Origin of the sequence: Sorangium sp. So ce1504, assembly GCF_051521635.1 — a bacterium.
Lineage (GTDB): Bacteria > Myxococcota_A > Polyangia > Polyangiales > Polyangiaceae > Sorangium > Sorangium cellulosum_B.
This window is the reverse complement of sequence record NZ_CP150365.1, coordinates 9,755,828-9,813,498: the sequence shown is the minus strand read 5'-3', so window position 1 is coordinate 9,813,498 and position 57,671 is coordinate 9,755,828. Positions and strand designations below refer to the sequence as shown.

Annotated in this window: 36 protein-coding genes (2 of these 36 running past the window's edge); 19 read left to right on the top strand and 17 right to left on the bottom strand. The window is 71.9% G+C overall.

The window, feature by feature from the left end; all coding sequences use genetic code 11:
• A protein-coding gene (locus WMF39_RS36925; protein WP_437741168.1) for a hypothetical protein crosses the window boundary here: on the bottom strand, positions 1-440 show its beginning. 655 nt of this gene lie to the left of the window's left edge; 440 of the gene's 1,095 nt are visible here — the first part of the coding sequence; the start codon lies at positions 438-440; the stop codon falls past the left edge of the window.
• A 1,022-nt stretch (positions 441-1,462) separates the two neighbouring features.
• On the opposite strand from WMF39_RS36925, the gene WMF39_RS36920 reads away from it, so the two are divergent.
• The 6 genes from WMF39_RS36920 to WMF39_RS36895 all read left to right on the top strand — a co-directional run bounded on the left by WMF39_RS36920 (position 1,463) and on the right by WMF39_RS36895 (position 12,098).
• A complete protein-coding gene (locus WMF39_RS36920; protein ID WP_437741167.1) occupies positions 1,463-2,593 on the top strand; it encodes a hypothetical protein in 1,131 nt (376 codons plus the stop codon).
• Positions 2,594-2,709: 116 nt separating this feature from the next.
• The gene (locus WMF39_RS36915) at positions 2,710-3,309 is read left to right on the top strand and encodes a hypothetical protein (protein WP_437741166.1); all 600 of its coding nucleotides are present in this window, start codon (positions 2,710-2,712) and stop codon (positions 3,307-3,309) included.
• 171 nt (positions 3,310-3,480) lie between these two features.
• Positions 3,481-6,228, top strand: a complete 2,748-nt coding sequence (locus tag WMF39_RS36910; RefSeq protein ID WP_437741165.1) for an ATP-binding protein — start codon at positions 3,481-3,483, stop codon at positions 6,226-6,228.
• 140 nt (positions 6,229-6,368) lie between these two features.
• Positions 6,369-8,045: a hypothetical protein gene (locus WMF39_RS36905; RefSeq protein WP_437741164.1), complete on the top strand. Its 1,677-nt coding sequence runs from the start codon at positions 6,369-6,371 to the stop codon at positions 8,043-8,045.
• 142 nt (positions 8,046-8,187) lie between these two features.
• Positions 8,188-9,975 carry a hypothetical protein gene (locus tag WMF39_RS36900; protein WP_437741163.1) on the top strand — a complete coding sequence of 596 codons (1,788 nt, stop codon included), beginning with the start codon at positions 8,188-8,190 and terminating at the stop codon, positions 9,973-9,975.
• A gap of 506 nt (positions 9,976-10,481) precedes the next feature.
• The gene (locus tag WMF39_RS36895) at positions 10,482-12,098 is read left to right on the top strand and encodes a hypothetical protein (RefSeq protein ID WP_437741162.1); all 1,617 of its coding nucleotides are present in this window, start codon (positions 10,482-10,484) and stop codon (positions 12,096-12,098) included.
• Between the two features lie 201 nt (positions 12,099-12,299).
• Here WMF39_RS36895 and WMF39_RS36890 read toward each other — a convergent pair whose 3' ends face one another.
• Complete coding sequence (locus WMF39_RS36890; protein ID WP_437741161.1) at positions 12,300-13,898, bottom strand: ATP-dependent DNA ligase; 1,599 nt, start codon at positions 13,896-13,898, stop codon at positions 12,300-12,302.
• Positions 13,899-14,670: 772 nt separating this feature from the next.
• On the opposite strand from WMF39_RS36890, the gene WMF39_RS36885 reads away from it, so the two are divergent.
• Positions 14,671-15,708, top strand: a complete 1,038-nt coding sequence (locus tag WMF39_RS36885; protein WP_437741160.1) for a D-alanine--D-alanine ligase — start codon at positions 14,671-14,673, stop codon at positions 15,706-15,708.
• An 84-nt stretch (positions 15,709-15,792) separates the two neighbouring features.
• Here WMF39_RS36885 and WMF39_RS36880 read toward each other — a convergent pair whose 3' ends face one another.
• Positions 15,793-16,131 (bottom strand): hypothetical protein, encoded by a 339-nt coding sequence (locus WMF39_RS36880; RefSeq protein ID WP_437741159.1) that lies wholly within the window; start codon positions 16,129-16,131, stop codon positions 15,793-15,795.
• 279 nt (positions 16,132-16,410) lie between these two features.
• On the opposite strand from WMF39_RS36880, the gene WMF39_RS36875 reads away from it, so the two are divergent.
• Complete coding sequence (locus WMF39_RS36875; RefSeq protein ID WP_437741158.1) at positions 16,411-17,031, top strand: hypothetical protein; 621 nt, start codon at positions 16,411-16,413, stop codon at positions 17,029-17,031.
• On the opposite strand, the gene WMF39_RS36870 is transcribed toward WMF39_RS36875, so the two are convergent.
• The 3 genes from WMF39_RS36870 to WMF39_RS36860 all read right to left on the bottom strand — a co-directional run bounded on the left by WMF39_RS36870 (position 17,012) and on the right by WMF39_RS36860 (position 19,159).
• Positions 17,012-17,494 carry a DoxX family protein gene (locus tag WMF39_RS36870; protein WP_437741157.1) on the bottom strand — a complete coding sequence of 161 codons (483 nt, stop codon included), beginning with the start codon at positions 17,492-17,494 and terminating at the stop codon, positions 17,012-17,014. The two genes, WMF39_RS36875 and WMF39_RS36870, sit on opposite strands and share 20 nt — an antisense overlap.
• Before the next feature lie 32 nt (positions 17,495-17,526).
• Complete coding sequence (locus tag WMF39_RS36865) at positions 17,527-18,450, bottom strand: sigma-70 family RNA polymerase sigma factor (protein ID WP_437741156.1); 924 nt, start codon at positions 18,448-18,450, stop codon at positions 17,527-17,529.
• 76 nt (positions 18,451-18,526) lie between these two features.
• A complete protein-coding gene (locus tag WMF39_RS36860; protein WP_437741155.1) occupies positions 18,527-19,159 on the bottom strand; it encodes an NAD(P)-dependent oxidoreductase in 633 nt (210 codons plus the stop codon).
• Between the two features lie 225 nt (positions 19,160-19,384).
• Here WMF39_RS36860 and WMF39_RS36855 point away from each other — a divergent pair, with 225 nt between their 5' ends.
• Positions 19,385-20,947, top strand: a complete 1,563-nt coding sequence (locus WMF39_RS36855; RefSeq protein WP_437741154.1) for a PLP-dependent aminotransferase family protein — start codon at positions 19,385-19,387, stop codon at positions 20,945-20,947.
• Between the two features lie 114 nt (positions 20,948-21,061).
• Positions 21,062-22,594, top strand: a complete 1,533-nt coding sequence (locus WMF39_RS36850) for a hypothetical protein (protein WP_437741153.1) — start codon at positions 21,062-21,064, stop codon at positions 22,592-22,594.
• 184 nt (positions 22,595-22,778) lie between these two features.
• Here the strand turns inward: WMF39_RS36850 and WMF39_RS36845 are convergent, their stop codons facing one another.
• Positions 22,779-23,429, bottom strand: coding sequence for a hypothetical protein (locus tag WMF39_RS36845; RefSeq protein ID WP_437741152.1), 651 nt, complete (start codon positions 23,427-23,429; stop codon positions 22,779-22,781).
• 230 nt (positions 23,430-23,659) lie between these two features.
• On the opposite strand from WMF39_RS36845, the gene WMF39_RS36840 reads away from it, so the two are divergent.
• Positions 23,660-24,142: a hypothetical protein gene (locus WMF39_RS36840; RefSeq protein WP_437741151.1), complete on the top strand. Its 483-nt coding sequence runs from the start codon at positions 23,660-23,662 to the stop codon at positions 24,140-24,142.
• A 156-nt stretch (positions 24,143-24,298) separates the two neighbouring features.
• Here the strand turns inward: WMF39_RS36840 and WMF39_RS36835 are convergent, their stop codons facing one another.
• The 7 genes from WMF39_RS36835 to WMF39_RS36805 form a co-directional block, all read right to left on the bottom strand.
• Positions 24,299-28,393 carry a kelch repeat-containing protein gene (locus WMF39_RS36835; protein WP_437741150.1) on the bottom strand — a complete coding sequence of 1,365 codons (4,095 nt, stop codon included), beginning with the start codon at positions 28,391-28,393 and terminating at the stop codon, positions 24,299-24,301.
• A 148-nt stretch (positions 28,394-28,541) separates the two neighbouring features.
• Entirely contained in the window at positions 28,542-29,270 is a 729-nt protein-coding gene (locus tag WMF39_RS36830; RefSeq protein WP_437741149.1) for a ferritin-like domain-containing protein, read from the bottom strand.
• Positions 29,267-30,577 carry a type VI secretion system contractile sheath large subunit gene (gene tssC / locus WMF39_RS36825; protein ID WP_437741148.1) on the bottom strand — a complete coding sequence of 437 codons (1,311 nt, stop codon included), beginning with the start codon at positions 30,575-30,577 and terminating at the stop codon, positions 29,267-29,269. The genes WMF39_RS36830 and tssC overlap by 4 nt, the downstream gene beginning before the upstream one ends.
• Before the next feature lie 258 nt (positions 30,578-30,835).
• Positions 30,836-34,903 carry a kelch repeat-containing protein gene (locus tag WMF39_RS36820; RefSeq protein ID WP_437748079.1) on the bottom strand — a complete coding sequence of 1,356 codons (4,068 nt, stop codon included), beginning with the start codon at positions 34,901-34,903 and terminating at the stop codon, positions 30,836-30,838.
• A gap of 78 nt (positions 34,904-34,981) precedes the next feature.
• Positions 34,982-35,467, bottom strand: a complete 486-nt coding sequence (locus WMF39_RS36815; protein WP_437741147.1) for a hypothetical protein — start codon at positions 35,465-35,467, stop codon at positions 34,982-34,984.
• Positions 35,468-35,618: 151 nt separating this feature from the next.
• Positions 35,619-37,949, bottom strand: a complete 2,331-nt coding sequence (locus WMF39_RS36810; protein ID WP_437741146.1) for an alpha-amylase family glycosyl hydrolase — start codon at positions 37,947-37,949, stop codon at positions 35,619-35,621.
• A gap of 275 nt (positions 37,950-38,224) precedes the next feature.
• Positions 38,225-39,253 carry a glycoside hydrolase family 16 protein gene (locus WMF39_RS36805; RefSeq protein ID WP_437741145.1) on the bottom strand — a complete coding sequence of 343 codons (1,029 nt, stop codon included), beginning with the start codon at positions 39,251-39,253 and terminating at the stop codon, positions 38,225-38,227.
• Positions 39,254-39,357: 104 nt separating this feature from the next.
• Here WMF39_RS36805 and WMF39_RS36800 point away from each other — a divergent pair, with 104 nt between their 5' ends.
• Complete coding sequence (locus WMF39_RS36800) at positions 39,358-40,146, top strand: helix-turn-helix domain-containing protein (protein WP_437741144.1); 789 nt, start codon at positions 39,358-39,360, stop codon at positions 40,144-40,146.
• A 335-nt stretch (positions 40,147-40,481) separates the two neighbouring features.
• Complete coding sequence (locus WMF39_RS36795) at positions 40,482-45,632, top strand: AAA family ATPase (protein ID WP_437741143.1); 5,151 nt, start codon at positions 40,482-40,484, stop codon at positions 45,630-45,632.
• A gap of 119 nt (positions 45,633-45,751) precedes the next feature.
• On the opposite strand, the gene WMF39_RS36790 is transcribed toward WMF39_RS36795, so the two are convergent.
• The gene (locus WMF39_RS36790) at positions 45,752-46,846 is read right to left on the bottom strand and encodes a sigma 54-interacting transcriptional regulator (RefSeq protein ID WP_437741142.1); all 1,095 of its coding nucleotides are present in this window, start codon (positions 46,844-46,846) and stop codon (positions 45,752-45,754) included.
• A gap of 402 nt (positions 46,847-47,248) precedes the next feature.
• Here WMF39_RS36790 and WMF39_RS36785 point away from each other — a divergent pair, with 402 nt between their 5' ends.
• Positions 47,249-47,578, top strand: a complete 330-nt coding sequence (locus tag WMF39_RS36785) for a DUF2934 domain-containing protein (RefSeq protein ID WP_437741141.1) — start codon at positions 47,249-47,251, stop codon at positions 47,576-47,578.
• Positions 47,579-47,869: 291 nt separating this feature from the next.
• On the top strand, positions 47,870-51,745 hold the full coding sequence (locus tag WMF39_RS36780; RefSeq protein ID WP_437741140.1) for a protein kinase domain-containing protein: 3,876 nt from the start codon (positions 47,870-47,872) through the stop codon (positions 51,743-51,745).
• Positions 51,746-51,784: 39 nt separating this feature from the next.
• On the opposite strand, the gene WMF39_RS36775 is transcribed toward WMF39_RS36780, so the two are convergent.
• Together WMF39_RS36775 and WMF39_RS36770 are read right to left on the bottom strand one after the other, a co-directional pair.
• The gene (locus WMF39_RS36775) at positions 51,785-51,979 is read right to left on the bottom strand and encodes a four helix bundle protein (RefSeq protein WP_437741139.1); all 195 of its coding nucleotides are present in this window, start codon (positions 51,977-51,979) and stop codon (positions 51,785-51,787) included.
• A 218-nt stretch (positions 51,980-52,197) separates the two neighbouring features.
• Complete coding sequence (locus WMF39_RS36770) at positions 52,198-53,136, bottom strand: hypothetical protein (RefSeq protein ID WP_437741138.1); 939 nt, start codon at positions 53,134-53,136, stop codon at positions 52,198-52,200.
• Between the two features lie 385 nt (positions 53,137-53,521).
• Here WMF39_RS36770 and WMF39_RS36765 point away from each other — a divergent pair, with 385 nt between their 5' ends.
• The 4 genes from WMF39_RS36765 to WMF39_RS36750 all read left to right on the top strand — a co-directional run.
• Complete coding sequence (locus WMF39_RS36765; protein ID WP_437741137.1) at positions 53,522-54,787, top strand: pectate lyase family protein; 1,266 nt, start codon at positions 53,522-53,524, stop codon at positions 54,785-54,787.
• 248 nt (positions 54,788-55,035) lie between these two features.
• Positions 55,036-55,473 carry a CBS domain-containing protein gene (locus WMF39_RS36760; RefSeq protein ID WP_437741136.1) on the top strand — a complete coding sequence of 146 codons (438 nt, stop codon included), beginning with the start codon at positions 55,036-55,038 and terminating at the stop codon, positions 55,471-55,473.
• Positions 55,474-55,563: 90 nt separating this feature from the next.
• A complete protein-coding gene (locus tag WMF39_RS36755) occupies positions 55,564-56,499 on the top strand; it encodes a hypothetical protein (protein ID WP_437741135.1) in 936 nt (311 codons plus the stop codon).
• Between the two features lie 87 nt (positions 56,500-56,586).
• Positions 56,587-57,671, top strand: partial view of a hypothetical protein gene (locus WMF39_RS36750; protein ID WP_437741134.1) — the 5' portion only. 391 nt of this gene lie beyond the right edge of the window; the window shows 1,085 of its 1,476 coding nt (coding positions 1-1,085); it begins with the start codon at positions 56,587-56,589; the stop codon falls past the right edge of the window.

The following is a 57,671-nucleotide window of genomic DNA, read 5'->3' as shown; positions in this document are numbered from 1 at the left end:
TGCTCCTGGGCCGTGTCGTCGGATGTCAGCGTCTGCCAGAGATAGCTCCTGTGGAGTCGCGACGTCGAATCCTCCGCCGCACGCTCGCTCGCGCCGGGGCGCATCTGTTTGGCGGCCTCGATCATGGCAAAACACGCGCTTTTGACGGCCTCCAGCAGCATGGGCCAGGGTGGCGCGGGCTCTCCGCCGAAGCGGCCATGGCGGTTCTGGAGATCCGCTGCATTCGCCTTGTGGCCGATGTCAGCGTGTCCGGGATCGTCAATCCACCTGCTGAATTTCTTGCGATACGGCTCCGCCCATGGGCGGTCTTCCTCGGGCAGGCCATCGTCCCATGCCTCTGCGCACAGCTGGCCGAGATTCTCGAGGTGCCATTTCCAGAGATCGGGGCTCTTGGTCGTGAACAGGCCGTATCCGTAGCCTGCCTCCTGCACTGCGAGCATTCCAGCGTGCTTCGCCAGCCACCTCATGGCCGATCTCCCGGCTGTCCGCCCGTCGGGTCCGTGGGCCGTCCGCCTGTCGGGTCCGTGGGCGTTGGCGGGCATCTCCAGCCTGATCCAGCGCCGAGCGGGCAGAGGAGAGGGACGAGCCGAGGAAAGGCCCATGCAGGATGCGGCGCGGGTAGCGCGATCGAGGCATTGATGATGTCGTCCATGTCGAACGCGTCGGGGTCCGTCAGCTCGGCCGGCACCTTGATACCGCCTGCAGTGGCACTGCCGCGATCTGGTCTCTCCGCCCATCGCGATCGCTGGGATCCACAATGGAGCAGCCGCGAGCAAACACGACGAGCAGAACGCCGCGCCGATGGTTCATCGGTTTCCCCTCCCTGAGTCACCGATCCACGTACCCGCAGACGGTGGCCGACCTTACCAGCGGTCGCCGCCGCCGGTCAAGCCGCGACGGACCGCCTGGAGGACGGTGACCCGCGCCCAAGCGCCGCCGCTGGCGGGGCTTCGCGCTCGAGCAAGTGGCAGTGACGGCGCCGGTGAACCTGCCGAGCATCCGTTTCTCCTGGCCGAGGAGCGTCCCGAACCGCCCTTCACCAGCAGCGCAGAGTTGCACCGTTCTTTCGAGCGCGGCTCCGCGAACACTCGCGTCACCCGGCCTTGGCTGAAAAGGCACGAGCTCGGCGCCGTCCACCGCGGAGCTCCGGCTCCCTCCGCGGACCTCGACGCGCAGGTCCTCCGATCCTACACGGACGACAGCCTTCCGGCCTCAGGCGATATCGTCCCAGGCGTAAGCGTCGGGTTTGGGGCGGTGGCGCCGCTCTGGCACGGGGGTGAAGCGCGGTCCTCTCTCGCACCCGTGCGAGCTCGCTCGAGACCAGCGATGCCCGCAGGTACGCATCGGGAAGGCGCGGCGCGGGGACTGGACGCGCGCATGGCTTGATGCTCACCGCCTGTCCATGGAATCCTGCGCGCGAGCAACCCACCGACCCGACGGGCGGTGAGCCAGGGGATTATCCATGAAGCTCAAAACGTCGCGCGTGTGGTACCTCATGCGGCGCATCGAGGTCGAGGCGGGCACGGCGAGTCACCTATTTTCGCCCCAGGATGCCTTGGGTCGGAACATGGACCTCGAGACCCTGGGCAGGCTGTGCGCCGAAGCATGGCACGACGACCTGCCCGAGGCGGACCGCGCATGGGCCGAGGCGCATCGCGAGAAATTCGGGAGGTGGGTCGACGATTCGCGGCCCGAGGCCATCCGCCCGAGCGTGGATGCGGGCTCTCCCGAGAGCCTCACGGGCAGGTTCGACAAGGAGCCCGCTCCGCCGTGGCCGATGCTGCTCGAAGCCGTCAAGAGCGCGTTTTTTGCGTTCGTCGTGGACTTCGGGCAGACGGTCGCGGGCGAGGGCGCGACGGGCGATCCGACAGCGCGCCTCCACCGGACGTCCATCTGGCGGGCGCTGGCGGTCGACGACGCCCCCGAGGTGGACCGGCCCTCGGCGCTCCGCGCCTTTCGGAGGGGGGTTCGGCGCGGGCGCCGCGGGCTCCCGAGATCCATGACGAGGCCCATCGCCCCGAGGCTGGAGCCTGCGCGGTTCTGGCCGGTGAATACGCTGCTCCATCTCCCTGGGCCGAGCGCGGCGCGCAACCGAGCCCTCTGGGACGCGTCGAGTCACTGCACGGATACCAAGGAGTACCGGGCGCTCCAGCAGGAACTGCGCGACCTCTATGCGAGCGCCTGGCGAGACGACGTGCCGGAGGAGGACCGCGAATGGGCCGAGTCCTACCGCCACTCCTGCATGACCGAGGTCAACCGTCGCCGGCGAGACGCCGTGGCCCAGAGCGCGTACGAGGGCTTTCTCCAGAGCAGCGACGGGCTCTTCGACGGAGAGCCCGCAAGGCCGTGGCCGAACCTGAGAGGCTACGACTCGGACCCATGGCGTGCTCTCGTGGATGCCGTCGAGGACGCGCCCGAAGGCGAGAGCGAGCTCGCGACCGCCGAGGCGGCAGCGCGCGAATTCTGGGACTCGCTCTACCGGGAAGCCCCGCCGTGGGACAGCGACCCGGCCAAGGTGCACTGGCTCGCGGCGGTCCGAGCCGCGCGACGAAAGGGGCTGTCCGGCGATGTTCCGCCGGACGGGGGGGCGTAGCGCTCACGGACTCCCATTTGCTTATGGCACGGAACTGCCGCTCCCTCCGCCCCGGGTCTCGACTAAAATAAGACCCCATGCGCTTTTTTCATCGCTCCGGTGGGATCGTTTTCTCCATGAAGAGCGCTCGCGCGCTCGCGCGCGCCGCCGGGGTGCTCGGCGCCGTGCTCTGCGCGGGGTGCGCGGCAGACCCGGAGGCCCCGCCGCCCGAGATCTCGGTCGGCACGGTCGACGGCACGGACGCCGTGCTCGCCCTCGTGCGCGGCGAGGGCACGGTCACGCTCTACGTCTGCGGCGGCGTGAGCAGCTACGCGATCATGACCCGGTGGTTCGAGGGAGCCGAGGACCCGAGCGGCGCGTTCTCGCTCGAGAGCGACGGGTGGATGGCCACCGCCGATCCGGGCGGCGAGTCCGGCCGGCTGCGCACGCCGGAGGGCGCGGAGCTCGCCTTTCGCGCGCGCCCCGCGGCGCTCGACCGCATCGAGGGCCTCTACGCGGCGGTCGACGGCGGCTGCCGCACCGGCGCCGTCGTCTTCACGCCCGACGACACCGACGCGCCCGCGCTCCAGGGCACCTGGTGCGGCGCCGGCGATCTCTATGCCCAGGTGACGCCGATCCGCCCGCTGTCGGTGCTCGATCGGCGCGGGATCGAGGTGCAGGTCGAGCTCAGCGGCGCACGGAAGAAGCTGCTCGTGACCCCGCTCGTGCGACCCTGAGCGCCCGCCGCATCTCCGCCGTCCCGCCCTATCTCCGCCGTCGCGCCGCATCTCCGCCGCCCCACCGCGCCCGTCCCACCGCGCCCGTCCCACCGCGCCCGTCCCGCCGCAGCCCCGCCGTCCGCCCGCTCCGGCGTTGAATCCAGCCCCCGTCCGATCGAAGGTCGGCGCATGGCGGACGCAGCTCGGCCGCGGAGGCGGCACCTTGCCCTGCCCGCGTCGCGCTTCATCGGCCGGGACGGCGAGCTCGTCGCGATCGCCGAGCTGCTCCGGCGCGGCGAACGGCTCGTCACCCTCTGGGGCCCGGCCGGCATGGGCAAGACACGCCTCGCCCTGGAGCTCGCCAGCCGGTGGGCCGAGGCGCAGGCCGGCGAGGCCGTGTGGCTCTGCGAGCTCACCGCCTGCCGCGACCTGCGCGCCGTCTGCGGCGCGGTCGCGCGCGCGATCGGGGCGCAGGTCGCGGCAGGGCGCCGGGAAGCGACGCTCGTCGAGCGGATCGGCCGCGCCCTCGCGACCGAGGGGCCGGCGCTGCTCGTGCTCGACAACCTGGAGCACGTGCTCGAGCAGGCCGCGCCGGCCCTCGACGCGTGGGTGCGCGCGGCGCCCGAGCTCCGCTTCCTCGCGACGTCGCGCGAGCGCACCCGCCTGGCAGGGGAGATCAGCTACGAGCTCGGCCCTCTCGGCCTCCCCGCGGAGGGCTCGACCGAGCGCAGCGCGGCCGTGGCGCTCTTCCTCGATCGCGCCGCGGCCCACCGCGCTGCCGCGCCGCCGCCGCCGCCCGGCGACGAGCACCTCGCCGACATCGCCGCGCTGGTGCGGCGGCTCGAGGGCATCCCGCTCGCGATCGAGCTCGCGGCGGCGCGCGAGGGCGTGCTCGGCGTGCGCGGCCTGCTCGCGCGGCTGGGGAGCCGGCTCGATCTGCTGGCGGGCGCGGCGCGCGGCAGGGAGGCGCGGCAGGCGACGCTGCGCAGCGCGATCGAGTGGTCGTGGGACCTCCTCGACGACCGCGAGCGACGGGCGCTCGCCTGCTGCTCCGCCTTCCACGGGCCGTTCACGCTCGCGGCGGCCGCCGCCGTCCTCGCGGAGCCCGATGCCGCCGCGATCGATCGGATCGAGGCGCTGCGCGACAAATCGCTGCTCCGCGCGGCGCCCCCGAGGAGCGACGGGGCGACGCGCTTCGCGCTCTACGAGGTGGTGCGAGAGCTCGCCGCCGAGAAGCTCGCCGAGCGCGGGGAGCGCGAGGCCGCGATCGAGCGGCACGCGGCGTTCTACCTGGCCGCCGGCGAGGCGGCGGCCGCGGACTTCGAGCGGCGCGGCGCGCTCGACGCGCTCAACCGCATCGCCGGCGATCTGGAGGAGCTGCTCGCCGTCGCCGAGGGCGCGCTCGCCCTGGCGACAGCGCCTCGCGCCGGCGCCGAGGCGGCGGCCGAGCGCGCGCTGCGGGCGCTCTGCGCCATCGAGCCCGTGCTCAGCACCCGCGGGCCGTTCGGGGCGCAGCTCGAGCTGCTCGACCGCGCGCTCGCGGCGGCCGAGGCGCTCGCGGCCGATCCGCGCGTCGTGGCCCGCGCGCTCGCGGCGCGGGGGCGCGCGCGGCGGCTCCGAGGGCAGGCGGAGGCCGCGCTCGAGGACCTCGAGCGCGCCCGCGCGCAGGCGGCGGCGCTCGGCGCAGAGGCGCTCCTCTCGGGGATCCTCGCGGACCTCGGCGTGCTCCACCACGGCCGGCGCGACATGGAGCGCGCGCGCGACCACTACGCGCAGGCGCTCGCGCTCCACCGCGCCCTCGGCGACCGCCGCGCCGAGGGGCGGGTGCTCGGCAACCTCGGCGCGCTCCACCACGACGAGCGCCGCGAGGGCGAGGCCGCCGCTTACTACGAGCAGGCGATCGCGATGGCGGCGGAGATCGGCGACGGCCGGATGGAGGGCATCTTCTCGACGAACGCCGGCCTGCTCGAGCAGGAGCGCGGGGCGCCCGCGCAGGCGCGGCGGCGCTACGAGCGCGCCGCCGCGATCCTCGGCGAGGTGGGCGATCTCCGGCTGCTCGCGATCACGCTCGGCAACCTCGGCGCGCTCCACCACGAGGAGGGGCGCCTCGCCGATGCGCGCGCGTGCCACGGCCGCGCGGTGGGGCTGCTCCGCGAGGTCGGGGACCGCCGCTCCGAGGGGATCGCCCTCTGCCGCCTCGGGGCGGCGCTCGCGTCGGTCGGCGAGGTGGAGGAGGCGCGGCGCGCGATCGAGCCCGCGGAGCGGCTGCTCGCGCAGCTCGGGGACGAGCCCGACGTGGAGCTCGCGCGGGTGGCGTCCGGCTTCGTCGACCTCGCGCTCGCCCAGGCGGCGCGCCGCGCGGGGCGGGGGGAGGAGGCGGCGGCGCACGCGGGCGAGGCGCGGCGCAGGATCGCGCGCGCCCGGGAGGGATCGCCGTCGAGCGCGAGCCGATCCGACGACGTGCGGCTGCTGCTCCGGATCCTGGAGCGCAGCCTGGCGGCGCTCGGCGGCCCGCCCGAGGCGCGGGCGGAGGGCGAGCTCCTCCTGACCGAGGGGGCGCGCTTCGTCCGCCCGCCGGGCGGCGGCTGGCACGACCTGCGCGAGCGCCACGCGGCGCGGCGCCTGCTGCACGCGCTGGCCGAGCAGCAGCGGTCTGCGCCCGGCCGAGGGCTCTCCCTGGCCGCGCTGAAGGAGGCGGGGTGGCCCGGCGAGCGGATCTTGCCGGACGCGGCGGCGAACCGGATCTACGTGGCGATGAACCAGCTGCGGAAGCTCGGGATGAAGCCGTGGCTCCGGAGAGACGCAGAGGGGTACTCGCTGGATCCGGCGCTGCCGGTCCACTACGTCGCGGTGGAGCCGGCCGCGGGGGGAGGGGAGGATTCGCGCACGGGGGAGACGGACGAGGGGGACGGCGGGGGCGGGGGGAAGCGGCGGTAGGGGGCTGCTCGCCAGCCGCCTGCGGAATGGCTGGGAGAGCGAGGGCGGGGGCGCCGCGGGAGGGCGCGCGAGTCGGTTTAAGAGGGGATTAAGGGGTGGTCCTGCGGCGGGGACCTAGCCTGTGAGGCGGAGGTCACGCCATGCGCATCATTGCTTCTGCTCTGCTGATCCTTGTCCCTGCCATTCCCCTCGCCGGATGCAGTGAGCCCGAGCCGGCCGCCGCATCGAGCAGCGCTACCAGCGCGGGATCAGGAGGTTTCGGCGGCGATGGAGTGGGGGCCGGCAGCACGGGTGAGGGCGGTGGCCCCGGTTGGGGCGGCAGCACGGGTGAGGGCGGCGGCCCCGGTTGGGGCGGCAGCACGGGTGAGGGCGGCGGCCCAGGTGAGGGCGGCGGCCCAGGTGAGGGCGGCGGCCCAGGTGAGGGCGGCGGCCCAGGTGAGGGCGGCGGCCCAGGTGAGGGCGGCAGCACGGGTGAGGGCGGCGCCCCGGACGGCGGCTGGGGATCGCTGCCAGCAGACGCCTGGTATCGGCAGATCTCGAGCCCCGATGGCGAGTGGGCCATGGCCCTCGCGATCGATAGCGAAGCAAACGTCGTCCTGGCTGGCAGCTCGATGGGAACGGCCGACTTCGGCGCGGGCGCCACGCCGCTCGTCGGCTTCGAGGACCCCTTCGTCGCCACGTATGCAGACGACGGCGCCCTGCGCTGGGTCCGGCGCTTCCGCGGCTACCAGGCGATGGTCACGGGGGTCGCCGTCGACCGAAACGACGGCATCGCCGTCGTCGGCCACTACGCGGAGGGTCCTCTCGAAGCCGGTGACCTCGTCCTGGAAGCGCCGGATGTAGACGACCCGGAGGTCGCGGGGGTCCCCTCGTCCGACATCTTCGTCCTCGCGCTCGATCGGGACGGCAGCCCGCGCTGGATGCACCGCCTGGGCGGCGGCGGCATCGACCAGGGAGGCCGCGTGACCGTCGGTCCCGGAAACGACGTCTTCGTGGCCGCCCAGTCCGCGGGCCGCCTCACCCTCGCCAGGTTCTCCGCCGACGGGACGACCCGCTTCACGACGGACGTGGGACACCTGTCTGGACTCGCCCCGTTGTGGGCCCCGATCGGCGGGCTGGCCGTGGACCTCCACGGCGACATCTTCGTCGCCGGCGACTTCACCGGCGACGCCGACCTCGGCGGGGGCGCCACCCTCGGGCTGAAAGGCAATCAGGCCTGGGTGGCGAAGTACTCTGGGGAGGACGGCGCCCACCTCTGGTCGAGGCACTTCGGCAAACCCAGGGACCTGGGTTCTAGCGGCGGCGATATGGCGAAGGCGCTGATCGTAGACGAGCACGGCGACGTGCTGGTCGCCGGTCAGTTCGCGCAGGGCGTCGACCTCGGCGAGGGATCCATCGACGATGTCTTACGCGGCGCGTTCGTCATGAAGCTCGCCGGCGAGGACGGCGCGATCCGGTGGGCAAGGGCGTTCCCGACGTTCGGGGTCCGCTCGGCAAGCCTCTCGTTCGCGCCCGACGGCCGGGTCGCGCTCATCGTCGCCTCGTTCGGCGCGCCCCCCGACCTCGGCGGCGGCGCGTTGGACGAGCTGGGAACCTACGCCGCCACCTACGAGCCAGACACCGGCGCGCTCGTCGCGCAGCGGCGGCTCGTCTCGCTCGGCAGCGAGAACACGGAGGCTGTCGACCCCGTCTTCGTGCTCGACGCGAAAGGACACCTGTCGATGGTGGCGAACTTCTACCGCGAGCTACAGACCGGCTTCGGCACCCTGAAGAGCAAAGGCTGGACCGACATCCTCCTCGCGCACCTGCCGCTCTGAGACGGACGGCTCTCCCCGAGCGTCATCGTCCATCTCCGCCTCCTCTCGTCCGGCCGCGGCAGGGAGCGCGCGAGTCGGTTTAAGAGGGGATTAAGGGGCGGTCCTCGGGCGGCGACCTAGCCTGTTCGGCGGAGGTCACGCCATGCGCATCATCGCTTCTGCTCTGTTGATCCTTGTCCCTACCATCCCCCTCGCCGGATGCGGTGAGAGCCGTGTGCCCGAGCCGGCCGCCGCATCGAGCAGCGCTAGCAGCGCGGGATCCGGAGGATCCGGCGGCGACGGCGTGGCGGGCGGAGGCGCCGGGGGCGCTGGCCCCGGCGAGGGCGGCGGAGGCGCCGGGGGCACTGGCCCCGGCGGGGGCGCCGGATACGGCGGGGGCGCCGAGGGTGGCGGGGGCGCTGGCCCCGGCTGGGGCGCCGAGGGCGGCGGAGGCGCTGGCCCCGGCGAGGGCGGTGGAGGTGCTGGTCCCGGCGAGGGAGGCGGAGGCGCTGGCCCCGGCTGGGGCGCCGATGGCGGTGGCGGCGCCGATGGCGGCGAGGGAGGCGGAGGCGCTGGCCCCGGCTGGGGCGCCGATGGCGGTGGCGGCGCCGATGGCGGCGAGGGCGCCGGGGGATCGCTGCCAGCGGGGGCCTGGTACCGGCAAATCATTGGACCCCGTAGTCTGTCTGCCGCGGCCCTCGCGCTCGATGGCGGGGCAAACGTCGTCCTGGCTGGCAGCGCCCTGGGAGGGGTCGACTTCGGCGCGGGCCCCACGCCGCTCATCGGGTTCAAGGACCTCTTCGTCGTCAAGTATGCAGACGACGGCGCCCTGCGCTGGGCCCGGCGCTTCGGCGGCAAGCTGATGACGGCCACGGGGGTCGCGATCGACGGAAACGACGGCATCGCCGTCGTCGGCGACTACTCGGGAGGTCCGTTCGACGCCGGAGACTTCGGCCAGGAAGATCCGGAACCACACGACCCGGACGTCGCCTCATCCGGCATGTTCGTCCTCGCGCTCGATCGGGACGGCGCCACGCGCTGGGTGCATCGCCCGGGCGACAGCGGCTCCTCCCACGGAGGCTTCGTGGCCGTCGGTCCCGAAAACGCCGTCGTCGTCGCCGCCGAATCCGAAAACCGCCTCACCCTCGTCAAGCTCGCCGCCGACGGGACGACCCGCTTCGCCACGGACGCGGGAAACCTGCATCACGCCGCCAAGATTGTGGTCCCGCCCCCGATCGGCGGGGTGGCCGTGGACGTCCGCGGCGATATCCTCGTCGCAGGGACTTACTCCGACGACGATATCACCGGCGGGACTTCTGACGGGGTGACGGGCGGTCTGGTCTGGGTGGCGAAGTACTCGGGGAAGGACGGCGCCCACCTCTGGTTGAGGCGCGTCAGTGCATCCCAGGACATCGGGTCGGGCAGCGGCAACCTGGCGCAGGCGCTGAGCGTGGACGAGCACGGCGACGTTCTGATCGCCGGCCAGCTCGCACAGGGCGCCGCCCCCGGCGGGCGCCCGCCGAGCCACGGCACGGCCGGCGCCTTCCTCACGAAGCTCGCCGGCGAGGACGGCGCGATCCGGTGGGCGAAGGCGTTTCCGGCTCCGGCCAACGAGGTCGGCTCGACCAGCCTCTCGTTCGCGCCCGACGGCCGGCTCGCGCTCATCGCCTCGTTCAGCGCGCCCACCGATCTCGGCGGCGGCTCGCTGGACGAGCCGGGAACCTACGTCGCCACCTACGAGCCAGGCACCGGGGCGTTCGTCGCGCGGCGGCGGCTCGTCGAGCTCGGCACAATGGACGCGTCCTTCGGCCGCGCCGCCTCCGCGCTCGACGCGAAAGGAGACTTGTCGATCGTGAGTAACTTCAACAACAGCGACGCCCCACAGACCGCCTTCGGCACCCACAAGGCCCTAGGCTTGAACAGCATCCTCCTCGTGCGCCTGCCGCTCTGAGACGGACAGCTCGCCCCGAGCCTCATCCATCCCCCGCCCCCTCCTCTCCTCCGGCCCCCGTCGCCCGCCGCTCCCGGTCTGAAGTGTTACCAGGGCTCCGCTCATACACTGCGCGGCCCCGCCGCCCCTCCTGTGCCGCCTCAGCGCCCTCCTCAACGCTTCCCCCTCGTGCGCCTGCCTCCGTGGGATCCATGGTGCGCCTTCGCGACGGGAGCACCGCGATCTCCCCTCTGGCCAGAGAGCCCAGGGGGGACCGATACTTGTCGATCATCCGCCCTTCTGTCCGGAGGGGCGCATACCCCGACAAGGAGGCAATGTTTCCGAACTCGACGGAGACATCGGCCCATCCCCCACCCCTCCCCGCGAACACCCTCTCCGCGGGCCTGCGAAATGGATGAGAGAGCAAGGGCGATGGCGCCGCGCGAAGGAGCGCGCGAATCGCTTTAAGATGGGATTAAGGGGCGATCCTCGGGCGGGGACGTAGCCTGCTGCGCGGAGGTCACGCCATGCGCATTATCGCTTCTGTCCTGTTGATCCTTGCCCCTGCCATCATCCTCGCCGGATGCGGTGAGAGCCGTGAGGCCGATCCGGCCGTCAATTCGAGCGGCGCTTATGGCGCTGGATCGGGAGGATCCGGCGGTGACGGCGTGGGGGGTTGGGGCGGCGGCCCGGGGCAGGGCGGCGGTCCAGGGCAGGGCGGTGGTCCAGGGCAGGGCGGCGGTCCAGGGCAGGGCGGTGGTCCAGGGCAGGGCGGCGGTCCAGGGCAGGGCGGCGGTCCAGGGCAGGGCGGCGGTCCAGGGCAGGGCGGCGGCTCGGATGGCGGCGGTGGAGGAGAGCCGTCCGGCGAGCCGGTGGATTGCGCGAACCTACCCCACTTCGCGGCCGGCAAGCAGCCGGTGGTGTTCCTCCACGTGGCGCCCGGCGGGACGGACGCCGCGGGGTGCGGGACGGAGGAGGCACCGTGCTCGACCCTCGCCGCGGCCGTGAGCGCGGCGACTCCGGGGACGGCGGTGCGGATCCACGCCGGCACGTACGAGCCCGAGCAGATCAGCGACGTCGCCGGCACCGCCGAGGCGCCGATCTGGATCGGCGGTGCACCGGGGGAGGAGCGGCCGGTATTCGTCGGTGGGGACCCGGTCCTGCACTTCTCGCGGCTGCGCCACGTGGTGATGCACGACCTCGAGATCACCCAGACCTTGCCCACCAGAGATGTCCCCGCGCTCATCGTCGATGACGGCGAGGCATACGCCGATCCGACAGCGACGCAATTCGTCGCTGTCGAGCGCGTGTCCGTACGCGGCATCTACACGTATTCCGCCAAGGCTGTGCGCTTGGCCGGACTCCACGACTTCTGGCTGCTGGACAGCGAGTTCATGGACCTGGACAAGACTGAAGGGCTCGAGATCATGGGTTCGCACCGCGGCGTGGTCGCCGGCAATGCGCTCGGCAAGGGCGTCGTGATCGGGGGCGGCAGCTCGGACGTCGAGATCCGCAACAATCGCATCTTCGATATCGTCGGGGCCTACGGGGTCCGGCTCGGCACGATCGTGTCGCCCGAGGCGTTTCGCCCGCCGGTCGCGCCGGGGGCCGACATCATCGAGGTGCAGGACGTACGCGTGCTCGGAAACCTGATCGTGGCGCCCGGCGTGGCGGTCTCTTTCAACGGCTGTGTGGGGTGCCTGGTCGCCAACAACACCATCGTGTTCCCGAACCACAGCCTGCTGTCGTACTTTCCCGGGTCGGGAGGCGTGGGCGGAAACCCCAGGGTTCGGGCGACGGCGGACAATCGCTTCGTCAACAACATCACGTACTATCGCCGCAGCGACGTCGGGGCGACGGAGTATTATCCCCCGTCGTTCCCGACGCTGGCGACGAATTCATTGCACACGAACCTGTGGTACGCGGCCGACGATCCGGAGGCGTCGAGTCCGGTCGGGTTGCCGCTCACGGACGACGGCTCGATGGCAGGGATCGATCCGGGGTTCGTCGACGTCGCCGGTGGGGATTATCACCTCAAGCCGGACAGCCCCGCCGTGAGCAGCGGGACGCCGCTCGCGGCGCTGTCGACCGATCTCGACGGAGCTTGCTTCGACGACCCGCCCTCGCGCGGCGCGCTTCAATAGCAGCAAGGGCGAACCTCGCCCGCAGACGATCGAGAGCCCCCGGAAACGACGGGAGGCGCGGTTCCCGGGAGGCGCCGGGTACTGACGCGACAGGACACCTGATGACCGTGATGAGCCTCACCGAGGCACAGAAGAGTGAGGGCTGGCTCGGCTTCCTCCTCGCGCGCCTGCCGCTCTGAGACGGACGGCTCGCCCCGAGCGTCATCCGTCCCCCAACTCCTCTCCTCCACCCTCCGCCTGCCCCTTCTCGGCCGCCTCGCGCGCGAGCGCACCCGCATGGAGCGCCCGCACCTCATCCATCGTGCTGACCTCCCCTGCAGCCTTGTCAGGCCGGTACCTCTTCACCCGCGCAGACCGCAGCGCGACCCCCCCGGGGTACCGCGGACTCGCCTGCACGCCGTCAAAGGCGACCTCGACGACGACCACCGGCCGCACGTACACCGTGTCTGCGTCGCGGCCGATCTCGAGCTCCAGCAGCCGCTGCGTCTGCCGCGCGAGCACCTCGTCGGTCATGCCCTTGAACGTCTTGCCGAGCAGGACGAAGCCTCCCGCGCCGGGATCGCGCGCCCCGAGGTGCAGGTTGCTGAGCAGCCCCCGGCGCCGGCCGGTTCCCCAGTCGGCCGCGAGCACCACCAGGTCGAGGGTGCGCGCCCGCTTCACCTTGAGCCATGAGCCGCGGCGCCGCCCCGCCTCGTAGGGCGCGGCGAGCGACTTGGCGATCACGCCCTCATGGCCGCGGGCGAGCGCGTCGGCGAAGAACGCCTCGGCCTCGGCCGCCGTCGGCAGCTCGATGCGCGGGACACGCAGCGACCGGTCGAGCACCTGCCGGAGCGCGGCCGTGCGCTCGCTGCCGGGCCGGTCGAGCAGATCCTCGCCGTCGAGGTGCAGCACGTCGAAGAACAGGGCGCGCAGCGGCAGCTCGGCGCGCAGCGCGGCCGCGTCGTGCGCGCGGCCGAAGCGGCGCATCGTGACCTGGAACGGGTGCAGCGCGCCGTCCGGGCGAAAGGCGAGCGCCTCGCCGTCGAGCACGACCGAGCGGACCGGGAGCGCCCGGACGATCTCGACAATCTCGGGGACCGCCTTCGTGACCGGGCCGAGGCCGCGGCTGAAGACGCGCACCTCGTCGCCGGCTTTGTGCGCCTGCACGCGCACGCCGTCGAGCTTCCACTCCAGCGCCATCGCGCGGAGCTCGCTCAGCGCCGTCGCGACGTCATCGGCCGACTGCGCCAGCATCGGCTGCACGGGGCGGAGCAGCTGCAGCGAGAAGCGCTGGAGGCCGAGCGCCCCCTCGAGGAGCGCGGCCTTGGCCACGTCCGCCGCGTCGCCGGCGAGCATCACCGCGCGCCGCAGCGAGGCCGGCGGCACCCGCGCCGCGCGCGCCACCGCGTCGACCATGACCGGCTCGAGCCTCTCCTGGCGGAGCTCGCCGGCGAGGAGCCGCGCGAAGAAGTCGCGCTCGAGATCGGTGGCGCGCGCGAACAGCCCCGCCAGCGCCGCGCGGCGCTCCCCCCCGGCCGCCGGCCCCGAGGCGCGCGCGATCTCCGTGAAGACCGCGTCGGCGTCCCCCAGGGTGAGCGCAGGCTGGGCGACAGAAGGAGAGGCCCGGCGGGCCTCTGCGAACACCGAAGGCCCGAGGCCGAGCCGCCCCTGGCGCACCCGACCGGTGAGCCAGTCGACGCCGATCTGTACCTCCGCGGGCGAGAGGCGGCGCAGGAGCGCGGCGAGCGCGCCGATCTTCTCGACACGGCGAGAGAGCGCGGCGACACGCTCGGAGGTGGCGACAAGGTCGGAAACGAGCACGCGGGCAACCCTACCCTGGCACCTCGAGAGCTCACGCTCGACGGGTCTTTTGACGAGGCCGCTGCAGGGTGTCCTCCGCAACCGAGCCGGGGAACTCCGCAGGATCGAACCTGGCCCATGGGCGCCAAGTGTTCTCCGCATGGGCCGAGAGAGCCTACCAAAGGGTGTGAGGCCGCGGAGCAGAAAAGCGCTCTCCCGCGCCGGAATGAGGGTCACTTCCGCTTGCAACCACTTGCGGGGAGGGGCGAAGAATTATCATGTCATCTGCAGGCGAGTGCCTCGCTCGGCCGCCGCCGGCGCCGCGAGCAGGCGAGAGCGCGATCGCCTTTCAGAGGATCTCGTGTGCCGGATCTCGGGTGCTGCGCGCCATCGATTCGCGAGGTGCGAAGCGCCCGACGCGCCTGCACCACCCCGCACGGGAGGGCGCGCGGAGCTGCCCCGCCGTGGCCGCAGACTCCCGAATACGCCGCGAGATGGCCCCAGCTGCGCCCGTCTCCCTCGACGGCGCGATCGCTCCGTTTAGTTGACCTCCGCCGCGGGCCTTGATACCGGGTTGGCGGTCGGCACGCCGTGGGCAGGTGAACACGGCGGGCGGGCGCGGTTTTCCTCAACCACAGCTCAGGAATAGCGCCCTCCGCTGACAAGGCCGCGGATTTTGGCCTTGGGAGCAGCTGGCTTGGTTTTTGCGCAGCACCTCTCCGGCAGCTGGACTGTACTGGAAGGAGCTGACGTGGTGTTGGTGTCCGCACGGGAAGGCGACGGAGGTTCTTCGATGGTGGAACGGCAAGTCCGGAAGCGGGTGGGCGTCGTGATGGGCGGCTCGTCGGGTGAGCGCGACGTGTCCCTGCGCTCGGGAGCGGCCGTCGCCGAGGCGCTCGAGGCCCGCGGGCACGATGTCGTGCGGATCACACTCGGGGACAGGTTCGGCGCGGAGCTCTGCGCGACGCTGCAGCGCGCGCGGCTCGACGCGGCGTTCCTGGCACTGCACGGACGTCTCGGTGAGGACGGGTGTGTGCAAGGCGTCCTGGAGCTCGCCCAGGTTCCGTACACGGGGTCGAGCGTGCTCGCGAGCGCCCTCGCGATGGACAAGCTGAAGGCCAAGGAGATGTTCCGGCTGCACAACGTGCCGACGCCTCCCTACTACACTGTGGGCGCGAATCAGGACCTCGAGGAGCTCGATGCCGTCCATGGCTCGTTCGGGTTCCCCGTCATCGTCAAGCCGCGCGGCGAGGGGTCGAGCCTCGGCGTGACCAAGGTCGGATCGCTCGAGGAGCTGAAGTCGGCGCTCGCGCTGGCGTTCGAGTTCGACGACGCCGCCATCGTGGAGCGGTTCGTGGCGGGGACCGAGGTCAACGTGGGGATCCTGGACGGGAAGGTCCTTGGTGCGATCGAGATCGTCCCGAAGAAGGGGCTCTATGACTACGAGGCCAAGTACACGCCGGGCATGACCGAGTACCACATGCCGGCGCGCCTCCCGCCGACCCGCTACCGCGGCGTCCTGAACCTGGCGGAGCGGGCGGCCCAGGCGCTCGGGTGCACGGGCGCGGTGCGGGTGGATCTGCTCGTGACCGGCGGAGAGAACGAGTACGTGCTCGAGGTGAACACGCTGCCGGGCATGACCCAGACAAGCCTCCTGCCGAAGATCGCGGAGGCCGCAGGCTACGAGTTCGGCGACCTGTGCGAGGCCATCCTGGCGAGCGCCAGGCTGCACCAGCCGGTGCGGCGCCGCGCGCCCGCCGCCTCGGAGCTGCGGCTCGGCGAGCGGGGACAGGCCGAGAAGCGGCTGCGCCTCGTGAAGTCGGCGATCTGAAGCGAAGGCGAGCGCGGCTCCGGGGCCCCTGCCGGAGCCGGGGCGCGGCCAGCAAATCCAGGCGTAACCCGAACAGTCAAGCGCTCAAGGCACCCGCTTCATCGTGATGAAGTCGGTCGCCATGCCCTCGACGATGGGCTTGAGCTTGAACACGTCGCCTTCACAGCGGTACTCGAAGAGGGTCCCGGGGCGGTCCATGCCAGAAAAGGCGTTGGTCGCGGGCACGGGCATGTCGCGGCCGCCGAGCGTGGCCTTGGTCTCGACGCGCAGTCCGCTCATGTCGGCGCGCGTCGTCTTCCAGCGGCCAGGGCCCGCGGGCTCGTATTCCGCGGACGCAGGCGCGCTCGCGGACTCGGAGCGGTCACAGGCTGCGAGCGCAGCGATCGACACCAAGGTGAACGGGAGCAGGTGCGGACGTGCCATGCGCCGAGGGTACGCGCCCAGGCGCGCAGTTGCACGCATCCTCCCCGGCGGGGCGTGTCGCCCTCGATGCAGACCCCGAGCCCGTCGCAGAGGGGGCCTCGGCAAGCGGACATCATCCTGCGTGGACCGAGCGTCTGGGAAGAGCTTACGCCTCGAGATCGCCCGGTCAGAGCCCCTGCGACACTTCCACACGATGCCTGAGCGGCATCGCCGGACCGCAGCGCTGCACATCTCAGCGGACGGTTGACGCGCGAGGGGACCGTGCCATCTCATGAAGGGATGCCCTGGTGTCTTCGCTGTCTCGCGCTCGTCGCTCTGCCCGCCGCGACGGCCGGGCTGAGCGTGGGATGCAGCTTCCCCGACGCCGTCTTCACCGGCCAGACGAGCTCTGGCGGCGGAGGTGCGGGCGCCACCACGTCGTCGGACGCGGCGGGCGGCGACAAGGGCGCGACCTCGTCAGGCGGCGGCGAGGCGACGTCGCGCTCGGGCGGCGGCAGCGGCGGGGCGACGTCCAGCTCGGGCGGCGGCGAGGTGACTTCGGGCTCGGGCGGCAGCGGCGGCGGGATCCTCGGCTGCGACGCGGATGGCGACGGGTATCTGTCGACCGCCTGCGAGGGCGGCACCGATTGCGACGACGGCCAGGCAGAGGTCCACCCCGACCAGCCCAATACGTTCCATGACACGCCCATCCGCCCCGGAGGCAGCTTCGATTACGACTGCAGCGGCCATGACGAGCCGCAGATCTCCGCGGTCCATTGCGAGTCTGGCGGGCTCTGCCCGGACGCGTCGAACGTGTACCTGCTCGACGTCGGGTGCGGCGAGCCAGGCCCGTTCGGGAGCTGCAATATCCTCTGCCAGCAAGACGTCACGTACAGCGGGCTCAAGCGGGCCTGCCATTGAGGCTGCCAGCGCACGTTCCGAGGAGCAGCTCCGCCGCCGCCCGCGTGCGCTCCAGCTTGTGATGATAAAGGTAGGAAACGACAAGGATACCGAAGAACGTCCAGTGCGGCAGGATGAGCCAGCGACTGTCGCCGCTGGAGAGATGGGCGATATCCGCGGAGACGAAGGTGAGGCCGAAGCCGAAGTAGGCAAAGTCTTTGACCTTGCTCGGTACCACAGGGATCAAGAGGGCCAGCGCGCCCAGCCCCTTTGCGACGGTCAGCTCCACCCTGAACCAGTCCGGGAGGCCGAGGTGCTGGAAAGCGTCTCTCTGCTCTTCGTTGAAAGCAAAGTTGTACGAGCTCCACAGCATGAGAGCTGCGATGAGCCCCGTCGTCGCCCAGTAAATGTATCTGTCTTTCTTCATGGCCATCATCTCTTTAAAAAAATGAGCGCCGGCATCGGCGCGCTTCCTGGAGAGCACCCGGCGGATCCGTCGGCTGACTCGGCAGCTGGTCACCCAGGCGGGCGAGGGCTCGACGTGGCCGACCGCCGCCCGAGGTAGCGGAGCCGATCGAGGTCGGCGTGGAAGAACACGCGCTGGATCTTCCCGTCGGCCACCGCGAGGAGCAGCGCCGCGAACGGTCGGTCGCCGGTCCAGAACACGATCGCGGGTTGCCCGTTGAGCTCGTGCTCTTCGATCTGGAGCTGGCCGGCATTGCGCGCCGTGGCCGCGACGATGAACGCGGCAATGCGCGCGGCGCCGTGCAGCGGCTGAGGGAGGTTGCGCTGGCGCTCGACCACGCGGCCTCGGGGCCCCCCGTCGGTGATCATGATCGCGTCGTCGGCGAGGAGATTCACGAGCACGCGAATGTCGCCCGCCAGGGTGGCGCTCAGGAAGGCCTGGAGCAGGCGGTGATGGTCGTCCGCTCGTGCTACGAGCATGCGCCGCTCGACGGCGAGGTGCTGGCGCGCGCGCTCGAGCAGCTTGCGACACGCAGGCGCGTTGTTGCCGACGAGCTCGGCGATCTCCCGGTGGTCGAAGTCGAAGACGTCGTGGAGCAGGAGGACCGCTCGCTCCGCGGGCGTCAACCGCTGGAGCACGACGAGGAACGCCATCGAGACTTGCTCGAGCTTCTCGAGGCTGGGCATCCCCCCTTCGTCGAGATCCACCGGCTCCGGCAGGCGATCGGCGCGGCTCTCCTCGCGGCGCGCCCTGGCGGAGTCGAGCTCGCTGAGGCAAAGGCGCGTGACGATCGTCACCAGATATGCTTTCGGGGAGTGCACGTCCCCCGCGTGACTTTCCCAGCGCAGCCACGCCTCTTGCACCATGTCCTCGGCCCGCCCGAGATCACCGAGCATGCGATACGCCAGAGCGATGAGGTCCTGCCGGCACGACTCGAAGGCAGCCACGCGGCGCGCTGAAGAAGGAGCAGTCATTGGAAGGGTCTGGCCTCCACGAGCACAACGATCACCATCGGAGGGAGCTAGATTGTCGCACGTGCAGGCTCACGCGTCATCGCGCCGCGCCGGCGAGCCCGACGATCTCCCTCGAGTGAGTGCCTTGCTCCACACAATCGAGCAGGAACGTCGCTACCGCACGGAAGGACATTTCCCAGGCGCCTGCGGGGAGCGCATCGCGCTCGCTCCGGTACGTCTCCGCCGACGTCTTGATCAACCGCGGTGGTCTGGCGATCGTCCAGTCGAAGTTGGTCGCCCGAACCACGGCCTCCATCGCGACGAGGTCGCGGATGTGGTGCTGGAGCAGCCAGCGAAAGACGACGAACCGCAGCGCTTTTTCGGGGAACAGCAGCGCCGCGGAGACGCTGCCGAGCCGCCCCACGCCGGCCGTCTTCATCGCCGCGACCGTGGTGGCCGCGCACTCGGCGAGCAGGGTGCTCCGCCGGAACGCCTCGCGCCCACTCGGGCCGAGCGCCGAGAGAACGGCGTCGTGTCCCCGAAGCGCGGGAGCGAGCTTTTCGACACGCAGCGGGTCGCCCTCGATGACGGTGAGCGCTTTGTCCCGGCGGGCAATCTTCCGGGGCGAGCGGACGAACGCCGTCACCTGGTGACCTCGCGCCAGGGCGAGATCCACGATCTGCGTTCCGGTGCTGCCGGTCGCGCCGAGCACGAACAATCGCATGGTCATGACCTGAAGACCGGGCAGCTCGCGAAAGCGTGACGAGATGCCAGACGAAGCGTCACGAATGCAACATGGCTCACCGGCGCATGATGGATCCGCGGCCCTCGGTGCTCGTTGTTTGCCCGATCGCAGTGAGGCTCAGGCCGAAGCTTGCGCCGGTTCTGCCCCTGGTCCCCGCAGGTCCCGCTGCTTCAGCAATTTCCCCGTATTTAAGAGCAAGGCGCGCCTCGGTTGACAGATTCCGGGCGGCGGGGCATCGAGAGCTCGGGGGCGGGCGCCAGGGCGCCCCGCCCCTCCGACGCAGGCACGGGCGGCGTGGCGGTGACCCGAGAACTCGTTCTTCAGCTCGGCGCGGCGGGTCAGGGGCCGCTCTTTCTGCAGATCGCGCGGGCCATCGTCGAGGACATCGAACGGGGTCGCCTGCGCCCCGGCGAGCGGCTGCCCTCCAGCCGCAAGCTCGCCATCCAGCTCGGCGTGCACCGCAAGACCGTGATCGCCGCGTTCCTCGAGCTCGCGCGCCAAGGTTGGATAACGAGCGCGCCCGCCTCCGGCACCTACGTATCGAGCGACCTGCCCGCCAAGCTGCCCCCCTTCCGCCGACGAGCCCTCGCCGACCGGGCCGGGTTCGACCTGCCCGGACGCCCCTTGCCGGCCCCGTCCTCGACCCCGCGCGCCGGCCTGCTCCTGCTCGGCGGGGTGCCCGAGCTCGGCTTCGTGCCGAGGCTGGAGCTGTGCCGCGCCTACCGCCGCGCGCTGCTCGGCGCCGGGGCGCGCGCGCTGATGGACTACGGCGACCCCCGGGGCGAGCCGCGCCTGCGCCGGGCGGTCGTCGAGCTGCTGACCCGGGCGAGGGGCGTGCGGGCGAGCGTCGAGTCGGTCAACATCGTGCGCGGCAGCCAACAGGGCCTCTACCTCGCGGCGCGCGCGCTGCTCGAGCCGGGCGACTGCGTGGCGATCGAGGCGTACAGCCACCCCGCCGCCCGCGGCGCGCTCGAGCTCTCGGGCGTGGAGCTCGTGCCCGTGCCGCTCGACGGCGAGGGGCTCGACGTCGCCGCGCTCGAGGCCCTCTGCGCGGCCAGGCGGGTCAAGGCGGTCTACACGACGCCCCACCACCAGCTACCCACGACCGTCACCTTGACCGCGCCGAGGCGCGTGCGCCTGCTCGAGCTGGCGCGGCGCCGGCGCCTGCTCGTGCTCGAAGACGATTACGACCACGAGTTCCGCTACGAGGGGCGGCCGGTGCTGCCCCTCTCGTCCGCCGACCGCCACGGGGTGGTCGTCTACCTGGGCACCCTGTCGAAGATCCTGGCGCCGGGGCTGCGGCTCGGCTTCGTCGTCTCCACCCCCGACGTCGCCGAGCGGATCGCGGCCTACCGGGCCTTCGTCGACCACCAGGGCGACCACGCGATCGAGCGCGCCGTCGCCGAGCTGCTCGAAGACGGCGAGATCGATCGGCACACGCAGCGGGTCCGGCGCGCCTACCGCGCCCGCCGCGACGCGCTCTGCGAGGCGCTCGCGCGCCACCTGCCCGGGCTCGAGTTCGACCCCCCCAGCGGGGGCATGGCCCTCTGGGCGCGGGCCCCCGGCGTCGACATCGACGCGTGGGCCCGGCGCGCGCACGCGGCGGGCGTCTCCTTCCAGCCCGCGAGTCACTTCGCGCTCGGTCGCTGGCCGCTCGACTTCGCCCGCTTCGGCTTCGCCGCGTGCGACGAGGCCCAGCTCGCGGACGCGGCGCGGCGGCTCGCGCAGACCTTGCCGAAGGCCCGGTCGAGGCCCGCGGGTGATCGCCCCTGACGCGCGCCTCGCTCCCCGCGGCGCGCGGGCGACTGGACTACTCGACATCGACGATCTGGCCCCAACGTAGGGTGCCTGCGTGGGCTAGGGTCTGACCGAATAGGAGACCCGAACATGGTCAAAGCTTTCTTCGCCAGCGTGACATTCGGCGCGGCATTGCTCGGCTGCGCCCGGACCGAGGCGCCGAACCCGCCCCCCGCGGAGGGGGAATCGGAGAGCCAGGCATCGCTCACGACGTCCGCGAAATGGCTGGTGCAGCCGGGCGCGCGCCTGGTCTTGCTCGGCGTCACCAGCGACAATCACGCCCTCTACCAGGAGGGAGAGCACGTGTACGCGACCGCGCTCGAGCCGGGCGCGACGAGACAGCGAGTCGCCCAGGTGCCCTTCGGGAACACGGCGTTCGTCTACACCGTCGGCAAGGTCGCGTTCTGCTGGACCCACCCCGACCGGACCTTGCCCGGCTTCGGGGTCAGCCCCCTCGTCGTGTGGAGCGCGGCATCCGGCCCGCACGAGGCGTCCGCCGCCTCGCCCATCGGGACCTTCGCGACCTCGGCGAGCGCCGACGGCCGCTCGGTGCTCTTCCCCACCCATGGCAACGCCGACGGCAGCGTCGGCGACGTCGAGCTCGCCTCGACCGACATGAGCGAGCGCACGACGCTGCTCCGCGCCGTGCCGATGGGCTTCCCCCTGGGGTATTGTCGGCCCTTCGCCGCGTTCGTGGGCCGCCACGGCCGCTCGCACCCGGTCGCGCTGCACTGCGAGGGCGCCACGAGCTCTGCCACCTTGTCGAGCTGGGAGCGGGGCGAGAGGGTCGACCTGTTCAGCGGCGTCGCGACGCCCCCCTTCTTCAGCGCCGACGCCGACGGCGGGTCGTTCTTCACGACGCTGGCGGGCTCGGGGCACCCCGTCGTCGTCTCCGACGACGGCGAGGTGAGCGCGCTCGACGAGGTGCGCTCGAGAATAGGCTTCTTCACCAAAGGCAGCTTCGTCGTGTACACCGCGCAAACGGAGGCCGGCCTCGAGCTGCGCCGCGCCACGCCGGGCGACTGTCCGTCGACCGAGACCATCGCCGACGAGGTCGGGGGCATTCTCACCGTCCTGGCCGGGTCGAAGGTCATCACCGACGCGTGGGCGTCGCCGGACGGCAGCAAGGTGCCCTTCTTCACCCAGCGCGACCCGGTGACCGGCCTCTCCGACGTGGCGCTCGCCGACGCCCGCGGCGGTACCCCGCCCCTGTCGGTCGACCCGCAGGCGCGGAACGTGCTCGGCGGCCCGCCCTTCAGCGCCGACTCGAAGCATTTTCTGTTCGCCCGCATCGTCGACCTGACGGCCGGCACCGCCCCCCTCTTCGCCTCGGCCGAGGGCGGCGTGCGGCAGTTCAGCGACGACGGGGGCTGGAGCTACCTGCCGGCCGTTCGCGGCCTCGTGTCGTTCAACGACAACACCCACTTCGACGCGGAAGACTTCGCGAGGTCGACGGCCGACCTGAAGGTCGTCGACCTGTCGCGCAAGCACCTGAAGCCTCGGCTCATCGCGCCGGGGGCGAACCTGACCTACTTCAGCAGCCACGGCGGCCGCCGCCTCGCCTTCACGACGGACCTCCCCGGTACGACGGCTGGCCTCTATTCAGCCGGGGTCGGCGAGTAGGCGCGCCGAATCACCGAGCTTGGCGCCTGGCGAACTCGGGATGACCGAGATGTCGCCTCGGGCCGCCGTAGTCGCCTCGCTCGCCAGCACCCAGAGCCGCGCCGTCGCCCTCGGGGATGAGGCGGCCGCTCGGAGGCGGCGCCGCTCGGCCGGAACGTCGGAGGTGCCGGCCGGCGCCTCGTCGTCACGCTGGAAGCGAGCCGAAGAGCGACGCCCATACGGCGCGCGTCCGGACCGTCAGCGCGCTGGCCGCCGGCACCTCGATGGCGTCGTCGGGGACGAGCACCTTGGCGTAAATCGCCTCGTACACCCGCTTCACCTCACCCGGCCGGACCATGTCGCGATCGTGAGCCGGCATGATCCCGACCAGCCTGTATCTCTGCCGTTCGGCCAGGACCTGCTGATGGGGTGATTTCAACGTCGCGAAGTAGTACGCGAGCTCTGCTCCGATCGCGCGCCCGAGCCTCTCGAGTAGCATGGGGCCGAGGAGCGCGAGGGACGGGCCGCGATGCGCCGGAGCGATCGCGCCCATCCGGCACGTGATGGTCCTCGCGCTCGCGTTCTTCTCGAAGGTGGTCATCGCCACGATGGCGCCCTGGTGCCTCGCGACGATCGGGAGGATCGGCCGGTCCTCGGCGACGTCCGCGAGCATCGTCTGCTCGTAGTAGAACTCCGGCGTCAGGTGGCATGACTCGGCGCCGACGACGATGTCCGGGTACCACCCGCGGAGGTCCTCCACCAGCGCGAGGACATCGGCTCGCCGGAGCTGCACCAGCTCGTAGCCGCTCGGTACCTTCGTCTCTTTGAGCGTGGCGCGTGCTCCGTCCCAGTTCATGTGACATGCCCCTCGGTCAAGTGAGCCGTTCTTTGTTGAAGGAGATACGGATTCCGGCTGGACCCAGCCGGCCACGCGAGCGCCCCGCGCCTGTCGAGCTCTTCCCTCGCGCCGGAGCTGCCCTGCGGGTAGAAACGCGGGCGCGATGCGGAGTCAAGCGCCTCGCCCGGCCGCCGCCCCGGCGCGCCGGTTCGCGGGAGGGCGCCCGCGTGCGATGCACCGCCGCTTCGATGAGCTCCGAGAGCGAATCCGCCGGCGCAGGCCGGCCGTTCACCGCCGCCGAGCTCAACGCCTGCCTGAAGGTGCTCGAGTCCCTGGTCGCCGATCGCGCGCTGGTCGCGTCGGTCAGCGCGGAGGACCGCCGCCGGCTCCTGCTCGCCGCCGGCCGCGTCTCGCGCCTTGAGCGCGCCCGCGCCGTGCAGCGGGAGCTCGCCCGGGCGTTCCGCAAGAACGACCGGCGCGCCCAGAAGTCCGCGGACGCCGCGCTCCTCGACGCGGTCGGCATCCGCGCCGCTCGCCGCGAGCCCGTCTTCCGCACGCCGGACGCCCCCGCGCTCACCCCTCCGGCTGCGCCCGGCCCGCCTGCGCTCGCCGCGCCCCCCGCCGGCCCCGCCGCCGAGCCCGCGCCCCTGGATGCTGAAGCTTCTGAAGACGACCCGTCGGGCCCGCGTTGGCCCCAATGGAATGACGACCCAGCCCTCCCTGTCCCGTGAAACTGTTGGGATCGCTGCGCTTTCCGTCGTCCGCTCCTCCGCACGAGCGACGATGCCCAAGTTCGTCCCTGGCTGTGCGTGAGCGAGGCATGACCGAACCGCCCGGGAGCCTGTCGGAAGGGCACGACCAGCGAGAACTCGGCGAACGGCGGTAAATCAGCCTGCCTTGCGGAAACCCCTGGACCGCGCGGTGAGCAGCGCGGCGAGGAGGAGCCAGGGCACGGACGAGCCACCCGCGTCAGGACCGGCGCCGCGCGCCAGAGCGCAGCCGTTGCCGTGCGCGCGCGGCGAGGCGCTCCCCTCCGGTGCAGGCGCCGGAGGCGCGCCGCCGGCATCGCCGCCGGAGCCGCCGGACCCGCCGGAGCCATTCGCGGCGGCGTCGCCGCCCTGGCCCCCGCCGCCCTGGTCCCCACCGCCCTGGTCCCCGCCGCCGCCCTCTCCGCCCTGGCCCTCGCCACCCGCGCCGCCTCCGGCGCCGCTGGCGGCCTCCGCGAGCAAGCAACCCCCGGCGATGCACTCGCCGCCTGGACAGGGCGCCCCGTCGAGCTTGTAGCGCCTCTGGCAGGTGCCGGTGGCCGGCGCGCAGACGGCGCGCCTGCAGGTGGAGGTGTCGGGCTGCGGGCACACGAAGGGATCGGCGCCGACGCAGGCGCCGTTCTGGCAGGTATCGGTCTGCGTGCAGGCGTTGCCGTCGTCGCAGGGCCTGCCGTCGGGCTTGCGCGGGTTGTCGCAATCGCAGGCGTCGCCGACCCCATCGCCGTTGACGTCGGCCTGGTCGGGGTTCGCGACGAGGGGGCAGTTGTCCGCCGTATCGGCGACGCCGTCGGCGTCGTCGTCATCATCGCAGGCGTCGCCGAGGAGGTCGCCCGCCGACAGGCTACCATCGGTGTTGGCCTGGAGCGTGTTCGGGACCGCAGGGCAGTTGTCCTCGCTGTCGGCGATGCCGTCCTCGTCGGTGTCGAGCGCGCAGGCTCCGGCCCTGCACTGCCCGCTGAGGCACTCCTTCGGGAGCGAGCACGCGGCGCCGACGGGCTTCTTCGGCAGGCAGTCGCCGCCGGTCGCCGCGCAGTAGGCCGAGTCGGCGCACTGGGTGTCGAAGGTGCAGCCCGTGAGGCAGGCGCCCGCGACGCAGCGGTACTCGGCGCAAGAGCGCGTGTCGCCCTCGGCGCAGGCCCCGAGGCCGTCGCAGAGCGGGGCCTCGACGAGCTCGGAGGCGTCCTTGCACGAGGCCGCGCCGCAGGGGGCGCCCTGCGCCCGCAGCTGGCAGCCGCCGCGGCCGTCGCAGAGGCCGGTGGTGCCGCAGGAGGAGGCAGGCTCCGCGGCGCAGTCGTCGTCCGGATCGGCGCCGGCCTGGATGGGGCCGCATGCGCCGTCGGGGCCGGCGCCCTTCTTCGCGGCGGAGCACGCCATGCACGCGCCCGCGCAAGGGACGTCGCAGCAGACGCCGTCGACGCAGGAAACGCCGGCGCAGTCCGCATCGGTCTCGCAGGGAGCGCCGGGGAAGGCAGGGGTGTAGATCTCGGCGCTGGCGATATTGAGCTCGGCGCTGGAGATGTAGATGCCGAGGTTCACGCCGCCGGTGACCAGGACCTTGCCATGGCGCAGCAGGGTCGCCGCGTGTTGAGATCGCTCGATGTACATCGTCCCTGCCGGAGACCAGCTGTCCGTGGCCAGGTCGTACACTTCCGCGCTCGCGCTGCGATGGCCATTGACAGGGGCATTGCCCGCGACCAGGACCCGCCCGGCCAGGAGCCGCGTCGCCGTGTGGTTCTGGCGCGCGGTGCTCATGGGCGCTCGCATCGTCCAGCGATCCGTCGCCGGGTCGTACAGCTCCGCGCTCGCGAGCCCGCTGATTCCCTCCACGTCCGGGGAGCCGCCCACGACCAGGACCCGCCCATCGTCCAGCAGCGTCGCCGTGTGCGCCCGGCGCGCGGCGATCATCGGTGCTGCCGCTGTCCAGCCGCGCTCGCCGGGGCTCCAGATCTCTGCGCTCGGGGCGTCACCGCGGGGATCGTAGCCGCCTGTGACCAGGACCCGCCCGTCGCCCAGCAGCGTGGCCGTGTGCCCCTGGCGCGCGGCGAGCATCGCCACCGCTGCGGTCCAGGTGCCTTCCGCCGGGTCGTAGATCTCCGCGCTCGCGAGGTTGACGTAGTCGGCCCCGAGGCCGCCTGTGACCAGGACCCGGCCGTCGTCCAGCAGCGTGGCCGTGTGGGCCTGGCGCGCGGCGATCATCGGCGCTGCCGCTGTCCAGCTGCTCGTCATGGGGTCGAAGATCTCCACGGTCGCGAGCGCGCGCTCCTCGTTGCTCCCGTAGCCACCCGCGACCAGGACCCGCCCGTCGTCCAGCAGCGTCGCGGTATGGCTATAGCGCGCGTCGCGCATCTCCTTGGCCGCGGTCCAGGTGCCGTCGGCCGGGTCGTAGATCTCCGTGGTCCTGGGGTCGATGAATTCGGCCCAGCCGCCCGCGACCACGACTCGCCCATCGTCCAGCAGCGTCGCCGTGTGCGCGTAGCGCGCGTCGCGCATCGGCGCGGTCTCCGACCACGGGCTCGTGCCTGGCGGGTCGTAGACCTCGGCGTTCGTCTCGACGCCTTCATTGCCGCCCGTCACGAGCACGCCGCCGCGCGGGAGCAGCGTCGCCGTATGAGAGCCGCGGCCGACGGCCATCGCGGGCGCGTTCGACCAGCCGCCATCCACCGGGTCAAACATCTCCGCACTCGCGAGGAACGCGCCGGGATGCGTCAATCCGCCCGTGACCAGGACCCGCCCGTCGTCCAGCAGCGTCGCCGTGTGGTCAAAGCGCCTGAAGCTCATCGGCGCCGTCGCGGTCCAGATGCCCTCCACCGGGTCGAACAGCTCCGCGCTCACGATGGACGTGCTTTCGTCGTCGTTCGTCATCCCGCCCGTGACCAGGACCTGCCCGCCGTCGAGCAGCGTGGCCGTGTGCCCTCGGCGCGCGGCGTTCATCGATCGCGCCGGGGTCCAGGCGTTCGTCGACGGATCGTACACCTCCACGGTCGCGATCTCGCCCTCCCCCCCGAAGCCGCCGGCGACCAGGACCCGCCCGTCGGCCAGCAGCGTCGCGGTGTGCCCGTATCGCCCGGTGCTCATCGGCGCCGTCGCGGTCCAGATGCCCTCGCGCGGGTCGAACAGCTCCGCGCTCTCGAGGAACTTGCCGTCGTTCCAGCCGCCCACGACGAGGATCCGCCCGCCGTCCAGCCGCGTCGCCGTGGGGCCCTGGCGCGCGACGTTCATCGGCCGCGCTGGCGTCCAGCGGTCCTCCGCCGGGTCGTACAGCTCCGTGCTCGCCACCGCTCTCGATCCATCGGAGCCGCCCACGACGAGGATCTGCCCGCTGTCCATCAGCAAGGCGGCGTGATCTTGGCGCGGCGCGCTCATCGGCCGCGCCGGCGCCCAGCTGTCGTCCGCCGGGTCGTACAGCTCCGCGCTCGCGAGATAGCCTTCGCCGCCATAGCCGCCCACGACCAGGACCCGCCCGTCGTCGCCGCCGAGCAGCGTGGCCGTGTGCCCGGCGTCCCGCCTCGTGGCCATCGCCCCGACGGCGCGCCACAGCGGATCCACGAGCAGCAGCTCCCCCGACGCCTCGACAAGCAGCGCGATCTCCGCCCCGCGCGCCTCGAGGCGCGCCGCGATCGGCCGTCCGCCTTCCGCGAACGCTCGCGGCGCGGTGACGCGCAGCCGCGACGTCCCCGCCGCGTCCACCACCTCGACGGCCTCGCCGCGCTGCCGCAGCGCCGCGCCGTCCACCTCCCAGACCGCCGCGGGCTCACCCGCCGGCACGGCGCCCGGCGCCACGGTGAGCCATTCCTCGATGCCCCCGGCGACCGCCCGCCAGAACGACGCGCCGCCCGCGCGGCCGTAGATCACCGCGCCGTCGACCACCGCCCCCGGGCCGGACGCGCCGGCCTCGCGCACCCGCACCTCGAAGCCGCCCGCGCCCGAGAGCCGCATCCAGCCGCCGCCGTCGCGCGGCAGCTCGGCCTCGATCCGTGGCCGTCCGCCGCCCGGGCCGGCCGCGCCCAGGGCGAAGCCGATGTCGGTGAGCGCCGGCGCGCCGGGAGCGCCGCTGCCCAGCACCTCGGCGGCCTGCGCCGGGAACCGGCGCTGTACGAGCGCCGCCGCTGCCGCGCCGTCGTGCCCCGCCGCGCACCCGAGCGCGCCCATCCACCCCACAACGGCCAGCACCAGGACGGCCATGACCAGCACGCGAAGACCCGACCCAGCTCGCATGCTGGCGAATGTCTCACGCGGTCACGTCTGCAACAACAGCGCCGCGAGCGCGGCTCACACGAGCGATGTGCAGATCCCGATCCGGGGATGATAGACCCCGACTCGGCGCTTGCCGCTCCGCGTCTCACGACGAAGTCGATGTCTCAGCTCACGCCTCGAGATCGCCCGGTGCGAGCCTTGCTCCGAGCTGTCGCCCCGGGCCGCCAACGGCCCGCGCGAGCGCCTGCTCGCGCAGGTGCCGTCGCTCCTCGGGCAGGCGGGCGTGCAGGCGCGCCTGTACCCCCGCGAGCTCGCTCTCTGGGTACGAGCGCTCAATCAGCGCCACGAGGGAGCGTCCGGCGGCGGCGTGGCGCACCTCGTCGCGCAGCAACGACTCGAAGACCCGCCGGATCGACGGCTCCTCGGCCGCGCGAACGTGGGCGCGGAGCGTCCTCACCGACTCCTCCTCGACGAGCACGAGCTCGCGGGCGGCGAGCTCGAGCGCCCTGGCCGCCGGAGGATCGTCGGTGCGGGGCATGCGCTGCCCCCCGAGGTCGAGGTGGAGCGACTCCCATCCTCCGAGCCATCCGACGACCTCCGCGCACAGGCGGCTGTGGCGGAGCTCGTCCCCGATGATCCGGTGGACGGCGGCGAGCGCCGGGTACGGCGCCTCGGCCTCGACGAGGGCAGCGAGCAGCTCGGTGTAGATCACCACCCCGCGGTACTCGCCCAGGACACGGTGGCTCCAGGCGAGCTGGGCGTGCTCGATGTCCTCCGCGGAGAAGCGCTCGAGATCAGGCCTCACGTCAAGCCCATCGTCGACGCCAATCGATGCTTGTGCGTTGAGATCGCGAGCGAAGCGGGCGAGGATCGGATCGTCCGTGTCGAGCGCGATCATCTCTTCTCGATCCGGCTGGAGACGCTCAGCGTGAAGAACGCGCCCATGTACTTGAAGTGAGGCCTGAGCTGCACCCCGAGCCTGTACCAATCGCCCTCGTGCTCGGTGTCCAGGACGAGCACTCTCACCTTGCGCAGCGGTCTCCGGGTGCGCGACGCCGCGGTCACCACCTCTCGGTCCGCGACGTACTGAGACACCCAGTCGTTCAGCTCTTTCTCGGCTTCTTGCGGCGTCTCGAAGGCGTGCTGGTAAGAGCGGTAGATGACCTTGAGATAATGAACGATGCGGGCGAGGACGAAGAGCCAGGGAAGCTGGGTCCCAAGCCTGTAATTCATCTCGGCGGCCCTGCCCTCGTCCGTGTCGCCGAAGGACCGTGGAGCTTGCAGGGAGTTCGCCGAGAAAAAGCATGCCTGCCCGGGAGCGACCGCGAGGAGCGGGATCAATCCGCGCTCCGCGATCTCGGCTTCCTGGGGAAAGGACAGCGCCACCTCGGTGGGTGTCTCGATCATGCCCTCTCCCTCGGGCCGCGGTAGCCCCTCGATCAGCCCGCCGCCGCCGGGACGGATGATGTTGGGACACCACCGGTAACGCGCGAAGCTGTCGGTGAGCCGGGTCGCGAAGGCGAAGCTCGCGTTGCCCCAGCAGTAGCTCTCGTGGTCTTCGGTGCTCTCCTCGTAGGCGAAGCTCGCCTCGGCGCGCTCGCCGCGACCGAACGGCGCGCGCAGCAGAAAACGCGGCAGGACCAGCCCGAGCGCGCGTGAGCACTCCTCCGCGCGCAGCTGCTGCAGCGCCTCGGAGTCCTGGGCTCGGTCCGCAGCCCCGAGCGCGTGGTAGCTCTCCACCCCGAGGAGGCGCGGCGAGGCCCCCGCCACGAAGGGCGCCTGGGCCAGGAGCGCCACCGTCGCGCATCGCTGGAGCAGGGCTGCGTCGTCCGGCTCCGGGCCGAACTCGAGGTTCGCGAGGATGGCGCCGTACGGCTCGTGCCCGCGCCCGATCGCGCGCGCATAGACGATGGCGTGGAGCCCGCTCTTGTCGGTCGCACCTGCGGATGCGAAGTCGTCCCGCAGGTCGTCCTTCGAGCAATTGAGCAGCTCGAGCCGGATGTTCTCGTCGAAGCTCGTCCTCTCGACCACGAACCAGAGCCCGCGCCAGGCCCGCTCGAGACGCTGAAAGAGCGGGTGGTGGAGGATCTCGTCCAGCTGCGCGCCGATGCGTCGATCGATGCCCGCGATCAGCTCGTCGAGCCGCTCTCGGATCAGCTGGACGAGCCGCTCGTCGTCGACCGGTAGGCGAAGTGTCGTGGTCATGGTGAACGAGTAGAGGCGCAGCTGTCGCGAGCCGCAAGAGCGTCCGGCTCCCGGGGAGGGCTGACGCCGGTGTCGGAGCGTACGGGTGTGTGGCCCAGAGGTCCCCGGGGGCTGCGCGTCGCGCGCTTATCGCCCGCGCTTCGAGTCCTGGACGAGGCCCAAGTTGGTCCCTGGCTGTGCGTGAGCGAGGCATGACCGAACCGCCCGGGAGCCTGTCGGAAGGGCACGACCAGCGAGAACTCGGCGAGCGGTGGTGGATCAGGCTGAGTCGCGGAACCCCCTGGAGCGCGCGGCGAGCAAGGCGGCGAGGAGGAGCCAGGGCAGGGACGAGCCGCCCGGGTCAGGGCCAGCGCCGCGCGCCAGGGCGCAGCCGTTGCCGTGCGCGCGCGGCGGGGCGCTCCGCTCCGGAGCAGGCGCCGGAGCCGCGCCACCGGCGTTGCCGCCGGACCCGCCGGAGCCAGTCGCGGCGGCATCGCCGCCCTGGCCGCCGCCGCCCTGGCCGCCGCCGCCCTGGCCGCCGCCGCCGTCGCCCTCTCCGCCCTGGCCCTCGCCACCCGCGCCGCCTCCAGAGCCGCTGGCGGCCTCCGCGAGCAAGCAGCCCCCGGCGATGCACTCGCCGCCTGGACAGGGCGCGCCGTCGAGCTTGTAGCGCCTCTGGCAGGCGCCGGTGGCCGGCGCGCAGACGGCGCGCCTGCAGGTGGAGGCGTCGGGCTGCGGGCACACGAAGGGATCGCCGCCGACGCAGGCGCCGTTCTGGCAGGTATCGGTCTGCGTGCAGGCGTTGCCGTCGTCGCAGGGGCTGCCGTCGGGCTTGCGCGGGTTGTCGCAATCGCAGGCGTCGCCGACCCCATCGCCGTTGACGTCGGCCTGGTCGGGGTTCGCGACGAGGGGGCAGTTGTCCACCGTGTCGCCGTCGTCGTCGGCGTCGTCGTCCTCGTCGCAGGCGTCGCCGAGGAGATCGCCCGCCGACAGGCCACCATCGGTGTTGGCCTGAAGCGTGTTCGGGACCGCAGGGCAGTTGTCCTCGCTGTCGGCGATGCCGTCCTCGTCGGCGTCGAGCTCGCAGGCTCCAGCCCTGCACTGCCCGCTGAGGCACTCCTTGGGGAGCGAGCACGCGGCGCCGACGGGCTTCTTCGGCAGGCAGTCGCCGCCGGTCGCCGCGCAGTAGGCCGAGTCGGCGCACTGGGTGTCGAAGGTGCAGCCCGTGAGACAGGCGCCCGCGACGCAGCGGTACTCGGCGCAAGATCGCGTGTCGCCCTCGGTACAGACCCCGAGGCCGTCACAGAGGGGGGCCTCGACGAGCTCGGAGGCGTCCTTGCACGAGGCCGCGCCGCAGGGGGCGCCCTGCGCCCGCAGCTGGCAGCCGCCGCGGCCGTCGCAGAGGCCGGTGGTGCCGCAGGAGGAGGCAGGCTCCGCGGCGCAGTCGTCGTCCGGATCGGCGCCGGCCTGGATGGGGCCGCATGCGCCGTCGGGGCCGGCGCCCTTCTTCGCGGCGGAGCACGCCATGCACGCGCCCGCGCAAGGGACGTCGCAGCAGACGCCGTCGACGCAGGAGGCGCCGGCGCAGTCCGCATCGGTCTCGCAAGGATCGCCGGGGAGGGCAGGGATGAAGAGCTCGCCGTCGGCGAGGATGCCGCCGGGCCCGTCGCCGCCGGTGACCAGGACCTTGCCATCGCTCAGCAGCGTCGCCGCATGGTAGGATCGCTGGACGTACATCGTCTCTGCCGGAGCCCAGCTGTCGGTGGCCTGGTCGTACACCTCCGCGGTCGCGCTACCCTCATAGCCGTAAGCGCCGGCAATGCCCGCCGCGATGAGAACCCGCCCGTCCAGGAGCGACGTGGCTGTGTGGTTCTGGCGCGCGGCGCTCATGGGAGCCCGTGCCGTCCAGCGATCGGTCGCCGGATCATACGCCTCCGCGGCCGCGAGGTTGGCGTTGTCGGCCCCGTAACCGCCTACGACGAGGACCTGGCCGTCATCAAGCAGCGTGGCCGTGTGGCTCTGGCGCGCGGCGTTCATCGGCGCTGTCGCCGACCAGGTGCCCGTGTCGGGGTCGAAGATCTCCGCGCTCGAGAGGTTGGTATAGTCGGCCCCATAACCGCCCGCGACGAGGACCCGCCCGTCCCTCAGCGACGTCGCCGTGTGACCCTGGCGCGCGGTGCTCATCGGCGCTGTCGCCGACCAGGCGTCCGTGTCGGGGTCGAAGATCTCCGCGCTCGAGAGGTTGGTATAATCGGCCCCATAACCGCCCGCGACGAGGACCCGCCCGTCCCTCAGCGACGTCGCCGTGTGAAGCTGGCGCGCCGTGATCATCGGCTTTACCGCTTTCCAGCCGCGCGTGTCGGGGTCGAAGATCTCCGCGCCCGAGAGGCTGACATAGTCGATCCCTTGGCCGCCCGCGACGAGGACCCGCCCATCGTTCAGCCGCGTCGCCGTGTGCGCGCTGCGCGAGCCGCTCATCGCCTCCGCCGCGGTCCAGGTTCCCTCCGCCGGGTCGAAGATCTCCGCGCCCGAGAGGCTGACATGGGCGGTTCCGTAGCCCCCCGCGATGAGGACCCGCCCGTCGCTCAGCAACGTCGCCGTGTGGTCGTAGCGCGCGTCGAGCATCGGTGCTGCTTCCGACCACGGGCTTGCGCCCGCCAGGTCGTAGATCTCTGCGCTCGCCTCGAAGTCCTGGTTGCCGCCCGTCACGAGCACGCCGCCGCCCGGGAGCAGCGTCGCGGTATGAGCGCTGCGGCCCGCGGCCATCGCCGGCACGTTCGACCACGAGCCTGCCGCCGGATCGTAGATCTCCGCGCCCGCCAGGGACCCGGACTCGGACGACGCGGACCCGCCCGTGACGAGGACCCATCCGCCGTCCAGCAGCGTCGCCGTGTGGCGAGTGCGCCCGACGCTCATCGGCGCCGTGAGCGCCCAGCCGTCGCTCGCCGGGTCGTAGATCTCCGCGCTCGCGAACTCTTCCTCCTCCTCCTCGCCCTCGCCGTACCGGTCGCTCGTCGAGCGGCCCGTGACGAGGACGCGTCCGTCGTTCAGACGCGTCGCCGCGTGCTCGTGGCGCGCGTTGCGCATCGGCGCCGCGGCGGTCCAGGTGTTCTCGGCCGGGTCGTAGATCTCCGCGCTGTTCAGCGCGCCCTGCAGCTCGAGTCCGCCTGTGACGAGGACCCGCCCGTCGCCGAGCGGCGTCGCCGTGTGCTGGTAACGACGAACGCTCATCGGCGCCGCGGCGGTCCAGAGGTTCTCGGTCGGGTCATAGATCTCCGCGCTGTCCAGCGCGAGCTCACCGTCGAGGCCGCCCGTGACGAGGACCCGCCCGTCGCCGAGCGGCGTCGCCGTGTGCCCTTCGCGCGGAGCACGCATCGGTCGCGTCGGCGTCCAGCGGTCCTCCGCCGGGTCGTACAGCTCTGCGCTCGTCAACAAGCCCTCGCTGCCCCGGCCACCCACGACCAACACCTGCCCGCTGGCCAGCCGCAGGGCGGCGTGCTGGCCGCGCGCCTCGCTCATCGGCTGCGCCGGCGCCCAGCTGTCGTCCGCCGGGTCGTACAGCTCCGCGCTCGCGAGATAGCCTTCGCCGCCATAGCCACCCGCGACCAGGACCCGCCCGTCGTCGCCGCCCAGCAGCGTGGCCGTGTGCCCGGCGTCGCGCCTCGTGGCCATCGCCCCGACGGCGCGCCACAGCGGATCCACGAGCAGGAGCTCCCCCGACGCCTCGACAAGCAGCGCGATCTCCGCCCCGCGCGCCTCGAGGCGCGCCGCGATCGGCCGCCCGCCTTCCGCGAACGCTCGCGGCGCGGTGACGCGCAGCCGCGGCGTCCCCGCCGCGTCCACCACCTCGACGGCCTCGCCGCGCTGCCGCAGCGCCGCGCCGTCCACCTCCCAGACGGCCGCGGGCTCACCCGCCGGCACGGCGCCCGGCGCCACGGTGAGCCATTCCTCGATGCCCCCGGCGACCGCCCGCCAGAACGACGCGCCGCCCGCGCGGCCGTAGATCACCGCGCCGTCGAACACCGCCCCCGGGCCGGACGCGCCGGCCTCCCGCACCCGCACCTCGAAGCCGCCAGCGCCCGAGAGCCGCATCCAGCCGCCGCCGTCGCGCGGCAGCTCGGCCTGGAGCCGCGGCCCGCGCCCCGCCAGGCCAGGCGCGCCCAGCGCGAAGCCGCCGCCGGTCGCCACAGGCGCGCCGGGAGCGCCGCTGCCCAGCACCTCGGCGGCCTGCGCCGGGAACCGGCGCTGTACGAGCGCCGCCGCCGCCGCGCCGTCGTGCCCCGCCGCGCACCCGAGCGCGCCCATCCACCCCACGACGGCCAGCACCAGGACGGCCATGACCAGCACGCAAAGACCCGACCCAGCTCGCATGCCGGCGAATGTCTCACGCGGTTAAGTCCGCAACAACAGCGCCGCGAGCGCGGCTCACACGAGCGATGTGCAGATCCCGATCCGGGGATGATAGACCCCGACTCGGCGCTTGCCGCTCCGCGTCTCGGGCGTCACGAGGACCACCACGCTCCTGTCGAGCGGCGCGTTCGCGCGAATCCGCACGTGCTGGCCGGCGACGACGACGTGCCAGATGTTCACCGTCCCGTACCTCGTCACGACGGCCCCCTCGTAGATGTGCGCCGCCGACGGCGCGCCGCGGAGCGCCAGGCGGCAGGCGGTGTAGCTACCCAGCACCTGATACAGGAGCACGAACGGCATGACGCCGAACGAGACCGTGAGGAGCATCGCGACGAAATCGATGTGCCGGTAGAAGGCGCCGACCCCGAGCAGCCCCGCCCAGAAGAGCAGCGAGTACCCCACGCCGGCCAGCTGATGCCGGACATGCCGCAAGGTCGCCCAGGGGCGCGGGGGCGGCGCGCGGAGCTCCTCGGGCAACTGGCTCGCGTTGGGTGGCTGCATGTCGTACCGCTCCGACATACCCGGGGCGGCTGCGGAGCTCAATCGGACAGCGCGCGAGTCGCCGCGTCCTTCCGCGCTCCTCCAGCCGCTTCGCCGCCTCCGCTGGGCCTGCGCTCGCCGCCGGAGCCCGCCCCCGCCGGCCTGCCAGCGATCACGGCGCGAAGATCACCGCCCCGCCCGGCGGGACGCTCATCGAGAGCACGCCGGTCGCGGAGACGACCTCGCTCGCGCCGCCGAGCGCGTCCCTGAGCTCGGTGCCGGGCGGGAGGCCGAGCGCCTGGGCGACCTCGACCGAGATGCGCTGCTCGGTCCCCGCGCGCGTCAGCGCCACCACGGCGGACTCCCCCCGGCCGTGCCGGCGGCCGAAGACCAGCGTGTCCTCCGTGGCGGTGAGGTTCACGTAGGCGCCGCGGCGGAGCGCGGGGATGTCCCGGCGCGCGGTCCCGAGCGCGCGCACGAAATCGAGCGTCTCCAGCTCGTCCGCCGTGAGATCCTCCTCCGGACGCCACACGCCGCGGTTGTTCGGGTCGGCACCGCCCCACGCGCCGTACTCGTCGCCGTAATAGAGCAGCGGAGCGCCCGGGAGGCCCAGGAGCCACGCCATCGCGAGGCGCGCCCGCGCGTACACCTCGGGCGACTCGGGCGCTCCCGCGGTGTCCGACCACTGGCGGCCCGGGACCTCCCGGCCGCGAGGCCCCGCCTCGTCGCGGTAGTCGGCGAGCGTCGCGAACCGGGCCGTGTCGTGGCTGCCGATGTACGGCGTCATGATCGCGCCCTCCGGCCACCGCCGCTGCCCGTGCTCGACCCAGTACGCGGCGTGCAGCATGCCCTCCTCGCCCCAGCCGAACGTCCGGTAAGAGACCCCGTGATAGAGGACGAAATCGAGCTGGCCGTCGAGCCCCTGAGGTCCGATGTACCTCGCGATCGTCCCGTAGTTCTCGTCGTTGCACGGGTCGGCGCAGTCGCTCCAGCCCATCGCCGTCTCGCCCATCAGGAAATAACGTGTGCCGGCCGGCTCGAACGCCTCCCGGACCTCCGCGGCGAGGTTGCGCGTCGCGATCTCCTCCACGTGCTTCACGGCGTCCACGCGGAGCCCGTCGAGATCGAACGCGTCGAGCCAGTGGATCGCGTCCGCCACGAACGCGGCGTTGGCCTCGGGGACCGTGTGGTCCACGTCGGGGAGGTAGCTCGCGAACATGCAATCGAGCGCGTGCGACGTCCAGTCGCAGCCGTCCGTCCCGCAGACGCACCCCGTCCTGAACCAATCCGGGTGAGACGAGACGTACTCGTGATCTTCGTGGACGTGGTTCACCACGAAGTCCTGGAGGACGCGGATCCCGTGGCGGTGCGCCTCGGCCACCATCGCGCGGAGCGCCCCGGCGCCGCCGATCCGCGGATCCACCTCGCGCGCCTTGATGGGCCAGTAACCGTGATATCCGGTGACCTGGTGGACTCCATCGCTCGCCAGGTAGGCGCCGGCGGGGTTCTCCTGGAACGGCGTGAGCCAGATGGCCCGCACACCCAGGGCGTCGAGCGTGCCGTCCTCGATCGCCTGCCGCAGCCCCTCGAGATCCCCGCCGGCCCAGTCGCCCCGCGGATCGGCGCCCGGCGTGGCGGGCGGGTTCAAGGCCGGATCGCCGTCGCGGTAACGATCGGTGACGACCATGTAGATGAGCGCGTCCTCCCAGGAGAACGGCTCGGCCTCGACCCAGAACACCAGCCGGAGCGGCTCACCGGCGCGGCCGCTCCGGGTCGCCCCGCGGAGGGTGACGCGGTATTTGCCGTCGCCGAGGCCTCCCAGCTGGATCCGCACGTCGCCGCGCGCGTCGACCGAGAGCTCCTGATCCGTGAGCGGGCGCGCCTCGCCGTCCTGGCCCTGTAGAACCGCCTCGAACGAGGCCGCCTCCGGGCCCGCGCCCTCGATGCCGTCCCGGTAGACGAGCCGGGCCTCGAAGGCGCCCTGTCCGGCGGCAGGCCGCGTCGCCTGGCTGGACGCGACCGAGAACGACGGGAGGCGGCAGTCAGGGACCTTGACGGCCGAGTTCTCGACCCCGTCGACGTACTTGCGGCGCCCCTCCGCCGGGTCGAGCACCCACGAGACCTCGCCGCCGGACCGATAGGCGATCTTGTAGCCGTGAAGCCCCGGCGGCAGGTCGACGGTGGCCACGAGCCGGCCCTGCGTACCGCCCTGCAGCTGCGGGGCGGCGCCGAGATCGAAGCCGTTCCACTCGCCAGGGACGCGCACATCCGTGGCCCCGGGAGGCGCGTTGAACGTGAACGAGGTCGGACAGAGCACGTTCCCGTACTGCGCGCCGCCGCCAGCCCCGCCAGCGCCTGCGGCCTCGCCGCCTGCGCCGCCTATTCCAGCCGCCTCGCCGCCAGCAGCACTGGCGCCTGCCGTCCCGGCGCCGCTCGTGCCCTTCCCCTGGCCCGCGTCGAGCTCGCGATCGCCCCCGCACGCGAGCGGGACGGCAGGGAGCATGATGGCGGAGACAGCGGCGATAATGACGGCAGAACGGCGGCGCGACATGGCCTCGAGCAGTATCCGATCCCGAGAGGCATGTCAGCGCGCGCGTCGCCCTGAACCACCGCAGCCGCTGCGGAGAACAGCGATGCTCCGCCCATGCTGTCGCGTCGCTAACAGGCGCGCGCAGGTTCCGTCGGGGCTCCGCCCCGCACCCAGGCGTTCGCTTCGCGCGTTGTCGGGCCGAACCGCGTGAGCTCACGCGCTCGGAGCGGCCTGGTCTCGCGACCCGATCAAGGCGTGTACCGATAGAGCTCGATCCAATCGTACGTCGCGCTCGCCTTGCCCGTCTCGGCCGTCACGGCCCCGGCCCAGGACGCGCTCGACGACGCCCAGATCGTCATGAGCACGTTCTGCGGCAGCACCATGAGGTCGATGCGCTCCGTCCACTCGTGTCGGAGCACGTCGTCGACTGAAAAGCGGGCGCCGGACGGCGTCCATTCGATCTGGTACGTGTGAAAGTCCTCGCTCGGATCGAAGCCGAGGTCCACCTTCTGCGGATGCTGAGTCGGACTGACGGATTGCGTCACCGGGGGCCGTACCGGAGCGCCAGTGTACACCATGGCGTTGAACTGCACGTCATTCGGCTCGGCCCCTAGGCACTCGATGTCGAGCTCGTTCCAGTTGTCCGCTGGCCAGGGGGTGTAGATCGTGACCAGGGACGAGATGACCGCCGAGCCTCGGGCCAGCTTGACGCGAGCGCGCACGCGCCCGTACGTGAGCGAGTCGACGGAGCGAACCTCGGCACCCAGGAAGGTCTTGGCGGCTCCGGAGCTGTCGGCGGTGCCCTGGGGGGCCGGCGTGAGCCGGAGCACCAGCTGGCCACGTTCGATGGTAGCGGCGGATTGCGAGAACAGCGCCAGATTCTCGGTCCAGGAATGTGTCATCAGCTGCCAGCGAGCTGCGTCCAGCTGATCGAAATCGTCGCGGAAGAGCAGCGTGAAGGCCTCTTCGGCCGGGGGAGGGCCGCCCGCAGAGCCGCCGTTACCCGTGGCGCCTGCCGCTGCTGTGCCACCCGCCGTTCCGCCTGCGCCGCCTGCGCCGCCCGCGCCGGCTCCGGCGCTGGAGGCGCCACCCGCAGCCCCAGTCCCCGCCATGGAGCTGCCCGTTTCGGCGCTGGAACCACCACCAGCACCCGCGCCGGTGCCGTCCCCGCCAGCCCCGGTCGCCGAGCCCGGGCGCTGGCTGGAGTCGTCACAGGCCAGCGCGGTGAATGCGGAGAACAGAAGCGAAGCGACCGTGCAGCGCGTCGAAGACATCATGGGCTCCACTTGGCGCACCGGGCGCAAGAGCGCTTCGCATTTTTTGCTTTCTGTCCGCGTCCCCGCTGCCGCACACTGACCTGGCCTTGAGCGCTCGGCCCGCGTTGTTCCAGCCCTTTCCGATGCTCGCCGGCCGGCGCGCCCAGGTCTTCCGTCACCAGCCGCAGTACCGTCGGCCCCGGCATTTCCACGAGGAGCCGGAGATCAACCTCGTCGCCCGCGGCACGGGCATCATGGGCATAGGGAAGCGCGTGGTGCCGCTCGTGGCGGGCACGCTGCTCTATTTCGCGCCTGGGCAAGATCACGCGCTCCTCGAGGAGAGCAGCGATTTCGTTCTGTACGTCGCGGCGCTCCGCCCCGAGCTGGGGGCTCGCGTCGCCGGGGCCGCGTCGAAGGTCGCGCTCGACGCTGTGCAGCTCACGCCGGCCGTGCTTGCCGAGGAGCTCGCGCTCCTCGGCGCGCTCGACCGAGCGCGCGACATCTCGGTCGTGGAGCATCGCCTCGCGGAGCTCTTCGAGCGGTCGCTGTCGAACGTGCCGCTCCCCCACGTGGTAAGCCGCCGCATCTTCGAGCTCTTGCGGCTCGATCCGAATCTCCCCGGGGCGGCCCTCGCGGCGCGCCTGCACACGGGCGAGAGCGGGATCAGCCGGCGTTTTCGCAAGGACGTGGGCGTGAACGTCGTCGAGTACCGCGCGCGGCTCAAGCTGATGCAGTTCGTCGCCGAGGTGGATCGCGGCGCGAGCTTCGCGCGCGCGGCGTACGCCGTCGGTTTCGGGAGTTATGCGCAATGCCACCGCGTCTTCACGCGCGCCCTCGGCTGCGCGCCCCAGGACTATTTCGGCGGCCAGCGCGCGGTGCTGACCGAAATGACCGTGCCGATGCGCGGAGGGTAACCGTGATTGAACTCCGGTGAACTGGCGGACTCCGTCGCTCGCCAGGTAGGCGCCGGCAGGGTTCTCCTGGAACGGCGTGAGCCGGACGGCCCGCACGCCCAGGGCGTCGAGCGCGCCGTCCTCGATCGCCTGAGGCGCGTTGAACCTAGCGGCTCTCGGCCGAGGCAGCCTGGCGACGGCGCCTCGGGCCCGCGCGTGGCCGAGCCCGCCGGCTGACGCGAATCCGCGCCGGATCGTCCCCAACGCTGGCCATGATGCGGGGGCGGGGAATGGTATACCTTATCGGGGAAGGGGCTCCTGCTGCCACTGCCGAGGCTGCCTCGCCCATCGCCTGCATGACGAGCCCGTCCCCTCCCTTTCCGTACACGATCTGCGAGACCATTCACGAGGGCCGCGGCACCGCCGTGTACCGCGCTGTTCGAAACGCCGACGGCCATCCGGTGGTCCTCAAGGTGCTCGACCCGAGGAGCTGCCGGCCGCAGGACCTCGCCCGGCTCAAGAGGGAGTACGAGACGGGCAAGATGCTCGACGTGGCAGCCGTCGTCAGGCCCCTCGCCCTCGAGATGTACGATGGGGCGCTCGCCCTCGTCATGGAAGACTCGGGCGCTGAGCCGCTCGATCGACTGCTCGGCGCGCCGATGGCGATCGGCAGGTTCCTCGAGCTCGCCGCCCGCATCGCGGATGCCGTCTCCGACATCCATCAGCGAGGCGTCGTTCACAGAGACCTCAAGCCCGCAAATATCCTGGTCATTCCCGCCACGGGCGAGGTGAAGATCGCCGATCTCGCGCTCGCCTCACGGCTCTCCCGCGAACAGCACGCCCTGGAGCCAGCGCGCCTCATCGAGGGGTCCCTCCCTTACATGTCGCCCGAGCAGACAGGGCGGATGAACCGTGGGGTCGACAGCCGCAGCGATCTGTACTCCCTGGGGGTCACGTTCTACCAGATGCTCACGGGGAAGCTCCCCTTCGACGCCCGCGACCCGCTCGAATGGATCCATTGTCACGTCGCCCGCGCGTTCGCGGCGCCGTCTAAGGTGGTCCCCGACGTGCCGGAGGTGGCCGAGCGCATCGTGATCAAGCTGCTCGCGAAGATGCCCGAGGAGCGCTACCAGACGGCCCGCGGCCTTGGCCATGATCTGAAACGGTGCTTCGACTCATGGCGCTGCGACGGCAACGTCGCGCCGTTCCCGCTGGGCGAGCAGGACGCGTCGGGCCGCCTGCGCATCCCGCAGAAGCTCTATGGGCGCGACGAGGCGATCGCGGTGCTGCTGCGCGCCTTCGAGCGCGTTGTCGACACCGGATCTCCACAGCTCGTGCTCCTCTCGGGCTACTCCGGCATCGGCAAGTCGACGCTGGTCCACGAGCTGGACAGGGCCGTCGCGGGCGAGCGGGGGTTCTCCGCCTCGGGAAAATTCGATCAGCACAAGCGCGAGATCCCTTATTCCACCATCGTGCAGGCCGTTCAGGAGATCGTGCTCGAGCTCCTCGCCGACAGCGAGAGGATCGCGGCCTGGAAGCAGCGGTTGCTCGAGGTCCTCACGGTCAACGCGCAGCTCATCGTGGACTTGATCCCGCAGCTCGAGCTGGTCATCGGCCCGCAGCCGCCGGCTCCCGAGCTGCCGCCGGTCGAGGCGCAGAACCGGTTCCGCACCGTCTTCCGGCACTTCATCGGCGTGTTCGCCCGGAAGGAGCACCCCCTCGTCCTCTTCCTCGACGATCTCCAGTGGGCCGACTCGGCGAGCCTCGCGCTCTTGCAGGATCTGGTGACGCACCTCGACATGGGCCATCTCCTCGTCATCGGCGCGTACCGCGACAACGAGGTGACCCCCTCGCACCCGCTCATGACGGCGCTGGACGACATGAGGAGGGAGGGCGCGCGCGTCGGGGAGTTCGTGCTCGGCCCGCTCTCCCGCGAGCACCTGTCCATGCTCGTCAGCGATATGCTTCAGTGCCGCCCCGAGGACGCCGCGCCGCTCTCGGCTTTGGTCCACGAGAAGACGGCCGGCAACCCCTTCTTTGCGATCCAGTTTCTCCTCGCCCTCCACGAAGAGCAGCTGATCGAGCTCGACCCGCACGCGGGCGCCTTCCGGTGGGACATGGCGAAGATCCGCGCCAAGGGCTTCACCGACAACGTGGTCGATCTGATGGTCGACAAGCTCGCGCGGCTCCCCGCTGGCACCCAGGAGGCGCTGAAGCAGCTCGCCTGCCTCGGGAGCGCCGCGGAGGTCGGCATCTTGACGATAGCGTGCGACCGCTCGGAAGAGGCGCTGCACGCGGAGGTCTGGCAGGCCATCCTCGCGGGGCTCGTCCTCTGCCACGAAGGCACCTACAAGTTCCTCCACGACCGCGTCCAGGAGGCGGCCTATTCGCTCATCCCGGAGGCCCGGCGGGCCGCTGTGCACCTCGAGATCGGCCGGCGCCTCGTGTCTCGTCTGCCCGGCGGGGCGGTCGAGGAGCGGGCTTTCGACGTCGCGACCCAGCTCAATCACGGCGCCCACCTCATCACCGATCCACGCGAGAGGGAGGCGCTCTGCCGGCTCAACCTCCTGGCAGGGATCAAGGCGAAGGCCTCGGTCGCCTACGCCTCCGCGCGCAGCTACCTGGCGCAGGCGACGTCCCTCTTGCCGCAGGACGCCTGGAGCGCGCGGTACGAGGACACGTTCAGGCTCCACCTGGAGCTCGCCGAATGCGAGTCCATCGCCGGCAATTTCCAGCCGGCCGACGAGCTGTTCGATCTGATCCTCCAGAACGCCCGCTCCAGGCCCGACCGGGCCAGGGCCCACCGGCTGCGCATGCGGCTCTACCAGATCGCTGGACGGCACCGCGACGCCATGACGGTCATGATCGAGGCCCTGCGGCTCTACGGGGCGACGCTCCCGGAGGCCGACGAGGAGATCCACGCCGCCGTGGAGGCCGAGATCCGGCAGGTCCCGATCTCCCTGCGCGGGCGCCGCATCGCCGATCTCGTCGACGCGCCCGTGGCGACCGACGAAGACGTGCGGGCGTTCATCAGCCTGGTCGCCGAGTCGGCCCCACTCGTGTTCTCCGTGCGACCGGCGCTCTGGCCGCTGCTCACCGCCAAGGGGGTGAACGCGTCCCTGCAGCACGGACACGCCGAGGAGTCCTCGTTCGTTTATAGCTGTTACGCCGCGGTCATGGTGTCCATCCTCGGCGACGTCCCCTGCGCGTTCGAGTTCTCCGAGATGGCGCTCAGGCTCAACGAGAAATTCAAGAGCGTCACGGCCATGCTGAAGGGGAGGCTGCTCTTCCACCACGCGGGCGTCATCAGCATCTGGCACAGGCACTACGCGACGAGCATCCCGCTCATGGACAAGGCATTCCTCGATTGCCTCGACGTCGGAGACTTCATCTTCGCCGGCTACTTGACGTACAACATGGTGTGGGTCGTCTTCGAGAACGGCGATCCGCTCGACCGCGTCATCGAGGTCGCGCGGAAATACACCGCCTTCGCCCGGCAGACCCACAACGACGTGGTGTACCACGTGGTCCGGCTCGAAGAGCAGCTCGCGGCGAGCCTGAAGGGAGCGACGCGGGGGCCCACGAGCTTCGACGGCGGCGACTTCGACGAGGCGAGCTCCCTCGCGATCCTCCAGAAGGCGGGCTTCGGCCTTGGAATCGCGATGGTTCATATCATGAAGCAGGTCGCCGCGTTCACGTACGAGCGTCACGCCGAAGCGCTGGAGTCCGCGGCCACCGCCGCGCTGATGCAGGGGCAGGCGGCGTCTCTGGCCATGGAAGCGACGCACCACTTCTACCACGCGCTCACGGTGACGGCCCTCCACGCCGAGGCGCCGGCCGAGCAGCGGCAGCGGTTCGCTCAGGCGCTCGAGAGCGCGCTCCAGAAGCTGAGGCGCTGGGCCGAAGGCTGCCCCGAGAACTTCCGGAGCCGCTACGCCCTGGTGTCCGCCGAGGTCGCCCGCATCGAGGGCCGGGACCTCGACGCGATGCGCCTCTATGAAGAGGCCATCCGCGCGGCGCGCGAGAGCGGCTTCGTCCACATCGAGGCGCTCGCCTACGAGCTCGCGTCTCGGTTCTATCGAGCGCGAGGGTTCGAGCGCTTCTCCGATACGTACCTGCGCGAGGCCCGCTCGTGCTACGTGCGCTGGGGGGCCGACGGCAAGGTGAAGCAGCTCGAGCAGCGCCATTCGCAGCTCCTCGAGCGGCGGCCGCTCGAGCCGACCGCCACCTTCGCGGCCCGCACGGAGCTGCTCGACGTGCTCGCGGTCGTCAAGGCGTCGCAGACGATCTCGGGCGAGATCCTCTTCGAGAAGCTCCTGCGAACCCTGCTCGAGTTCGTCCTCGAGCAGGGAGGTGCCCAGAAGGGCTGCCTCATCCTGGTGCGGGACGGCGGCCTGACGATCGAGGCGGAGGCCGCGATCGAGGAGCGACAGGGGACCGTGACCAGGGTTCTCCAGTCGTTGCCGGTGTCGTCCTCTCCGCTCCTCCCTGCCTCGCTCCTCCACTACGTGCGGCTCACCAAGGAGCGCGTGCTCCTCGATGACGCCGCCGCGAAGGCGGGCAGGTTCTCGGGGGACGAGTACATCGTCCGGCACAATCCGAGGTCGGTCCTCTGCGTTCCCATCTTGCGGCAGGCCGAGGTGCTCGGCCTGCTGTACCTCGAGAACAACGTCACCACGCACGCGTTCACGCCCGAGCGGCTCCTCGCCCTCGAGCTGCTCGCCACGCAAGCGGCCATCTCCCTCGAGAACGCGCTCTTGCTCGCCAGGGAGCGCGAGGCGCGGGCGGCGGCGGAGGCCGCGGAGCGGCGCACGGCGTTCCTCGCCCACGAGCTGAAGACGCCGCTGACAGGCCTCCATCTGAAGCTCGACGCGCTCGCGCGATCGATCAAGCAGCGAGAGACGGTCTCCTCGTCCTGGCTCTCGTCGTCCCTCACGTCGTTCAAGCGCCAGCTCGGCCGGCTCAACCTGCTGATCGACAGCCTGCTCGACCTCTCGCGCGTCCAGAAGGGGCGGCTCGCCCTGACGCGTGAGCCGGTGGACCTGGCGGCCCTCGTGCGGGACGTCGTCGGGCGGCTGAGCGAGCAGGCCGAGCTGGCTGGATGTGCGCTCCACGTGCAGGCGGAGCGCGCCGTCGTGGGCCAGTGGGATCGGCTGCGGCTCGAGCAGGTCGCGACGAACCTGCTCACGAACGCCATGAAGTACGGCGCCGGAAAGCCGGTGCGGATCGTCACCGACGGGGACGGGGCCGTCGCTCGCCTCTCGGTCTCCGATCAGGGCATCGGGATCCCCGAGGCCGACCAGCGGCGCGTGTTCGAGGCGTTCGAGCGCGCGACGGGGCTTCATCAAGCGCAGAGCCTCGGGCTCGGGCTGTACCTCGTTCGGGAGATCGTAAGAGCGCATGGAGGGCGCGTGGATCTGCGCAGTCGGCTGGGCTCAGGGACCATGTTCCTCGTCGAGCTGCCCGTCGAGCCGGAGGGAGAGCTCGGCCTCGCGCAGCCGTCCTGAGGAGAGGGGCGCGCGGGCCGCCTGGTGCCGACTGGGCCTCTCGAGTCGCGAGGGCACGCCAGCTCGCGTCGTGTGAGCGTTCACCAGGTCGCTCCAGGCGGGATCCCTGACGCGCGGCCCTAGCGATCGCTCAGCGGCTCCTTGTCGCGCGCGTCCGCGGCGAGGTACTGGCGCAGGTGCCGGCGGAGGGAGACCCGCGTGATCCCGAGCGCGCTCGCCGTGCGGGTCACGTTGCCGTTCTGGGCCGCGTAGACCGCGAGGATGTGGCGGCGCACGGCCTCCCCGAGCGACGCGCTGCCGCGCGCGGGCGGCGATGGCCGCAGCGCGCCCGGCGGACCCGAGCGCGGCGGCGCCGGCGGACGCTTGGCCGCGCCGATCTCCGGCGGCAGGTGCTCCAGATCGAGCGGCGCGCCGTGGGCCCGGAGGAACGCGCGCTCGACGACGCCCCGGAGCTCGCGGACGTTCCCCGGCCAGGGGTACGCCTCGAGCTGCGCGAGCGCGCGCGGGGTGACCCCGGCGCTCGCGAGCCCCGTCGCGCCGCTCTGGCGCTGGAGGAAGTGCTCGACCAGCCCGCGCACGTCGCCGTCGCGCTCGCGCAGCGGGGGGAGCGAGAGCGCGAGCCCGCCGACGCGCCGGTGGAGCGCCTCGTGGAACGACCGCCCGAGGACGCGCGCGGCGAGATCCTGGCTCGTCGCGGCGATGACCCGCACGTCCGCGACCAGCGCCTCCCCGCCGCCGATCCGGCAGAGCGGCTCCCCGTCGAGCACGGCCAGGAGCCGCGGCTGGAGCTCGAGCGGGAGCGCGCCGATCTCGTCGAGGAACAGCGTGCCCCCCCGCGCCAGCTCGAGCAGCCCGGGGCGCGCCGCGGGCCGCCCGTCCGCCCCGGCCGCCAGGCCGAAGAGCTCCTCCCGGAGGCGCTCGGCCGGCAGCCGCGCCGCGCTCACCGCAACGAAGGGGCCGCCCGCGCGCGGGCTCGCCGCGTGAAGGCGCCGCGCGCAGAGCTCCTTGCCCGTGCCAGGCTCGCCCGTGATGAGCAGCGGCGCGCGCTCGTGCTCCGCCAGCCGGCGCAGCTGCTCCATCGCGCCCGCCCAGCGCTCCGAAGCGCCGATGAGCCGCACCTCGCTGTCGTCCTCGACCCAGACGACGCGCGTCATCCCGCCGCCGGACGAGCAGAGGTGTTCCGTGCGCCGGGAAGGGGCCGCGCTTTCTTCCACATCGCATCTCCTCGATTCATGGGCAGACGGCGAGCGACGCGCCTGCCGTTTTTCTGGATTACCGAGCTGTCCTCGGCGCAGGCGGCGACCAGGGATGGGCCGCCGTGAGCGAGAACTGGAACGACGGTGGGAACGACGGTGGGAACGACAGATGGACGTTAGACGGACGACGGCGGATGAACGTCGGTCACGAGGTGGCGACGAACAGCGAGGGATGGTGGCTGACACATGCCGGGTGATCTCACCCGGTCAGCGACATCGACTCTACCGCGAATCACGGTCTCTTGGAAGGGAGATCCCGACCGGCGGCGGGGGGGCGCCGAGAAACTACGTGCTCAAAATTTGTGCGTACGCGCGGACCTGGGTTAGTCGACCCGTGTACCCGAAAGGAGAGACGACGAGATGAGCTCGAAGCGCAAGACCCCGGCCCGCACGAAGACCACCCGGGCCACGAGCCCGGTCGCCTCGGCGCAGCCCGAGAGCGCGGTCTCTGCCCCCGCCGCCGTCGAGATGCCCTCTGCGGCCGTGGAGCGCGCCGCCGAGCGCGCGAGCGCCGGTGCCCCGAAGGCCGCGCCTCCGCGCCCGCGGCCGTCGCGCGAGGAGCGCCACGGCCTGATCGCCAAGGTGGCCTATGAATATGCCGAGAGGGCCGGCTTCCGGAACAACCCCGTTGAAGACTGGCTGAACGCCGAGCGCGAGGTCGACGCGCGGCTCGAGCGCCTCGCCAGCTGAGGTCTCCGCCGCGGCGGCGCAGGCGGCGCGAGGCCGCGCGTACGCCCATGCGCGCCCGACAGGCGCGCTGGCGTGGACGTGAGCGGCCCCGTCGACCGGCGAGGGCGGGCCGCGGTCGCGCTCCCGCCGCTCCCGCCGGCCCGGCGGCTGCGCCCGCGGGCCTTCGAGGCTCGTCGCCGCGCCGCGAGATGAGTATCCTCGCGCTCCGCGTGGGCGGTGGGCCCACGGTTCGCGGTCCACGCGCGCCCCGGCCGCCTGGACCGCGGAGGTCTGCACACCGATACTTGCGCCATGCATTCAGGTCACGTCCTCGCCAACCGCTTCCAGCTGGAACGCCTCGCGGGCTCCGGCGGGATGGGCGCGGTGTGGCGGGCGCTCGACCGGCAGAGCGGCCACGTGGTCGCGCTCAAGGTGATCTTCAACCAGGGCAGGGAGCACGTCGTGCGCTTCCAGCGGGAGGCGCGCCTGCTCGCCGAGCTCGAGCACCCCGTCGTCGCCCGCTACATCGACCACGGCGTCACGGCGGACGGCCTCTACTACCTCGCCATGGAGTGGCTCGAGGGCGAGGACCTCGGCGCGCGGCTGTCGCGCGGGCCGCTCGGGATCGAGCACAGCCTGATGCTCGTCGGCCGCGTCGCCGAGGCGCTCGCCGCCGTCCACGCGCGCGGCATCGTGCACCGCGACCTCAAGCCGACCAACGTGTTCCTGCCCGGCGGCGACATCGGGAGCGCGAAGCTCATCGACTTCGGCATCGCGCGCCAGGCCGACGCGACGTACGAGCTCACCCTCACCGGATCGGCGATCGGCACGCCGGCCTACATGGCGCCGGAGCGCGTCCGCGGCGACGTCGACGTCGACGCGCGCGCCGACCTCTACTCGATCGGGTGCCTGCTGTTCGAGTGCCTCACCGGGCGGGCGCCGTTCGTCGCCCAGCACCCGCTGTCCGTCCTCGCCAAGGTGCTCTTCGAGGCCGCGCCGCGCCCGAGCACCTTCTGCCCGAACATCCCGCCGTCGCTCGACCTGCTCGTGGCCCGGCTGCTCGCGAAGAACCCCGCGGAGCGCCCCGCGGACGCGGGCGAGGTCGCCGCCGAGCTCCGGATGCTGAGCGTCGTGGAGGGCAACATGTCCACGGGCAACGGCCTGCCGACGCCCGCGCTGACGAAGAGCGAGCGCCGGCTCGTCAGCGTCGTGCTCGCCGCCGAGATGAGCGCCGGCAGGCGCGGCCCCCCGTCGGCCCGCCCGCAGGCGATCGCGGGCCCCGAGCGGGCGAGCGACACGATGCTGTCGGGGCACCACGCGACCGTCGTCTCCGGCAGCAAGGACGCGCTGCCCGAGGGCCTGCTCGCGCCGGCGCCGCAGGTCAGGCCCCGGCCCGCCCCGCCGCCGACCACGCCGTTCCACGAGGTCCGGCAGGCCGCGCAGGCGCACGGCGCGGTCCTGGAGGTGCTCGCCGACGGCTCGGTCGCCGCGGTCGTCGCCGGCGCGGGCTCGCCGACGGACCTCGCCGGCAAGGCCGCCCGCTGCGCGCTCTCGATCCACGCGCTCCTGCCCGGGGCGTGGGTGGCGCTGGCGACGGGCTGGGACGTCATCGCCGGGACGCAGGCGGTGGGGCAGGTCATCGACCGCGCGGGCGCGCTGCTCGACGCGCGGGTCCGCCACGCCGCCGAGGATCCGTCCTCGGGCCGGCCGGTGCTCATCGATCAGATGACGGCCGCGCTGCTCGGCGATCGCTTCGAGATCGCGGCGGGCAGCCAGGGCCCCACGCTGCTCGGCGCGCGCGAGCCGCAGGACGGCGGGCGCAAGGTGCTCGGGAAGCTCACGACCTGCGTGGGGCGCGAGCGGGAGCTCCGGGCGCTGGAGGACGTGCTCGACGAGTGCGCGGCCGAGGGGGTGGCGCGCGTGGTGCTGGTCACGGCGGGGGCGGGCGTCGGCAAGTCGCGCCTCGCGCACGAGCTGCTCCGGCGGGTCGAGGCGCGCAGCGAGCCGGTCACGGTGTGGCGCGCGCACGGCGATCCGATGTGCGGCGGGGCGCCGCTCGGGCTGCTCGCGCAGACGGTGCGGCGCGCGGCGGGCCTGCTCGACGACGAGCCCGTCGAGGCGCGGCGGGAGAAGCTGGCGGCGCGCGTCGCGCGGCACGTCGGCGAGGCCGCGCGGGAGCGGGTGACGGAGCTGCTGGGCGAGCTGGTCGGGACGCCGTTCCCGGAGAGCCCGGCGCTGCGCGCGGCGCGGCAGGACCGCGCGGTGATGGAGGAGCAGGCGCGGCGCGCGTGGCTCGATTTCCTGCGGGCCGAGTGCGACGCGCAGCCGGTGCTGATCGTGCTGGACGACCTGCACTTCTGCGATCGCGCGACGGTGGACACGCTGGACGCGGCGCTCCGGTTCCTGCGGCACCAGCCGCTCATGGTGCTGGCGCTGGCGCGCCCCGGGGTGCGCGAGGCGTTCCCGGGCCTGTGGGAGGATCGCGAGGCGACGGAGATGCGGCTCGGGGAGCTGTCGCGCCGCGCGTGCGAGCGGATCGTGCGGGAGGTCCTCGGCGACGCGCCGCCGGAGGCCGAGCTCGCGGCGCTCGTCGACCGGTCGGCGGGGAACGCGTTCTTCCTCGAGGAGCTCGTGCGCGCGACGGCGGACAGGCGGGCGGGGGAGGTGCCGGAGACGGTGCTCGCGATGATGCAGTCGCGGATCGCGGCGCTCGAGCCCGAGGCGCGCCGGGTGCTCCGGGCCGGGGCGGTGATGGGCGAGGTGTTCTGGCGGGGCGGTCTGGAGGCGATGCTCGGCGGGGGCGGGCAGGTGCCGCAGCTCGAGTCGTGGCTCTTGACGCTCGAGAAGCGGGAGCTCCTCGAGCCGCGGCCGGAGTCGATGTTCCGCGGGGAGCCGGAGTTCGCGTTCCGCCACGCGCTCGTGCGGGACGCGGCGTACGAGATGCTGACGGACGCGGATCGGGCGCTCGGCCACTGGCTCGCGGCCGAGTGGCTGGAGCGCGTGGGCGGGGACGATGCGGCGGTGCTCGCGCTTGTCGACTGCCACCTCGGCCGCGCTGTGGACGGGGCGCTCTCGCTCGGGAACGCGGACGGCGCGGCGGGGCACCTGGCGCGCGCGGCGGGGGTCCGCGTGCGCCGCGGCGAGTTCGACGCGGCGATCGCGGCGATGACGCGGGCGTTCGAGCTCTCGGACGTCGCGCGGCGCGATCCCGACGAGCTCGCCCGGTGGGTGGCGATCCTCTCGAAGGCGGTCGGCCACGCGCGCCGCGCGCCGTCGCTGCCGGCGGCGTCGGACCGCCTCCTTGCGCGCGTCGATGCGGTCGGCTCGCTGGAGCTCCGGGGGAAGCTGCGCATCGAGCTCGCGCGCGCGCTCGGGGCGACCAACCTGTTCCGGCTGTCGCACGACCTGCTCGACGACGTTGTCGAGATGGCGGTAGGGCGCCGCGAGCTCCTGCAGGAGGCGCTGACGGTCGACGTGGAGGTCTCGTGCCTTCAGGGGCAGTTCGCGCGCGCGCGGCGGGCCGCGCTCGACCTCGCCGCGCTCGGGCCGACGGACGATCCGCGGGCGCTCCAGTCGGTCGCGCTGGCGCGGGCGACCTCGGGGGATCGGCCCGGGGCGCTGGAGGCGCTGTCGCGCTGGGAGGCGGCCGCCCCGGGCGATCGGGTCGCGGAGGCGGTGCGGGCGAAGCTGCTCGTAACGATCGAGCTCTACGCGGGGGATTTCCGGGCCGCGGCGGCGGCGTGCGAGCGCGCGATCGCGCTGGACCGGGCGCTCGGGCTGGGGTTTGACGCAGTTGTGAACCTTCACAACCTGGCGTACGCGTGCGTGCGGCTGGGCGAGCACGAGCGGGCGCGGTCGCTCTTCGCGGAGTCGCTGGAGCGGGCGGACGAGGCGGGGTACGACCGGGTGGCCGCCTCGAACCGGATGTACCTCGCGTACCTGGACGGGGTGGCTGGGGCGGGGGACGCGCGGGAGCGGCTGCAGGCGCTCATCGCGCGGGCGGAGGAGCAGGGCTACTGGCACGACGTGCTGCAGGGCCGCTGGGCGGCGGCGATGCTGCTGAAGAACGCGCGCAATGACGCGCTGGCGCGGCGGGAGTTCGAAGACCTCTTGGAGCTGTCGGTGCGGCTCGGGGATCCGCTGCTGGAGAAGGACGCGCGCGCCTGGCTCGACCGCGTGGAGCGGTGAGGGGAGGAGAGGCGCGGCATTGGTGTTAACCAAGCGCGTTCAGGCCCCCAAGCCGCGCCCCCAGCAGTCACCAACGCCGTCGTGGTCGTGCTCGTGGTCGTGGTCGTGGTCGTGGTCGTCAACGGCTAAATCGTGAACGTGAACGTCTCGCTCCGGCGTTCCCCTGCCCTCCGCGATGTTAAGCCGAACGGAAAGCGCCGCTCGACGCAGCTGAGCAGCCAGCTCCCTCTGCACGCGAGGGGCTCGATGCCGCGACAATCGTCGACCATGGTACCGGCGGAACGTTCACGTCTACGATCGTGTCGTCGACGACCACGACCACGACCACGTTCACGTTCACGTTCACGACCACGTTCACGTTGGTTACCGTCTTCGGTGCGACATCGGGAGAACCGGACAGCCTCGTATCTCTCCTCCCCGTCTCCCTGTGTATTCTCGCTTTCTCCGTGGTGCTAGCCGCCACTCCCGCCGCATGCAGAGCCGGTGGCGACCCACTGCCCCTGTACGCAGTCATAGAACTGGTAGTCGGCGCCGCAGACGCTCTGCCCGCACGAGGCTGATACGGGGTTGCCGAGGTAGTCGGTGCCGCCCGTACACTGACACGATCCTGCGCACCCGACGCCGGCGGCGACCCACTGCCCCTGTACACAGTCATAGAACTGGTAGTCGGCGCCGCAGACGCTCTGGCCGCACGAGGCTGTCACGGGGTTGCCGAGGTAGTTCGTGCCGCCCGTACACTGGCACGATCCTCCGCACGCGGCGCCGGTGGCGGCCCACTGCCCCTGTGAGCAATCATAGAACTGGTGGTCGGCGCCGCAGATGTTCTCGCCGCACGTGGCCGATACGGGGTTGCCGAGGTAGTCCGTGCCTCCCGTGCATTCACATGGGCCCGGGCACGCGGATTCAGTCGGGCACGGCGGCGGCCATGTCCCCGTTTGCTGGAGGTAATAGCAGGCCTCGCGCGGCGTGGCACGAGGTGCGTGCACGTCGATCGCTGCCAGTGGGGTCACGAAGCACAGAGGGCCGTGATCGTTGAGGTAGCCGCTCATCAAGCAATCCATGTATTGCTTGTTCTTGCACAGGCTGTATTCGTTCATGGGCAGGTTCAATCTGTTGCAGCTCCGGCAAGTATCAAGGGCTCTTTTGAACCCGAAGCACGCGTAGCCTCCAGTGGGCTCGCGGTCCTTGTCCCAGTCGATGCTCTGGCAGCTGATCGGGTCGACGGGCTCGTTGCAGTCGCCGAACGCTGGATCCAAATATTCGCTGCACTCCTCCTCCGTGAGCGCATCCGCCGACGCGGATACATGCTCGCTGAGGCTGGCATTCTCGACGGTCGTGCAGCCCGCGGCGAAGAGGAGCGTTGCGGCGATTCCCAGTAGCGGATTTCTCATTCTCATTCCTTTGGGTGGCGTTCAGGCGTTCGACGTCGCGCGCCCAGGCTAACAGATCTTGTGTGACGAATGAGTTCATGAAAAATGGCGGTGCCACTTCATGATGACAGGTGCACGGATGGGGCCGCGATTCGAGCCTCCCCCCTGTCACCTCCAGCAGGCCCACGCGCACAACCAGCCAGGAGTGCCGACACGCCGGCGCCTTCCGCGCGCAGCGGCAAGGCAACGGTGAGCCCCGCGGCCCCTTGGCTGCGAAGGCCGAGCTCCGCCCCAGGATTCGACGCGGATCGCGGCCCGGGGGCGTCCCGGCGATTTGTGACGGCTGGCGGGGGCGCAGCGCAACCTGAGGGAAAGACGCTTGGCTTCCATCACCCGCAGAGGAACCATGACCCACGCGTATCGACTCGCCTCCTTCTCGATTCTCGGCTTGCTGATCGCTTGCAGCTCGACGGACCCCGACGTCACGCCCGGCGGCGGCGCGGGCTCTGGAGGAACCTCGGGCGCGGGGCAGACGACCGGCGGCGGTGGCGTGACGACCACGGGCGTTTCCGGTACCACCACGGGCGGAACAGGCGGCGCCGGAGCCACCACCGGCGCAACGGGCGGCGTCACCGGGGGTGCGGCCGGCACGGGTGGAGCGGGCGCTGGTGGAGGGGACACGGGTGGAGCGGACACGGGTGGAGCGGGCACTGGTGGCGGGGGCACCGGCGGGTCGACCCCGGTTGGGGACCTCCGTATCACGGATGCGGTTCCGGGCTTCGCGAGCGTCGCCGGCGGCACGACCGGCGGCGGCACGGATCTGAGCTCGGCCATCACGGTGGACTCGATGAGAGAGCTCCAGGACGCGGCGAAGGGCTCGACCCCGGCGATCATCCTCGTGAAGCCCGGGAACTACAGCGGGACGCTCGCGCCGGGCGCCAACAAGACGATCATCGGCATCGGGCCCGGGGTGACGATCACGGGCAACATCCGGATGAGCGGCGACGACGTGCACAACATCATCATCCGCAACCTCGCCGTGCGGGGCGCGCGCTGCGCCAGCTACGACGAGTGCAAGGCCGGCGCAGACGCCGTCTACACGGGGAACGGCGCCCACCACGTCTGGCTGGACCACCTGGATATCTCCGACGGCCAGGACGGCAACTGCGACATCACCCAGGGAGCCGACTACGTCACCGTCTCCTGGTCGCGCTTCTACTATACGTACGACAAGGAGCACCGCTTCTCGAACCTGATCGCCGGCAGCGACGACGAGCCGGCGAGCCAGGGCAAGCTGCGCATCACGTACATGAACAGCCACTGGGGCGAGCGCGTCGATTCACGTCAGCCCCGCGGGCGGTACGGCAATGTCCACATGCTCAACAACTATCACAACACCGCTGGCGGCCAGATCCACGGCGTGGGCAAGGACATGGCGCTCATCGCCGAGAACTGCGTCTACGATGAGGACAGGTCGATCTGGACGGACATGGGCAGTCCAAGGGGTTGGAAGGGGATCGGCAACCAGGGGACCGGCGACGACCTGAACGACTCGAAGGGCACCGTCTTCGCGATCCCGTACCGCTACACGCCGATGCCGGCGTCCCAGGTCGTCGCGGCGGTCACCTCTGAAGAGTGCGGAGCCGGCAACACCTGCACGCTCGCTTACTGAAAGCTCCCCCCGGCTGGTAGCCCGGAGAGGGCCTCATCGATTCGTCGAAAAGAGCGATGCCCTCGGTCTGAAATATCCATGCAACAAAGGGCGGCCGCCTCAGCCCGGCCGCACTCTCCACGCGAGGCGAGCCCGGCCGTGAAGCGCGGGAGGCCAGGCGTCCAGGTGAAAAGCAGCCAAAATAATTGCGCATGAGCACGCTGCACGCGCGATTTTTTTGTCATGATTCCCTCAGGAAGGGGATGACCATGGATAGCATTGGCGAAATCCTCAACAGGAAGGGTCGGAACGTCTACACCATCTCGCCGGATGCAACCGTCTTCGAGGCTGTGCAGTCGATGTGCGTGCGGCGCGTGGGCGCGCTGCTCGTGAGCATCGACGGGTCCCCGAGAGGGATCATCAGCGAGCGGGACGTGATGACGCGGGTGATCCTGGCCCGACGCGATCCGGCGGACACGCCCGTCGCGGAGGTGATGACCTGCGGGGTCGTCTGCGTCGAGCCGAGCACGTCGGCGCGGCAGGCCATGGCGGTCATGACCGAGCGACGCTGCCGTCACCTGCCCGTGGTCCAGGACGGGCGGGTGGTCGGGATGATCTCCATCGGCGACCTCGTGCACTGGGTGAGCCGCGAGCAAGAGGCCGAGATCAAGATGCTGACCGAGTACGTGCAGGGGGTCTACAGCTGAGCGCCCGGCAAGCGGCCGCCTCTCCTCCGGGCTGCCTGTCCCATCGTCCCGCTGGATGGCCCCGGACGGAAAAAAAGATACGCTGTCCGCATGCGCCAGCTTGCTTCGTCCCTCGCCGCCCTCTCCCTCCTGCTCTCGTTCACCCCGCCAGCCCTCGCCGAGGAAACCGTCACGGAAGCGCAGTGGGCGAAGTCCTACGGCTTCCGTCTCGGCGTGGAGGCGGACGTGCTCACCAGTACCATCGAGGCGAACCTCCCCGACTGGGAAACCGTGAGCAGCGACGGGACGAGCGGCGCGTGGGAGGGGAACTCCTTCGTGGCGTCCTTCGCGGCGGTCGCCCAGATCAAGCTGATCGGGGGGCTCCACCTCGACGCCGAGCTGCCGTTTGCGTACGGGAGCAGCAAGGCGAGCGAGCCCGGTGCGGGGGAGCACGACGCGGCGACGGTCGCGCCGGAGCTCGAGGGGTTCTTCTTCGGCAATCCCTCGATAGGACTTCACTACGCCGGGAACATTTCTCCCATGCTGATGCTCGTCGGCGGGCTCTCGGCCTCCATCCCCATCACGCAGGATCCGTCCGACGACACGAAAGCGGCCGCGGCGGCGGCGCTGGCCGTGCGGGGGTACTTCGACACGCAGCGGGCGCTCCTGGAGCACGTCCCGCTGCGGGCCCGCGGCGGCATCGAGCTGCGCCCGATCGAGGCGCTCTATGTGCGGAGCGATCTCGTGGCGATGTTCGCCATCCCCACGGGCGGCGGAGACACGGAGTTCTTCATCGAGCAGAGCAACGAGGCGGAGCTGCGCAGCGTGGGCGGGTTCGGGGTCGGCGCGCGGCTCCAGGCCGCGTTCCCGCTCACACAGACCGACAAGATGCAACTCGCGGCCGAGCCCTTCGTCGGGGTGGAGCCACCCGCGTCGGGCCTGTACTTCCGGGCCGGGCTGCTCGTGGCGCTGGACGAGCCGCTCGGGTTCGGCCTGGAGCAGGGCAAGCTCGCGACGCTCCGTGTCGCGGTGGGGGCCAGATTCTGAGCTGGCCGCGGCCGCGTGGCGTGAAGGGACAGGGCCTGCGGGACGGACCTGTGCTGGCACGGGGGGGTCTGCTAAATTTCCCTGTGAATGAAGCGACGGACAGCAGAGCTCAGCGCCGATGATCTGCAGACGCTCGCGCGCTCCCCCGACGAAGGTCTTCGCGTCAAGGCGGCGCTGCACCCGCACACGCCGCTCGCGACGCTGCTCTCACTCGCCACCGACCAGGCCATTGGCGTTCGTCGCGCCCTCGCCCGCCGCATGGGCGCTCCTCGCGAGGTCCTCGCGCAGCTCGCGCGTGACCCCACGCGCCCCGTCCGGTGCGCTGTCGCCGCCCATCCAGGCTGTGACGAGGCGCTCCGCCGCCTGCTCTGGACCGACAGCGACGGCGACGTGCGCGCGGTCGCACGACGCGCCGCAACGATTCCTCATCACTTCAGCGAAGACCTCGCGCGAATCTTGCGCAACGAGCCGGTGCCCGCTTCGCTGCTCGTCGAGTTTGCCGAGCTCGGAGGCCAGGCACGCCGCGCCGTCGCTTCGCATCGCGAGTGTCCGCGCGACTGGCTCGAACGCTTCCGTCACGACGCCGACGCAGCCGTGCGGCTCGTCGCCGAGACGCGCATGGGTCTCTCGCTCGACACACTGCGTGCCTTCGCGAAACACCGACTGGCTTCTTATCGCGTGACCGCCGCCGCGTCGCTGCCGTGGGACGACGCGAGGATGCCCGAGCTGTTCGCTGATCGGAATGAACGCGTCTTGCTCGCGCTCTTGCGGCGGCCGGACTTCCCCGCCGCGTTTTACGCCCAGATCACAGACAGTCCGCCGCCCGCCGTGCGTCTGCTGCTCGCAACCCACGAAGCGCTCGACGCCGCGCACCTGCAAGGCCTGCTGCGCGACCCGCTCGCGGATGTTCGTCGACGCCTGGCGCGGCGCCGCGCGCTGAGCGCCGAGCAGTTCGAAGTGCTCGCGAACGACGACGACACCTGGGTGAAGCTCGAGCTCGTGAAGCGCCCCGATTGTCCCGAAGCGTGCCTGCGCCGATGGAGCCGTGCCCCGAGCGAATTGTTGCGTCGCGCCGTGTTCGCGCATCCAGGCGTGACGCCGGACATCCTCGCCACCGCGAGCGCCCTGCGCGACAACCATTGCGAGATCGCAAAGCACCCGCTCACACCGGA

What these genes read in the sequence shown, in the direction of transcription:
- WMF39_RS36920 (WP_437741167.1), top strand. Translation starts at nt 1,463, where the DNA reads ATGAAGCTCAAAACGTCGCGCGTGTGGTACCTCATGCGGCGCATCGAG.
- WMF39_RS36915 (WP_437741166.1), top strand. Translation starts at nt 2,710, where the DNA reads ATGAAGAGCGCTCGCGCGCTCGCGCGCGCCGCCGGGGTGCTCGGCGCC.
- WMF39_RS36910 (WP_437741165.1), top strand. Translation starts at nt 3,481, where the DNA reads ATGGCGGACGCAGCTCGGCCGCGGAGGCGGCACCTTGCCCTGCCCGCG.
- WMF39_RS36905 (WP_437741164.1), top strand. Translation starts at nt 6,369, where the DNA reads ATGCGCATCATTGCTTCTGCTCTGCTGATCCTTGTCCCTGCCATTCCC.
- WMF39_RS36900 (WP_437741163.1), top strand. Translation starts at nt 8,188, where the DNA reads ATGCGCATCATCGCTTCTGCTCTGTTGATCCTTGTCCCTACCATCCCC.
- WMF39_RS36895 (WP_437741162.1), top strand. Translation starts at nt 10,482, where the DNA reads ATGCGCATTATCGCTTCTGTCCTGTTGATCCTTGCCCCTGCCATCATC.
- WMF39_RS36885 (WP_437741160.1), top strand. Translation starts at nt 14,671, where the DNA reads ATGGTGGAACGGCAAGTCCGGAAGCGGGTGGGCGTCGTGATGGGCGGC.
- WMF39_RS36880 (WP_437741159.1), bottom strand. Translation starts at nt 16,131, where the DNA reads ATGGCACGTCCGCACCTGCTCCCGTTCACCTTGGTGTCGATCGCTGCG.
- WMF39_RS36875 (WP_437741158.1), top strand. Translation starts at nt 16,411, where the DNA reads ATGCCCTGGTGTCTTCGCTGTCTCGCGCTCGTCGCTCTGCCCGCCGCG.
- WMF39_RS36865 (WP_437741156.1), bottom strand. Translation starts at nt 18,450, where the DNA reads ATGACTGCTCCTTCTTCAGCGCGCCGCGTGGCTGCCTTCGAGTCGTGC.
- WMF39_RS36860 (WP_437741155.1), bottom strand. Translation starts at nt 19,159, where the DNA reads ATGACCATGCGATTGTTCGTGCTCGGCGCGACCGGCAGCACCGGAACG.
- WMF39_RS36850 (WP_437741153.1), top strand. Translation starts at nt 21,062, where the DNA reads ATGGTCAAAGCTTTCTTCGCCAGCGTGACATTCGGCGCGGCATTGCTC.
- WMF39_RS36845 (WP_437741152.1), bottom strand. Translation starts at nt 23,429, where the DNA reads ATGAACTGGGACGGAGCACGCGCCACGCTCAAAGAGACGAAGGTACCG.
- WMF39_RS36840 (WP_437741151.1), top strand. Translation starts at nt 23,660, where the DNA reads ATGAGCTCCGAGAGCGAATCCGCCGGCGCAGGCCGGCCGTTCACCGCC.
- WMF39_RS36835 (WP_437741150.1), bottom strand. Translation starts at nt 28,393, where the DNA reads ATGCGAGCTGGGTCGGGTCTTCGCGTGCTGGTCATGGCCGTCCTGGTG.
- WMF39_RS36830 (WP_437741149.1), bottom strand. Translation starts at nt 29,270, where the DNA reads ATGATCGCGCTCGACACGGACGATCCGATCCTCGCCCGCTTCGCTCGC.
- tssC (WP_437741148.1), bottom strand. Translation starts at nt 30,577, where the DNA reads ATGACCACGACACTTCGCCTACCGGTCGACGACGAGCGGCTCGTCCAG.
- WMF39_RS36815 (WP_437741147.1), bottom strand. Translation starts at nt 35,467, where the DNA reads ATGCAGCCACCCAACGCGAGCCAGTTGCCCGAGGAGCTCCGCGCGCCG.
- WMF39_RS36810 (WP_437741146.1), bottom strand. Translation starts at nt 37,949, where the DNA reads ATGCTCCCTGCCGTCCCGCTCGCGTGCGGGGGCGATCGCGAGCTCGAC.
- WMF39_RS36805 (WP_437741145.1), bottom strand. Translation starts at nt 39,253, where the DNA reads ATGATGTCTTCGACGCGCTGCACGGTCGCTTCGCTTCTGTTCTCCGCA.
- WMF39_RS36795 (WP_437741143.1), top strand. Translation starts at nt 40,482, where the DNA reads ATGACGAGCCCGTCCCCTCCCTTTCCGTACACGATCTGCGAGACCATT.
- WMF39_RS36785 (WP_437741141.1), top strand. Translation starts at nt 47,249, where the DNA reads ATGAGCTCGAAGCGCAAGACCCCGGCCCGCACGAAGACCACCCGGGCC.
- WMF39_RS36780 (WP_437741140.1), top strand. Translation starts at nt 47,870, where the DNA reads ATGCATTCAGGTCACGTCCTCGCCAACCGCTTCCAGCTGGAACGCCTC.
- WMF39_RS36770 (WP_437741138.1), bottom strand. Translation starts at nt 53,136, where the DNA reads ATGAGAAATCCGCTACTGGGAATCGCCGCAACGCTCCTCTTCGCCGCG.
- WMF39_RS36765 (WP_437741137.1), top strand. Translation starts at nt 53,522, where the DNA reads ATGACCCACGCGTATCGACTCGCCTCCTTCTCGATTCTCGGCTTGCTG.
- WMF39_RS36760 (WP_437741136.1), top strand. Translation starts at nt 55,036, where the DNA reads ATGGATAGCATTGGCGAAATCCTCAACAGGAAGGGTCGGAACGTCTAC.
- WMF39_RS36755 (WP_437741135.1), top strand. Translation starts at nt 55,564, where the DNA reads ATGCGCCAGCTTGCTTCGTCCCTCGCCGCCCTCTCCCTCCTGCTCTCG.